The 56,108-nt window shown below is 58.4% G+C and carries 58 protein-coding genes (1 of these 58 running past the window's edge); 31 read left to right on the top strand and 27 right to left on the bottom strand.

The window, feature by feature from the left end:
• A protein-coding gene (locus ACTQ40_RS05570) for a GTP-binding protein (RefSeq protein WP_441563559.1) crosses the window boundary here: on the bottom strand, positions 1-58 show its 5' portion. 1,946 nt of this gene lie to the left of the window's left edge; only the first 58 of its 2,004 coding nucleotides appear in the window; the start codon lies at positions 56-58; its stop codon lies beyond the left edge, outside the window.
• Positions 59-303: 245 nt separating this feature from the next.
• Between ACTQ40_RS05570 and mscL the strand changes: the two genes are divergently transcribed.
• The gene (gene mscL / locus ACTQ40_RS05565) at positions 304-729 is read left to right on the top strand and encodes a large conductance mechanosensitive channel protein MscL (RefSeq protein ID WP_154517006.1); all 426 of its coding nucleotides are present in this window, start codon (positions 304-306) and stop codon (positions 727-729) included.
• Between the two features lie 118 nt (positions 730-847).
• Here the strand turns inward: mscL and ACTQ40_RS05560 are convergent, their stop codons facing one another.
• Positions 848-1,336 (bottom strand): N-acetyltransferase, encoded by a 489-nt coding sequence (locus ACTQ40_RS05560; RefSeq protein ID WP_441563558.1) that lies wholly within the window; start codon positions 1,334-1,336, stop codon positions 848-850.
• 77 nt (positions 1,337-1,413) lie between these two features.
• Here ACTQ40_RS05560 and ACTQ40_RS05555 point away from each other — a divergent pair, with 77 nt between their 5' ends.
• On the top strand, positions 1,414-1,710 hold the full coding sequence (locus ACTQ40_RS05555) for a hypothetical protein (RefSeq protein ID WP_154517000.1): 297 nt from the start codon (positions 1,414-1,416) through the stop codon (positions 1,708-1,710).
• 48 nt (positions 1,711-1,758) lie between these two features.
• On the opposite strand, the gene ACTQ40_RS05550 is transcribed toward ACTQ40_RS05555, so the two are convergent.
• Together ACTQ40_RS05550 and ACTQ40_RS05545 are read right to left on the bottom strand one after the other, a co-directional pair.
• Entirely contained in the window at positions 1,759-2,463 is a 705-nt protein-coding gene (locus tag ACTQ40_RS05550) for a class I SAM-dependent methyltransferase (protein WP_441563557.1), read from the bottom strand.
• 63 nt (positions 2,464-2,526) lie between these two features.
• On the bottom strand, positions 2,527-2,670 hold the full coding sequence (locus tag ACTQ40_RS05545; RefSeq protein ID WP_441563556.1) for a hypothetical protein: 144 nt from the start codon (positions 2,668-2,670) through the stop codon (positions 2,527-2,529).
• A gap of 233 nt (positions 2,671-2,903) precedes the next feature.
• Between ACTQ40_RS05545 and ACTQ40_RS05540 the strand changes: the two genes are divergently transcribed.
• Positions 2,904-3,305 (top strand): hypothetical protein, encoded by a 402-nt coding sequence (locus ACTQ40_RS05540; protein ID WP_427728325.1) that lies wholly within the window; start codon positions 2,904-2,906, stop codon positions 3,303-3,305.
• A gap of 129 nt (positions 3,306-3,434) precedes the next feature.
• Here the strand turns inward: ACTQ40_RS05540 and ACTQ40_RS05535 are convergent, their stop codons facing one another.
• Positions 3,435-4,250, bottom strand: coding sequence for a putative RNA methyltransferase (locus ACTQ40_RS05535; protein ID WP_154516992.1), 816 nt, complete (start codon positions 4,248-4,250; stop codon positions 3,435-3,437).
• A 178-nt stretch (positions 4,251-4,428) separates the two neighbouring features.
• Here ACTQ40_RS05535 and ACTQ40_RS05530 point away from each other — a divergent pair, with 178 nt between their 5' ends.
• Positions 4,429-5,811 (top strand): MATE family efflux transporter, encoded by a 1,383-nt coding sequence (locus ACTQ40_RS05530; RefSeq protein ID WP_441048523.1) that lies wholly within the window; start codon positions 4,429-4,431, stop codon positions 5,809-5,811.
• A gap of 27 nt (positions 5,812-5,838) precedes the next feature.
• Here ACTQ40_RS05530 and ACTQ40_RS05525 read toward each other — a convergent pair whose 3' ends face one another.
• On the bottom strand, positions 5,839-6,678 hold the full coding sequence (locus tag ACTQ40_RS05525) for a LysR family transcriptional regulator (protein WP_441563555.1): 840 nt from the start codon (positions 6,676-6,678) through the stop codon (positions 5,839-5,841).
• Between the two features lie 185 nt (positions 6,679-6,863).
• Here ACTQ40_RS05525 and ACTQ40_RS05520 point away from each other — a divergent pair, with 185 nt between their 5' ends.
• Together ACTQ40_RS05520 and ACTQ40_RS05515 are read left to right on the top strand one after the other, a co-directional pair.
• A complete protein-coding gene (locus ACTQ40_RS05520; protein WP_441563554.1) occupies positions 6,864-7,766 on the top strand; it encodes a DMT family transporter in 903 nt (300 codons plus the stop codon).
• A gap of 88 nt (positions 7,767-7,854) precedes the next feature.
• Entirely contained in the window at positions 7,855-8,580 is a 726-nt protein-coding gene (locus ACTQ40_RS05515) for a uracil-DNA glycosylase (RefSeq protein ID WP_441563553.1), read from the top strand.
• Positions 8,581-8,630: 50 nt separating this feature from the next.
• Here ACTQ40_RS05515 and ACTQ40_RS05510 read toward each other — a convergent pair whose 3' ends face one another.
• The 3 genes from ACTQ40_RS05510 to ACTQ40_RS05500 form a co-directional block, all read right to left on the bottom strand.
• Positions 8,631-9,311, bottom strand: a complete 681-nt coding sequence (locus ACTQ40_RS05510) for an SDR family NAD(P)-dependent oxidoreductase (protein WP_441547113.1) — start codon at positions 9,309-9,311, stop codon at positions 8,631-8,633.
• 9 nt (positions 9,312-9,320) lie between these two features.
• On the bottom strand, positions 9,321-10,043 hold the full coding sequence (locus ACTQ40_RS05505; protein WP_229770709.1) for a VUT family protein: 723 nt from the start codon (positions 10,041-10,043) through the stop codon (positions 9,321-9,323).
• A 156-nt stretch (positions 10,044-10,199) separates the two neighbouring features.
• A complete protein-coding gene (locus ACTQ40_RS05500) occupies positions 10,200-11,813 on the bottom strand; it encodes a peptide chain release factor 3 (RefSeq protein WP_427719358.1) in 1,614 nt (537 codons plus the stop codon).
• Positions 11,814-12,284: 471 nt separating this feature from the next.
• Between ACTQ40_RS05500 and ACTQ40_RS05495 the strand changes: the two genes are divergently transcribed.
• From ACTQ40_RS05495 to ACTQ40_RS05475, 5 genes are all read left to right on the top strand, one after another.
• Positions 12,285-12,665, top strand: coding sequence for a GntR family transcriptional regulator (locus ACTQ40_RS05495; protein WP_370450620.1), 381 nt, complete (start codon positions 12,285-12,287; stop codon positions 12,663-12,665).
• 23 nt (positions 12,666-12,688) lie between these two features.
• Entirely contained in the window at positions 12,689-13,570 is an 882-nt protein-coding gene (locus ACTQ40_RS05490) for an ABC transporter ATP-binding protein (protein WP_441563552.1), read from the top strand.
• Positions 13,567-14,265, top strand: coding sequence for an ABC-2 transporter permease (locus ACTQ40_RS05485; protein ID WP_441563551.1), 699 nt, complete (start codon positions 13,567-13,569; stop codon positions 14,263-14,265). Before ACTQ40_RS05490 ends, ACTQ40_RS05485 begins: the two co-directional genes overlap by 4 nt.
• Before the next feature lie 450 nt (positions 14,266-14,715).
• On the top strand, positions 14,716-15,591 hold the full coding sequence (locus ACTQ40_RS05480) for an EamA family transporter (protein ID WP_427796082.1): 876 nt from the start codon (positions 14,716-14,718) through the stop codon (positions 15,589-15,591).
• A gap of 329 nt (positions 15,592-15,920) precedes the next feature.
• On the top strand, positions 15,921-16,586 hold the full coding sequence (locus ACTQ40_RS05475) for an SAM-dependent methyltransferase (RefSeq protein WP_441563550.1): 666 nt from the start codon (positions 15,921-15,923) through the stop codon (positions 16,584-16,586).
• Between the two features lie 83 nt (positions 16,587-16,669).
• On the opposite strand, the gene ACTQ40_RS05470 is transcribed toward ACTQ40_RS05475, so the two are convergent.
• The 3 genes from ACTQ40_RS05470 to ACTQ40_RS05460 all read right to left on the bottom strand — a co-directional run bounded on the left by ACTQ40_RS05470 (position 16,670) and on the right by ACTQ40_RS05460 (position 19,095).
• Positions 16,670-17,974: a chloride channel protein gene (locus ACTQ40_RS05470; protein WP_441032546.1), complete on the bottom strand. Its 1,305-nt coding sequence runs from the start codon at positions 17,972-17,974 to the stop codon at positions 16,670-16,672.
• 125 nt (positions 17,975-18,099) lie between these two features.
• A complete protein-coding gene (locus ACTQ40_RS05465) occupies positions 18,100-18,633 on the bottom strand; it encodes a TIGR00730 family Rossman fold protein (protein WP_441563549.1) in 534 nt (177 codons plus the stop codon).
• A gap of 36 nt (positions 18,634-18,669) precedes the next feature.
• The gene (locus tag ACTQ40_RS05460; RefSeq protein ID WP_154516963.1) at positions 18,670-19,095 is read right to left on the bottom strand and encodes a potassium channel family protein; all 426 of its coding nucleotides are present in this window, start codon (positions 19,093-19,095) and stop codon (positions 18,670-18,672) included.
• Positions 19,096-19,352: 257 nt separating this feature from the next.
• On the opposite strand from ACTQ40_RS05460, the gene ACTQ40_RS05455 reads away from it, so the two are divergent.
• Positions 19,353-19,832 (top strand): pyridoxamine 5'-phosphate oxidase family protein, encoded by a 480-nt coding sequence (locus ACTQ40_RS05455; protein ID WP_154516961.1) that lies wholly within the window; start codon positions 19,353-19,355, stop codon positions 19,830-19,832.
• Between the two features lie 96 nt (positions 19,833-19,928).
• Here ACTQ40_RS05455 and ACTQ40_RS05450 read toward each other — a convergent pair whose 3' ends face one another.
• Together ACTQ40_RS05450 and tsaA are read right to left on the bottom strand one after the other, a co-directional pair.
• Positions 19,929-21,140 carry a MalY/PatB family protein gene (locus ACTQ40_RS05450; RefSeq protein WP_427728362.1) on the bottom strand — a complete coding sequence of 404 codons (1,212 nt, stop codon included), beginning with the start codon at positions 21,138-21,140 and terminating at the stop codon, positions 19,929-19,931.
• A 112-nt stretch (positions 21,141-21,252) separates the two neighbouring features.
• Positions 21,253-21,990, bottom strand: a complete 738-nt coding sequence (gene tsaA, locus ACTQ40_RS05445; protein ID WP_441563548.1) for a tRNA (N6-threonylcarbamoyladenosine(37)-N6)-methyltransferase TrmO — start codon at positions 21,988-21,990, stop codon at positions 21,253-21,255.
• Positions 21,991-22,131: 141 nt separating this feature from the next.
• Between tsaA and ACTQ40_RS05440 the strand changes: the two genes are divergently transcribed.
• The 5 genes from ACTQ40_RS05440 to ACTQ40_RS05420 all read left to right on the top strand — a co-directional run bounded on the left by ACTQ40_RS05440 (position 22,132) and on the right by ACTQ40_RS05420 (position 25,503).
• Entirely contained in the window at positions 22,132-22,959 is an 828-nt protein-coding gene (locus ACTQ40_RS05440; protein ID WP_441563547.1) for a TipAS antibiotic-recognition domain-containing protein, read from the top strand.
• A 51-nt stretch (positions 22,960-23,010) separates the two neighbouring features.
• On the top strand, positions 23,011-23,256 hold the full coding sequence (locus ACTQ40_RS05435) for a glutaredoxin family protein (RefSeq protein ID WP_441563546.1): 246 nt from the start codon (positions 23,011-23,013) through the stop codon (positions 23,254-23,256).
• 361 nt (positions 23,257-23,617) lie between these two features.
• Positions 23,618-24,904 (top strand): hypothetical protein, encoded by a 1,287-nt coding sequence (locus ACTQ40_RS05430; protein ID WP_441563545.1) that lies wholly within the window; start codon positions 23,618-23,620, stop codon positions 24,902-24,904.
• 57 nt (positions 24,905-24,961) lie between these two features.
• Positions 24,962-25,228 carry a hypothetical protein gene (locus ACTQ40_RS05425; RefSeq protein ID WP_427728371.1) on the top strand — a complete coding sequence of 89 codons (267 nt, stop codon included), beginning with the start codon at positions 24,962-24,964 and terminating at the stop codon, positions 25,226-25,228.
• Positions 25,229-25,236: 8 nt separating this feature from the next.
• Complete coding sequence (locus ACTQ40_RS05420; RefSeq protein ID WP_154516940.1) at positions 25,237-25,503, top strand: ribbon-helix-helix protein, CopG family; 267 nt, start codon at positions 25,237-25,239, stop codon at positions 25,501-25,503.
• Between the two features lie 144 nt (positions 25,504-25,647).
• On the opposite strand, the gene ACTQ40_RS05415 is transcribed toward ACTQ40_RS05420, so the two are convergent.
• Positions 25,648-26,580, bottom strand: a complete 933-nt coding sequence (locus ACTQ40_RS05415; protein WP_441563544.1) for a tRNA dihydrouridine synthase — start codon at positions 26,578-26,580, stop codon at positions 25,648-25,650.
• A 371-nt stretch (positions 26,581-26,951) separates the two neighbouring features.
• On the opposite strand from ACTQ40_RS05415, the gene ACTQ40_RS05410 reads away from it, so the two are divergent.
• Positions 26,952-27,632: a hypothetical protein gene (locus ACTQ40_RS05410; protein WP_441563543.1), complete on the top strand. Its 681-nt coding sequence runs from the start codon at positions 26,952-26,954 to the stop codon at positions 27,630-27,632.
• A gap of 419 nt (positions 27,633-28,051) precedes the next feature.
• On the opposite strand, the gene ACTQ40_RS05405 is transcribed toward ACTQ40_RS05410, so the two are convergent.
• Entirely contained in the window at positions 28,052-31,306 is a 3,255-nt protein-coding gene (locus tag ACTQ40_RS05405; RefSeq protein ID WP_441563542.1) for an ABC transporter ATP-binding protein/permease, read from the bottom strand.
• Positions 31,307-31,516: 210 nt separating this feature from the next.
• On the bottom strand, positions 31,517-31,687 hold the full coding sequence (locus ACTQ40_RS05400; protein ID WP_195838573.1) for a hypothetical protein: 171 nt from the start codon (positions 31,685-31,687) through the stop codon (positions 31,517-31,519).
• A gap of 211 nt (positions 31,688-31,898) precedes the next feature.
• Here ACTQ40_RS05400 and ACTQ40_RS05395 point away from each other — a divergent pair, with 211 nt between their 5' ends.
• Entirely contained in the window at positions 31,899-32,171 is a 273-nt protein-coding gene (locus ACTQ40_RS05395) for a hypothetical protein (protein WP_441563541.1), read from the top strand.
• A 126-nt stretch (positions 32,172-32,297) separates the two neighbouring features.
• On the top strand, positions 32,298-33,194 hold the full coding sequence (locus tag ACTQ40_RS05390; protein WP_441563540.1) for a tetratricopeptide repeat protein: 897 nt from the start codon (positions 32,298-32,300) through the stop codon (positions 33,192-33,194).
• Between the two features lie 68 nt (positions 33,195-33,262).
• Here ACTQ40_RS05390 and ACTQ40_RS05385 read toward each other — a convergent pair whose 3' ends face one another.
• The 3 genes from ACTQ40_RS05385 to ACTQ40_RS05375 are packed head-to-tail and all read right to left on the bottom strand — an operon-like array spanning position 33,263 to position 33,774.
• On the bottom strand, positions 33,263-33,415 hold the full coding sequence (locus ACTQ40_RS05385) for a hypothetical protein (protein WP_441563539.1): 153 nt from the start codon (positions 33,413-33,415) through the stop codon (positions 33,263-33,265).
• A gap of 42 nt (positions 33,416-33,457) precedes the next feature.
• On the bottom strand, positions 33,458-33,595 hold the full coding sequence (locus tag ACTQ40_RS05380; protein ID WP_441563538.1) for a hypothetical protein: 138 nt from the start codon (positions 33,593-33,595) through the stop codon (positions 33,458-33,460).
• Positions 33,596-33,624: 29 nt separating this feature from the next.
• Positions 33,625-33,774, bottom strand: coding sequence for a 4Fe-4S binding protein (locus ACTQ40_RS05375; RefSeq protein ID WP_427719404.1), 150 nt, complete (start codon positions 33,772-33,774; stop codon positions 33,625-33,627).
• A 271-nt stretch (positions 33,775-34,045) separates the two neighbouring features.
• Here ACTQ40_RS05375 and ACTQ40_RS05370 point away from each other — a divergent pair, with 271 nt between their 5' ends.
• Entirely contained in the window at positions 34,046-34,399 is a 354-nt protein-coding gene (locus ACTQ40_RS05370) for a response regulator transcription factor (protein ID WP_441563537.1), read from the top strand.
• Positions 34,400-34,458: 59 nt separating this feature from the next.
• On the top strand, positions 34,459-34,932 hold the full coding sequence (locus tag ACTQ40_RS05365; RefSeq protein WP_427719388.1) for a flavodoxin family protein: 474 nt from the start codon (positions 34,459-34,461) through the stop codon (positions 34,930-34,932).
• 102 nt (positions 34,933-35,034) lie between these two features.
• Here the strand turns inward: ACTQ40_RS05365 and ACTQ40_RS05360 are convergent, their stop codons facing one another.
• On the bottom strand, positions 35,035-35,655 hold the full coding sequence (locus tag ACTQ40_RS05360) for a DUF5714 domain-containing protein (protein WP_441563536.1): 621 nt from the start codon (positions 35,653-35,655) through the stop codon (positions 35,035-35,037).
• A 278-nt stretch (positions 35,656-35,933) separates the two neighbouring features.
• Positions 35,934-36,914, bottom strand: coding sequence for a glutamine-hydrolyzing GMP synthase (gene guaA / locus ACTQ40_RS05355; protein ID WP_427794284.1), 981 nt, complete (start codon positions 36,912-36,914; stop codon positions 35,934-35,936).
• Between the two features lie 327 nt (positions 36,915-37,241).
• On the opposite strand from guaA, the gene ACTQ40_RS05350 reads away from it, so the two are divergent.
• The 5 genes from ACTQ40_RS05350 (at position 37,242) to ACTQ40_RS05330 (ending at position 48,673) form a co-directional block, all read left to right on the top strand.
• Complete coding sequence (locus tag ACTQ40_RS05350; protein WP_441563535.1) at positions 37,242-38,216, top strand: helix-turn-helix domain-containing protein; 975 nt, start codon at positions 37,242-37,244, stop codon at positions 38,214-38,216.
• A gap of 155 nt (positions 38,217-38,371) precedes the next feature.
• Entirely contained in the window at positions 38,372-42,739 is a 4,368-nt protein-coding gene (locus ACTQ40_RS05345; RefSeq protein WP_441563534.1) for a hypothetical protein, read from the top strand.
• A 254-nt stretch (positions 42,740-42,993) separates the two neighbouring features.
• On the top strand, positions 42,994-44,991 hold the full coding sequence (locus ACTQ40_RS05340; protein ID WP_427719396.1) for a DNA gyrase/topoisomerase IV subunit B: 1,998 nt from the start codon (positions 42,994-42,996) through the stop codon (positions 44,989-44,991).
• 45 nt (positions 44,992-45,036) lie between these two features.
• Positions 45,037-47,277: a DNA gyrase subunit A gene (locus ACTQ40_RS05335; protein ID WP_441563533.1), complete on the top strand. Its 2,241-nt coding sequence runs from the start codon at positions 45,037-45,039 to the stop codon at positions 47,275-47,277.
• Between the two features lie 976 nt (positions 47,278-48,253).
• A complete protein-coding gene (locus ACTQ40_RS05330) occupies positions 48,254-48,673 on the top strand; it encodes a YjdF family protein (RefSeq protein WP_441563532.1) in 420 nt (139 codons plus the stop codon).
• On the opposite strand, the gene ACTQ40_RS05325 is transcribed toward ACTQ40_RS05330, so the two are convergent.
• A complete protein-coding gene (locus tag ACTQ40_RS05325) occupies positions 48,583-49,488 on the bottom strand; it encodes an ATP-binding protein (RefSeq protein ID WP_441563531.1) in 906 nt (301 codons plus the stop codon). The two genes, ACTQ40_RS05330 and ACTQ40_RS05325, sit on opposite strands and share 91 nt — an antisense overlap.
• Positions 49,489-49,843: 355 nt before the next feature.
• On the opposite strand from ACTQ40_RS05325, the gene ACTQ40_RS05320 reads away from it, so the two are divergent.
• Positions 49,844-50,422, top strand: a complete 579-nt coding sequence (locus tag ACTQ40_RS05320; protein ID WP_441563530.1) for a hypothetical protein — start codon at positions 49,844-49,846, stop codon at positions 50,420-50,422.
• Here ACTQ40_RS05320 and ACTQ40_RS05315 read toward each other — a convergent pair.
• Entirely contained in the window at positions 50,388-50,657 is a 270-nt protein-coding gene (locus ACTQ40_RS05315) for a hypothetical protein (RefSeq protein ID WP_441563529.1), read from the bottom strand. The genes ACTQ40_RS05320 and ACTQ40_RS05315 overlap by 35 nt on opposite strands.
• 177 nt (positions 50,658-50,834) lie before the next feature.
• Between ACTQ40_RS05315 and ACTQ40_RS05310 the strand changes: the two genes are divergently transcribed.
• Complete coding sequence (locus ACTQ40_RS05310; RefSeq protein WP_441563528.1) at positions 50,835-51,626, top strand: hypothetical protein; 792 nt, start codon at positions 50,835-50,837, stop codon at positions 51,624-51,626.
• Between the two features lie 241 nt (positions 51,627-51,867).
• Positions 51,868-52,281, top strand: coding sequence for a helix-turn-helix domain-containing protein (locus ACTQ40_RS05305; protein ID WP_441563527.1), 414 nt, complete (start codon positions 51,868-51,870; stop codon positions 52,279-52,281).
• Positions 52,282-52,466: 185 nt separating this feature from the next.
• Here the strand turns inward: ACTQ40_RS05305 and ACTQ40_RS05300 are convergent, their stop codons facing one another.
• Together ACTQ40_RS05300 and ACTQ40_RS05295 are read right to left on the bottom strand one after the other, a co-directional pair.
• Entirely contained in the window at positions 52,467-53,492 is a 1,026-nt protein-coding gene (locus ACTQ40_RS05300; protein WP_441563526.1) for an alpha/beta hydrolase, read from the bottom strand.
• A 2-nt stretch (positions 53,493-53,494) separates the two neighbouring features.
• The gene (locus ACTQ40_RS05295) at positions 53,495-54,259 is read right to left on the bottom strand and encodes a carboxymuconolactone decarboxylase family protein (protein WP_441563525.1); all 765 of its coding nucleotides are present in this window, start codon (positions 54,257-54,259) and stop codon (positions 53,495-53,497) included.
• 354 nt (positions 54,260-54,613) lie between these two features.
• Here ACTQ40_RS05295 and ACTQ40_RS05290 point away from each other — a divergent pair, with 354 nt between their 5' ends.
• On the top strand, positions 54,614-55,054 hold the full coding sequence (locus tag ACTQ40_RS05290; protein ID WP_441554642.1) for a MerR family transcriptional regulator: 441 nt from the start codon (positions 54,614-54,616) through the stop codon (positions 55,052-55,054).
• A gap of 220 nt (positions 55,055-55,274) precedes the next feature.
• Here ACTQ40_RS05290 and istB read toward each other — a convergent pair whose 3' ends face one another.
• Entirely contained in the window at positions 55,275-55,988 is a 714-nt protein-coding gene (gene istB / locus ACTQ40_RS05285; protein ID WP_441563524.1) for an IS21-like element helper ATPase IstB, read from the bottom strand.
• Positions 55,989-56,108: the final 120 nt, after the last annotated feature.

Raw genomic sequence — 56,108 nt, 5'->3', positions numbered from 1 at the left:
GCGTGGTCTTGCCAGCATCGACATGCGCCAAGATTCCAACGACCGCTTGCTTCGACATGGCTCTCCTCTTATTGCAAGCCCGTCGCACGCGGCAACGGGCGCTCTCGTTCCACACTGGATGATACAATTTACAGGCCGGCGGGCGAAGCGGGCCCTATCCCCCGACCGAGCTCATCGCCCCGCGTTGCCGTGCGGCGATTTTCGTAGGTTCGCGCCTTGCGAAAGCCGGCACCTCCCCTTTTTGCCTGCCCGGGCTCATCCAGGGCGGCAACAACGCGAACCCCACAACAGCGAGGAGTCACCATGAAGACATTGCTCAACGAGTTCAAGGAATTCATCAATCGCGGCAACGTGATGGACATGGCCGTCGGCGTGATTATCGGCGGCGCATTCACCGCCATCGTGACCTCACTTACCGATAACATCATCAACCCGCTTATCTCCGTGATTGCCGGCGGTAGCGCTACCGAGATCTCGGGGCTGGTGGTGCCGGGCACTAATATCGACTTTGGCGCCTTTATCGGCTCGTGCATCAATTTTTTGATTGTGGCGGCAATCGTCTTTGCCATCGTCAAGGCATTCAACAAGGCGCAGGAGATCGGCGACAGGCTCGCCGGTGCCACCGCCGAGGAAGCCGCACCGGCGCCCGTCTGTCCGTATTGCCTGGAAGAGGTGCACGAAGGCGCGACCAAGTGTTGCCACTGCGGAAGCGAGCTGCCCCGAGCGTAGGTGCCTTAGAGCCGACAGCGAGCGGCATCTACCACCTTGCAAAACAGCGCAGCGATCAAAAATGGCCCCACCCGGGGCCATTTTCGCTTACTTGGAGCGTAGATACGCGCCCCCGCTCTTATGCCTCGCGCAGCCAGTCAAACGCAACACGCGGCGTGCCGTCCGACACATACACGACGCCGGCACGCTCAAACCCCGCTTTAATACTCGCGCCCTGCATGGGCAGGTTGTCCCGATGCGTATCGATACGCAGATGGTCGGCACGCTCTTTGGCAAAGGCGAACATCGCAGCCGCGATACCGTGCACGGTGCCGTCGGACGCCACACGGTGCAGCACGGCGTACGGAGTGTCGCTACGCCATTGCCCGTCCTCAATTACGTCATAGGACTCGTCCGGGCCCGGTAAAAAGGCAAACGTCGCCACCACGCGGCCGTCGACTTCGAACACATAGCTACCACCGGCGGCGATATCGGCAGCCAGCTGCTCGGCAGAAGGCGTGCCCTCGGGCCACTGCGTGGCGTTGCCATGCGCGCGCATAAAGGCACGGGCCGCGTCATAGATAGCCATGACGGCGGGAATGTCGGTATCGAGGGTTTTTCTGATCATCACGCGGCGACCTCACGTTTATTGGTATCACTTTGATTGAGCAATGATACCAGCGTTTGAAGAGGGGCGAGAAGCAGATGGGAAGCAAAAAGCGAGCCGCCTGGTCAAAGGCCAAAAGCGAGTTTTTGGGCGCTGCCACCGGTGGCGCTATGAGCGACCTGTTTGCGCGCGAGGACGAGCGCCGCGACGCCCTGAACGCCGAGCGCGATGAAGCCTGGCGCTACAAGTCGTGCGAGCGCAAAAACCGTTACGGCACACGCGCCGAGGCCGAGGCCGTTATGGCCGACTGCGAAAGCCGCGGGCGGCGTGGTTTGGCCTGCTACAAATGCGAATACTGCGGCGGCTGGCACCTGACGTCGCACCCTTGGAAATAGACCCCGCATCGGCACGACGCTGACCGAGCGCCAACCATCGCACGCAAGCTACGGGCGCGGCGACACCAAAACATCGTAACGAACGGCCTTGCCCGCAAGTTGATAGCTCGGCTTAACGCCGGCAAGCAGCGGCCCCTTCACCGGCCGCTTGATAACGACCTTGCGCGGGCGCACCGCAAGCGCAGCTTCGACCAGCGTCTCCTCATCGGCACACGGCTGTTCCAGATGATGCAAGAGTTGAAACTTCTTTTTAACCGCCGCGCTCTTTGTGCGCTCGGGAAACATGGGGTCCAAATACACCACGTCGGGAGCGGTGAGCTCGCCCTGCCCGATCAACTCAGTTATATGGTGAAGGCCGGCAATGCTGTCCTCGCCCGCATGTAAGCGCATGCGGGCCACGGCAGTCGCAAGCGCTGGATCATCTGCCGCGCGATCCAAGGCATCCTTGAGGAGCGCCGCGATCACGCAATCCTGCTCATACAGATCGACGGTAAAGCCCGCAGCCGCCAGCAGCAGCGAATCCTCGCCAAAGCCTGCCGTGGCATCAATCGCCCATGGGCACTCGACGCCTTTTGCGCGCGCAGCCTTTACCAACAGCTCTTGCTGCAGACGGCCCTGTTTGAGCCGTGGCAGCATGCGGCCAAAATCGGCACGCAACTCCATCGTGCCGTCGGTGAGCGTGAGGCCCGCGGACTTCCCGGTCAGCTCAAGCCCCGCGGCCCGAGCAACAGAAAAGGGATCGACGACGCCCATGGGTACTCCTTAACAAGCAAAATGAATACGTGAGCGCCGTTTATGCCGGCACCCAACCGTCCGCTATTGTCCCACATGCGACATGGCCCACAGCATCCCAATGCAAAGCACCGCCATCAATCCCGTGCACACGGCAGCGATCACAGAATCGCCCATGCGCCTTCCCAACGACCGCGGCTCATGCACTCGCCCTGCTCCGTACATCATGGCTCCTCCTTAAGAACAGCTCCTTGTTACGGTCTCATCATCGCAGCGCCGCACATGAGCTGCCATCGATTTGGCTTACGTCCAGCTTTCCTTTTTGAAAGGTCGGATTGGGCTGCGCGGGCTCAAAGCGCTTTCAGGCGCACGCATCGCTGCGTTGAACTACAATGTGCTTCACCATATGTGCAACACATGGGCTACGCCAGATCGGCGTACTCGTATCGAAAGGACCAGCCATGAGCTCCGCTCGCAAGACTCTCAAAATCCTTGCCCTCATCTACTTTGTTTTGGGCATCGCCAGCCTCGTCATCGCCGGCATCGGTATCGCCAGGGGCAGCCTCGATTCCACGTACGGGTCGAACGCCATGCTCGCCGCGGTCGTGCTTGTCGTCAAGGGCATTGTCGATCTTTCCGCAGGTGTTGCGGGCATCAAGGGCGCCAACAAGCCCTCGCAGGTGGATAGCGCGTTTAAGCTCGGCATCGTTGCCGCAATCGCCACGATTGCGCAGGCCGTGCTCACGCTTCCCGCACTCGGCGGCAGCGCCGTCAATATCGGTGCCTTTGTCATCGTGGTCTACGACCTGTTCTTTGTTCAGCAGGCGCACGCCGTTAAGGCCGAGAACAAGGACCGCCTGTAGGCACTCGCTTCTCATAACCCCTGCAGCCAAGCAACTAACATGGGCCGATCGCGCAGTAACGCGGTCGGCCCTTTACATTTGCCCAGATAAAACCTGCCAAAATAAACCTGTCCCTTTTTGGCAGGTTGGTTAGCTGTGGCGGTACTCGGCAATGATGAAGTCGATGTCGGTTTTAAGGGTGTCCAGGTTTGCCAGGCGCTCTTTGTCGGTAGGGCGTGTGCGGTAGTAGTACGGCGTCATCTGGAACACCGCCTCGATGTCGGCCTGGGTCTGGAGCGTAATATTCGCGGACACCCGCTGCGTGCCGACCAGTTTAAGCTCCATCGTCTTCGGAAGCTTTTCGTCGTTGAGGTACGGCGTGTCGTAGAGCACCTCCTTGAGCCCAAAGAGATGACGGGCACCCGGCACCACGGTGTAGAGCGAACCCTCCGGCGCCAACACGCGGGCAAACTCGCGCTCGTTAAAGGGAGCAAAGAGCTCGGTCACCATATCGAAGGCGCCATCGGCCACTGGGATGTCTTTCATGTTGGCCACAAAATAGGTCGCATCGCCGCGCTTGGCGGCCAGGCGTACCATTTCTTTGCCCAGGTCAAAGCCATAAGCGTCCACGCCCGGCACCGCGCCCATGGCGCTGGTGTAGTAACCCTCACCGCAGCAAATATCGAGCAGCGTCATGGGACCGCCTGTAGACGCAGCACGCCCAGAAACCCGTTTGCGCACCAGCTCGACCATTGCATCGCGCAGCGGCGCATAGTAGCCACGGTTCAAAAAGTCACGACGGCTGCGTGCCTGCGACTTGGGATCGCCCATGGAGTCGCCGCTCTTGGACGAACGTAGCAGATATAGATAACCCTCGCGCGCACGGTCAAACCGGTGTCCGCCCGCGCATGCAGCACCGCGCTCGTCGTCCACCAACGGCTCATGGCAAACGGGACACAACAACATGGCAACTCCTTAGCGCGAACAACACAACGTATACCATTGTCGCACGCCTTCCCCACCTAGTCATTGGGGACGTTCTTGAATGACTAGTCGTTTAAGAACGCCCCCAATGACTAGGTGATTAGGAGTATCATCGTCTGCGCAAATAAGCACGAAATAGCACGTTAGAGATTGAGAGCGTATGGCTGATACCGCATCTAAGCACATCGACATGACCACCGGCTCACTGTGGCGCAATATCCCCCTGTTCGCCTTGCCCGTGGCCGCCACGAGCATCTTGGAGCAGCTGTCAAACCTCATCGCCACGGTCATTATCGGTAACTTCTCGGGCGACCAGGGAACCCTCGCCATGGCGGCAGTCGGCTCCAATGTTCCGCTTACCAGCCTTATGCTCAACCTGTTTATTGGCATGTCGCTTGGCTCCAACGTGGTCATCGCCAACGCTATCGGCCGCAACGATCAGAATATGGTCAAACGCGCCGTCCATACCTCGATTTTAATGGCGCTCGTGGGCTTTGTCGTCATCGCTCTGGGCGAGATCTTTGCCGAGCCCATGCTCGCCGCGCTCAACGTTCCCGCCGAGACCATGCCGCTCGCTTCGCTCTATCTACGCGTCTTTTTGCTCAGCATGCCCTCAATCTTGCTCTACAACTTTGAGGCCGCGATCTTCCGCTCCGTCGGCATCACCCGCATGCCGCTGCAAGCGCTTGCCGTGTCCACCGTCCTCAACATTGGCCTGGACCTCATCTTTGTCCCCGTACTCCACTGGGGCGTCGCGGGTGTCGCCATCGCCACCGCCATCGCCTACACCGTCAGCGCCGCTACACTCTTTATCCGCCTGCTCAAGACCGACTCCGTCGTCCGCGTCACCCCGCGCGACCTTGCTATCGACCCCGTCGCCCTCAAGCGCATCGTCAAGATCGGCCTGCCCGCCGGCATCCAAAGCGCCGTCTTTGCCGTCGCCAACATCATCATCCAGTCCGCCATCAACAGCCTGGGCACCGAGGTCATGGCGGCCTCGAGCGCCGCCATGAGCCTGGAGTGCGTGTGCTACAACCTGCTCAACAGCTTTAGCCAGGCTTGCACCACCTTTGTGGGACAAAACCACGGTGCCCGTCAGATCGACCGCTGCACCAAGACCCTTAAGGTCTGCCTGGTCGAAGGCGGTGTCGTCGCGCTCACCACGATTATTGTTATTGTCGGCCTGGGGCGCGAGATCCTGTCGTTGTTCAACAGCGATCCCAACATCGTCTCAATCGGCTATATCCGCGTGTGCTCTATCTTCCCTGCATACGCCTTTATCATGCTCTACGAGAACATGTCCGGCTACCTGCGCGGCTTTGGCATCTCGCTCATGCCCGCCCTTATCACCATGATCTGCGTCTGCGGCATCCGCTTCTATTGGGTATTCTGCGTGTTCCCGCACTTCCGCACCTTTGCGAACATCATGATGGTCTACCCCATCAGCCTGGGCACCACGGCGTTCTTTATGGTCGTGGCGGTACTACTCTGCCACCCGGCACGCACCCATCGCGCTACCCAAGCCAAAGCGACAGCCTGCTAAACACCGCACTCAACGCCACGCCAGTCATTAATTGACAATATGCGAGCTCATATAGTCGATAAAGCGCCTCGTGGCGATAGGCATGGTGTCCCAGCTGCGCCAGGCCGCCACTACGTCGCGTGAGGGGGCGTGCACGATGGGACGTACGCGAATATCGGCCCGCATGCCCTCCACAGTACGACGGTAGAGCATACTCACGCCTAGGCCCTCCTCCACCATCGCCATGATGGTGTAGTCGTCGGTGACCTCGCTCGTCACGTGCGGCGACAGGCCATGCGCCGCGAATGCATCGAGCACCAGGCTCTGTTCGCCCTCATCCAGCAGCACAAACGGCTCGGAAGCCAGGTCGGCGAGCGTCACTTTTTCCTTTGCCGCCAGCGGATGCGCGACAGGCAACAGTGCCACCAACTCGTCGTGATAGACCACGCGCTTCTCGAGCCCTGCGGTAAACCCACGTGCCGTAAAGCAAAAATCCACTACGCCGTCGTGCACCCATTGGGCGTTGCGCGTGTAGTCGCCCTGCTTGAGGGTAAAACGTACGCCCGGGTGCAGCGCCCCAAAGTCGCGGATCACGCGCGGTAACACGGTTCGACTCACGTTGGTAAACGTCGCGATGCGAATATCGGACGACGAAAGCCCCAGCAGCTCCTGGCGCTTGCCCTCGAGCTCAGCCTCGGCAGTCACAATCTGGCGCAGATACGGCAGATATTGTTTACCGTCGCGCGTAAGCGAAACGCCCTGCTTACCGCGCTCGATAAGCGTGGTACCCAGCTCGCGCTCGAGTGCCTTGACGGCCTGGCTCACCGCACTTTGCGTATAGCCCAGCTCGTCCGCCGCGCGTTTCAGGCTGCCGCAATCGACCACCATACAAACAATCTGATACCGCGACGCCATCGTGCCTCCACAACAATGCAGCCGTAAAACGTTTTGCCAGTGCTTTTCCTAATGACATTAGCATTTCTTAATCATACTGAAGATACATTCGCTTTACTACATCCAAATCTGGGAGCAGAATCCTTGTTACGAAACCGTTCTGCAACAAAAGGAGTCCCATGGATCGCAAAAAAGCAATCGCGCTCTCATTTTCCGTTCCCGTCGCATGGGGCTTTTCGTATCCCCTCATGAAGATCGGCATGGACAGCATGAACGCCACGAGTATCGTCGCGCTACGCTGCATCATCGCTTTTGTGGCCTGCCTGCTGCTCTTCCACAAGCGCGCGTTGCGCATTAACCGCGACCTTATGGTCCGTGCCGCCATCATCGGCGCCATCATGGCAACCGAGCTCACCTGCATGTGCCTGGGCTCCAGCCTCACCTCTGCCTCCACTGCGGGCTTTTTGCAGAGCCTGACGGTCGTGATCGTGCCGTTTGCCAACGCCGCCCTGCTGCACCGCGCCCCCGAGCGCAAAGTGCTCGTCGGCACCGCCATCGTCACCTGCGGTATGTTGCTGCTCTCGGGCGCCGACTTCACCAGCCTGAACCCGGGCGCGCTCATCATGCTGCTCTCCGCCTTTGTCTATGCCGGCCACATTATCGTGGCCAAGCGCTTTGTCGAAGAAGTCGATCCGCTTGCTCTGGGCGTTTGGCAGCTGGGCTTCGGCGGCTTATTCTCGGGCATCGCCGCATTCACCTTTGGCGGTTTCACACTCCCCGGCACGCCGGGCGAGGTCGTGGTCGTCGTCGCACTCGCACTCATCTGCTCTGCCTACGGCTTTATCACCCAGACGCTCGTGCAGCCCCACGTGCCCGCCGAGACCACCGGCTTTGCCTTCTCGCTCGAGCCAGTCTGCTCCGCCGTCTTTTCGTTCTTCCTAGTCGGCGAGGTCCTGAGCCCCATCGCCTTCCTGGGTGCAGCTCTCATCCTCACCGGCGTCATGGCGGCAACCGTCGAGCTTCCGCACCTCCGCGCACATGGACGCGCTCGTATGGCAGGAGTGCCCGAGCGCGCCTCGTAGACCCCGCTCTTCATGCAGCCGCGGCATAAAGGCAACCGGTGCGCCTTTACAATAGATGCCAACATAGCATCTGCCATAAAGGAGCTCCATGGACACCGCAACTCGTGACCGTAACATAGCAACTTGGTTGGGCGATGCGCCGCAGCCGGTACGTGACACTACGAACCAGCTGCTCGAGCGCATCGCCCTTTTGCGTGCCGAGCAGACCATCTACCCGGCACAAGACGACATCCTCAATGCCCTCGCCTACACGCCGACCGACCAGGTCAAAGTTGTCATCTTGGGCCAAGATCCTTATCACGGGCCCAACCAGGCCATGGGGTTATCGTTCTCGGTCCCCGCGACGCAAGCCAAGTTGCCGCCAAGCCTGCGCAACATCTATAAGGAACTCAAAGCCGATCTGAGTTGTCCCATTCCCGCCACGGGAGATCTGACGCCATGGGCACAACAGGGCGTCCTGCTCCTCAACACTACGCTTACCGTGCGCGAGCATGCCGCGAACTCACACGCCAAGCTGGGCTGGAGTACGCTCACCGACTACGTTATCGAACGCTGCTGCCAGCTACCCCAACCGGTAGTCTTTTTGGCATGGGGCCGCTTTGCCCAGCAGATGGTTGAGGGCAAGCTCGCCGCAATCGACGCGGGCAAAACAACCGGCAAGTTCTGCCTTGCCTCCACGCACCCCTCGCCGCTTTCGGCTAACCGTGCCACGGCAGAACTCCCCGCTTTTATGGGGTCGCGACCCTTCTCGGCAGCCAATCGGCTACTCGAACAGCACGGCTCGACCCCCGTCAACTGGACTTGTCTCGGCTAAAAATCGATACATCAAAAATACGCCCGACGGCTTTCCATCGGGCGCGTTTCCTATTCGGGCCAAATAAATTGTGTGCGGCCGGCCTCGCCACCATCAATGAGCAGGCTCTGCCCGGTCATAAACCGGTTGGTCACGCCCACAAAGTAGATCCACTCGGCGATCTCTTGGGCGGTTGCCCAGCGTTTAAGCGGTGTAAGCTCCATAATCTGGTTCCACAGGTGTTCGTCTTCCATCACGCAACGGTTGAGCGGCGTGATAACGCCACCCGGGTCCACACTGTTGGCGATGGCCTGCGGTGCCAGGCGGTTTGCAAGGTTCTTGGTGTAGGCGATAACGCCGCCCTTGCTGGCAGCATAGGCGGGAAACTCCGATCCCGTATGCCCACTCGCCGACCCCACATTGACCACGGATTTGATAGCGGGCGCCGGCTTGGCGACAAGCCCCTCCCCCACAAAAGCGTAGCGCTCGGTCACGTTGATGGTGCCACGCAGGTTGGCGGCGATATCGTCGACCGAATCCTGCGTACCCGCAACGTTCACGATCACTTGGGGTTCAAGGTCGCCTGGAAACGAGTCAGGCTCGCGTACATCAACGACCAGATGGCGGTAGCGTTCGTGTTCGATCGCCGCCGGCAGCAGATCAAAGCCCACGACCTCGTGGCCCTCGTCCAAAAAGCGCCGCACGCACGCGGCTCCGATACCGCCCGAAGCTCCCGTGATCAAAACCCGCATACTTGCTCCTTAGGCGGTTGCGTGGCGCTTGAGGTACTCGGCGCCCACATTCTCACGCTCCCAGCCACGCACGACCTTGTAGCCCACGGGGCTCAGGAAGACCTCGCACAGCAGCTCGGCGACAGCGCCGGTCAGCGAGCACATAAGGACCTGCACCCAGGTCCAACCAAAGAACGTGTGACTCACTACAATGGCAAAGACCAGGTTGTCGATAAACTGGCCAACACCCGTGGACACATAGGAGCGGAAGGCGAAGCTCGCAAAGTTATTCTTTTTGAGCATACGGCCGAGCGACTGGTTGAGCGTGGAGTTAACCACGGCAGAAACGAACATTGCCAGCGAAGAGCCCAGCACCACGTACCAGGTGCCGCCGATGGTGGCGTTAAGGGCGGTGTTGACCTCGATCATGCCCGTGTCGTAGTAGGCGCCCCACATGCCGGGCGTGAGCGAGCATGCCCAAAAGCACAGGCTCACGGCAAGGTTGACCGCCAGTGCGAGGATAGAGATTTTGATGGATGCCTTGGCGCCAAAGCGCTTGCAGATCATGTCCTGGCACAAAAACGAGACCCAGCTCACCACAAAGCCGCAATCGAGTGCCAGATACGGCAGGCTGATGAGCTCTTTGTTGGCCAGCAGGTTCATCATGATAACGCTCACGAAAAACAGCGAAACCGTTGCCGCGGGAATGCTCCGCAACAGGACCTTGTAGTCCTCCATGACCTTCTTGATCATTATGTACTCCTTTGGTTTTAGGTTTAACGAGCAGGATATCGGACCCGAACTGCTCGGACGCCCCGGTCTTGAGGCGACGGTGGGCATGATAGCCGCTCATGCGGCATCAGGCAAGCAGGCAGCGCGGCAGCCCCGCAGGGCCACCGCGCCGATGCGTTAAAAGACTACGTTGCCAAACTCCGACAGGATAAGGTCGGGATTGTGGTCGGTTGCCCAATCCACGTTCCACGGGCTCGTAAACAGCAACAGCTTGCCACCGCGCATGTCCTCGACGCGCAGCGTGTCGCGCGTGAGCGAAAGGCCCGGGATATCGATGGTGTCGGGGTCGTTCTGGATCCAGCGAATGTCCGTATAGGGCAACGGCTGGCGACGAACCTCAACACGGTACTCGGCCTTGAGGCGGCGCTCGAGTACCTCAAACTGTAGCACGCCGACCACGCCCACGATGACGCTCTCCATGCCGGCACCAAGCTCGCGGAAGATCTGGATGGCGCCCTCCTGGGCAAGCTCCTCCATGCCCTTGACGAACTGCTTGCGCTTGAGCGTGTCGACCTGCGTAATGCGAGCGAACATCTCGGGGGCAAACGTCGGGATCTGCGGATACTGCACATGGCGCTTGCCGGAGCACACGGTGTCGCCGACGCTAAAGATACCCGGGTCGAACAGGCCCACGATATCGCCCGCGTACGCCTCGTCCACGATGGCGCGGTCGTCGGCCATCATCGACGTGCCCGTGGCAAGCTTGAGCTTGCGGTTGCCCTGCACGTGGAAGGCATCCATGCCGCGCTCGAACTTACCCGAGCAAATGCGCACAAAGGCGATGCGGTCGCGGTGGTTCTTGTCCATGTTGGCCTGGATCTTAAACACAAAGCCGCTAAAGTCGTCGCGGCAGGGATCGACCGGTTCACTGGTAAGCGTATCGGTATAGGCACGCGGTGTCGGGGCCAGACGCAGGAACTCCTTAAGGAAGGGTTCCACGCCAAAGTTGGTAAGCGCCGAGCCAAAGAACGCCGGGCTCAGCTTGCCGCAGGCCACGGCATCCAAGTCGAGCTCGTCGCCGGCACCATCGAGCAACTCGATGTCGTCCATCAGGTTCTTATGGTTCTCCTCGCCGATGAGCTCATCCATAGAAGAATCGCCCAGCTCGGCCTCGACCTCGGCGACCTTCTTGGTGGCGTTGGCGTGACCGTCGCCCTCAAAGGCAATGACGCGACGGGTCTGACGATCGAACACGCCGCGGAAATTGCGGCCGCTGCCAATCGGCCAGTTCATGGGATACGTATTGATGCCCAGGACATTCTCGATCTCTTCCATGAGCTCAAACGGATCGCGAGCCTCGTGGTCGAGCTTGTTCACAAAGGTGAAGATGGGAATGTGGCGCAGCGTACAGACCTTAAAGAGCTTCTTGGTCTGGGCCTCGACGCCCTTGGCGCCGTCGATGACCATGACTGCGGCGTCAGCGGCCATAAGGGTACGGTAGGTATCCTCCGAAAAGTCCTGGTGACCGGGGGTATCGAGGATGTTGACGCAGGCGCCGTTGTAAGTGAACTGCAGCACCGAGGAGGTGACGGAAATGCCGCGCTCCTTCTCGATGTCCATCCAGTCCGAGACGGCATGCTTGGCCGAGCTCTTGCCCTTGACCGAGCCGGCGGTCTGGATGCTGCCGGTATAGAGCAGCAGCTTCTCGGTAAGCGTGGTCTTACCGGCATCCGGGTGGCTGATGATCGCGAATGTGCGGCGCGACGAGATTTCATCCGACAGGCTTGCCATGCGGATCCTTTCTTGCATTGAGTGCATTACGTCGTTGTAACCGCACTATTGTAGCCGCGAAATTCCGCTCTAGGGCGCCTATCAGGACAAATTCATCAGTTGGGGCCTGTGTAGCAGTCGATGACGGCACTCCGCAGCAGTTTGTCTCGATCAGTAACATCTAGACGGTTTTTGAACCTCTACCTGTTACAGATTTAGACAAACAGGTGGGCGTCCCAGAAAGATCTCGATCTGTAACATCTAGCAGCCAAAAACTTCTCCAGTTGTTACAGATTGAGACAACCAGGTGGGGCCCACCAGCAAAATCTCAATCTGTAACAGGTAGCCGTCCAAATCGGTTCCAGATGTTACAGATTGAGATGAATGGACGAGCGGACAATCCCTATTTGCCTCTTGCATAACTGTGCATAGTGTATATATACTGTGCTTACCGGTTATATACACGTGTAGCCCAACAGCTAAGGAGCCGCTGTGGACATCATCCTATCCAATTCGAGCGACAAGCCCATCTACGAGCAGATAACCTCGCAAGTCAAAGCTCAGATCTTATCGGGCACGCTCGCTGCGGGAGCCAAACTCCCCAGCATCCGTGCACTCGCGAGCGACCTGGGTGTGAGCGTCATCACCACCAAGCGCGCCTACGCCGACCTAGAGCAACTCGGGTTTATCTGCACCGTGCAGGGCAAGGGTTGTTTTGTCGCCGAGGGCAACCAGGAGCTCTTGCGCGAAAACCAGCTATGCCATATCGAAGACCTGCTTGCGAAAGCGGCGAGCCAAGCCGAAGCCTTGGGCGTCACGCGCGACAAACTGCACGAAATGCTCGACCTGGTAGCCCCCGAAACCATGCAGTAGCCATCTGCAAGAAAGGCTATACCATGCAAAACTTGCTTGAACTCAAAGGCATCTCACGCGCTGTAAGCGACCGCTTTTCACTACGCGATGTCACGCTCGCCGTGGAGCCCGGCCAGATTGTTGGCTTTGTGGGCGCAAACGGCGCCGGCAAGACAACGACCATTCGCGCCGCGCTCGGGCTTATCAAACTCGATGCCGGCGAGGTGCACCTGTTTGGGCAGCACTGCGGCGCCGACGCGCCCGGTGAAGCGCAGCGTTGTCTGCGCACTCGTATCGGCCTCGTGCTGGACACATGCCCCTTCCCTTCCACACTCAAGGTGACCGAAGTTGAGGCACTCGTAAGCCCGGCGTACCCCACCTGGAGCCACGACACCTTCGCCAGCCTCATCGACCGATTTGGCTTGGATCCCAAGGCGAAGGTCAAGGACCTCTCCCGCGGCATGGGCATGAAGCTGCAGCTTGCCTGTGCGCTCAGTCACAAGGCCAAGCTGCTCGTTTTGGACGAAGCCACCGCGGGTCTTGATCCCATGGCACGCGAGGAGCTGCTCGATGAGCTGCTTGCCTTTGTCGCCGACGGCCAGCGCAGCGTGCTGCTCTCGAGCCACATTACGTCCGACCTCGATCGCGCTGCCGACCGCATCATTTGCATCGATAACGGCTCGATTGTGTTTGACCTGCCGCGCGAGGACATTACCGACCGCGCCGGCATCGCCCACTGTACCCAAGCGCAGGCCGCCGAGCTTATGGCTTGCGTCGAAGGCGCCCGTGCCGCCCACCACGCTTATAGCGTGGACGTGCTCGTGCCCAACCGTCGCGAAACGCTCGAGGCCTTCCCCGAGATTCCCTGCGATCGGGCAACCATTGACGATTATCTACGCCTCACGCTGAAAGGGGCTTCGAAATGAAACGCGCCTTTATGTCCGAGCTCGCCATCGTTCGCACGCTTGTCCCAAGCATAGCGGGCGTCGGCCTGTTCATATTCGTTGTGCTGACCCTCGCCAACACGTCAGGTGGCGACTCCGGCATGAGTGCCGGCGCCTGCGCGCTCAGCGCCATGTCACCCATCATGGTCATGAGCTCGCTGGCAGGCTTCGACAATCAAAACGGATGGGAGCGCTATCGGGCAACGCTGCCCCTCTCGCGCAAAGACATCATCTGCGCACGCTACCTGAGCATCGTTGTCTTCTCGGCCGTCATGACGTGCGCCGCCACGCTTTTGAGTATCGTCGCCACCCCGCTCTTCAACAGCGCGGGCATTCCTTCGACGGGACAGACGGTCTTTGAAATCGCAATCGCCTCGGCAGCATCGATGCTCATCTCCCTCATGATGGTGTTTTTGGCGCAGCCGCTGTTCTTTCGATTTGGACACATGGAGGCGCTGCGCCTATCCGTTGGCCTGTTTGCCCTGCTCGGATGCCTTGCCATGGCCACGTTGAGCTCATCCAACCCCATCAGCAACTGGCTTATGTCGATTGCCGGGGCGAATCCCGATCCCGCCGTCCTTGGCTGTCTGTGCGCAGGAACTGCAGTACTGGCGCTCGCACTATGTGTAATCAGCTGCGCTGTCAGCACCAAGGTTTATCGAGTACGCGATCTGTAATCGACGGCTAAAAAAGCTTAGGTGGTACCCCGCTTATTTTTTCAATGAAACGAGGCGGCATAGCGTCACCACCGCCCTTCACAGCAGGCCGTCTAGTTCTTGGCAACCAAAAAGACACCGTCAGCATATCGAAGGTGAATACTTTTCCGAGAAGTGAACGAGTAAAAACAGTGCCCTGTAGCATCGACATTTTTAAGGACTCAATTCCTGCGGTTTTTGTCTAAGAATCCTGCAGTTTTGTTCGAAAAAAGTGTGCATGTTCCAGGGGTCCAGATTTACTCGTTCACTTCGCGGAAAACCATTCACCTTCGATTCGAGCCTTAACCAAATGCCCTCTCGAACTATGGCCCCTGTCTCACCACAGCGATATCAAAGCTTCATGGCGGGACGGTATCATCGGACGAGCGCCGTAAATCTGGCGCGGTCGTTCTTTGGGGAGGCATTTCACCCGTGTCGTGGGTCGCAGCAGCATTTGTGTCGGCTTTCTTTGCCGGCGTCACATCAGTCCTGGCCAAATGCGGCATCAAGCAGACCGACTCCGATGTCGCGACGGCCATTCGCACCTGCGTGGTGCTCGTTTTCGCCTGGGCAATGGCGGGCATTTCTGGATCCATTGGAACCATCGGCAGCATCGAACCCAGATCTTGGCTCTTTCTCGTCCTCTCGGGACTCGCTACCGGTGCTTCGTGGATCTGTTACTTTAAGGCGTTGGGCATCGGAGACGTCAATAAGGTCGTACCGGTCGACAAGATGAGCACCGTACTCGCTGCACTGATCGCCATCGTGCTTTTTGGCGAGACGAGCAACCTTGCGGTTAAGCTCGTGGGAACCGCTGTCATCACCCTCGGTACGTTTTTAATGATCGAGAAGAAGCAGTCTGCCGGACCCGAGCGGCAGCAAGACCGGACCTGGCTCGCTTACGCCCTCGGCGCCGCCGTGTTCGCGGCGCTCACGTCCATCCTTGCCAAGGTTGGCATCGAAGGCGTCGAGTCCAACCTGGCCACGGCAATCCGTACCTGTGTGGTACTGGTTATGGCATGGGCAATCGTGGCAGCTAAAGGCAAGATGGGCCAAGCCGTGCACGTAGACCGCTACGAACTCGTATTTCTCGCGGCATCGGGCATTGCGACTGGCGCATCGTGGCTGCTGTGCTACTACGCCATCGCCACAGGCCAGGTGAGCGTCGTGGTGCAGATCGACAAACTATCGATTGTCGTATCGGTACTATTTGCGCGCCTGGCATTCAACGAAAAACTCTCACGGCGCAGCGCCATCGGTCTCGCCTTCATCGTCCTGGGCACCGCCGCGCTCGCGATTTGGAAATAGCGCCGATGCCAAGCGAGATCTAGACGCTCGCAAATCCGTGACAAACGGCATATCCCGGCACGCCCGTGACGTTTTACAATATAAACGTCACGGGCCTCGGCTCAGTCTCGATCATCCAAGGGGATGTCTTTTTGGTCATTGTTCTTTAGGGAACGGTCAATCGCATAGAACCACGAAAACGGCCGTCCAACGGCCGTGGTTTGTTGCGCCGTTCCGCCTCCGTCATCTGCCATTTTTGCACCTGATAGGAAAGAACAATGCAAACCCAGGAATCTCAATCCTTCCCAAAAGCAACTAGCTTCGGCGCGACACTCGTACGCTCTAAGATTATGGGCCCCAATCCCCTCAAGCTCTGCGAAGAGCTGCTTCGCGATGTGCATATCCCCTGCGGCGTCCGCGTCTGCGACCTTGGATCGGGCACCGGTATCACCAGCGCCCTACTCGCCCGCGAATACGGGTTTGACACCTACGCCGTCGATCTGTGGAGCGACCCCGTCGAAAACCGTGCGTTCTTCGATTCGCTATGTATCTCGCGCGACACGATTCACCCTGTTAAGGCAGACGCCTCGCAGGGGCTGCCGTTTGAGCACGACTATTTTGATGCGGTCGTAAGTATCGACTCGTACAACTACTACGGCCGTGACCCACACTATCTGGGTGAGCGCCTACTCCCCTACGTAAAGCAAGGTGGGATGCTCTACTTAAGCATCCCCGGCATGGTTCGCGACTGCCACGACAACCTGCCCGTTTGCCTGCTCAAATCCTGGACACCCGAGCAGCTCGACTATATGCACGACATAGCCTGGTGGCGCGCCATGATCGAGCCGACCCCCGGCGTCGAGATTGTCTCGATGCAGCCTATGCTCTGCACGGACGAAGCATGGAAAGACTGGCTCGCCTGCGACAACGAGTACGCAGCAGGCGACCGCGCTGCCGTTGAAGCCGGCGCGCTCGAATACCTCAACACCATCGCCATTGTGCTGAGGAAGCTCTAAACATTAGCCGCGCAAGGCCGTAAACAAATGGCCTCGCGCGGCTTCTTCAAAACGAGTTCTAAACAAACGCAAAGCGCAATATGCTACTTGCGCAGCGGCTTGGGCAGCGGAATGCCGGCGGCGATGGCTGCGGCGATGATCATGCAGACGATGCCCTTGAGCGGGAAGCACATGAGCAGCAGGCCCACAACCATGACAGGCTGGCGCATGACGGCGCCCATCGTCGATGCCGTGCAGACGGCGACGCAAAAGACCGGATCGGCGCCGGTGAGGATGGCAAGGCCATAGCCCAGGCTTACGCCCGAGAAGATAACCGGGAAGAAGTGACCGCCACGCCAGCCCATATTGATGAGGGCGGGGGTCAGCATAGCCTTGACAAGACCGGTCGCGATAAGCACGCCGGCGGGAATGGTCAGATAGGTTTCCATGAGCACGTCGGCTTGCGTCTCGCCGGCAAACATGGTGTAGGGCAGGAGCGTACCACAGATGGCGAGCGCCAGACCGGCCATCATGGCCTTGACGACAGGACGCTCCCCTATTGCATGGGACAGCGCCTCGCTCGCGTGCTCGGAGACAAAGTACAGCCAACCGCAAACGGTGCCGAGCAACGCCAGCGGAATGAGCCAGGCAAGCTCCAGGTTGCCCACCTCGGCGGACTCGAACCTGGGCATGCCCATGCCGCCGCCCACGAGCTGGCCAAGCAACAGGTAAGTGCCCAGACCGCCGGCAATCGCAATGCCGTAGACCACGGTCTTTTGCGCCTTGGGCAGCTTGATGGTGATCTCGTCGGACGCGGACTCATCGTCGGCATCTTCGCCCTGGCCGTCGGCGCTACCGGCGAGCGGCGCCACAAAGCCAAACACAGGCGCGGTAAAGAGCGCCGTCAGGGCAGCCTGGGTACCCAGCAGCGTGAGCTCCCTAAACTCGGCGCCAAAGCGACGCATGCGGTCGCCGACCCAGCTGCACAGGCCCGCGATAACGCCGGTCAGGCCGGCCTCCGGTCCAATACTTCCGCCAAACAGCAGCGGCAGCAATGCCGCAAGCGAAAGCTTGCCCAGATTGTCGTACGGGTAGCGCCCATCTTGCTTGACCTTAGCCATCACCTGATTGAGGTTATCGGTCTTGGTGTCTGTCATCTTTTCGTACAGACCGATTAACAGGCCGCCCAGCAGGCAGACAAAAAACGGGTACGGCAGAAAGCCAAACGGGCCGCTGGCGAGCTCGGGCGAAGCGACGCCCAGTGCGTGCGGAATCTCGGTCCATAGATAGTCGATGCCGTGCTCCATCACAAAAAAGAACAGCCAGACCGCGGCACCTGCGAACGCACCGGTCACGGCAACGCTAACTAAAAACAGCGCGCGGTTTGTGGGTTTAGCGAGCTTATCCATCGGGTCCTCCCGCGGTCAAAGTCGACATAGATACGTTTTATTGTAGAGCGAGTGTGGCCCAGACGAGCCAACCGTCTGCGCTGCAAACGGAGCCACCGGGGACCACAGCGGGACAGGCTCAAGGCTTACCCGTTGATAATTGATGCGATTTCGTACAGATCCTCGGCAAAGTAAATGCCTTGCTGGCGCCGTGGGCTTGATAAGCCCTTATCAATCATGTGTACGAGCAGCGCCTTGAGGTCGTTGTAGTAACCGTCCAGGTTATACAGGATGCACGGAGCACTCAGGTGCCCCAACGACACCGCGGACATAACCTCGGCAATCTCCTCGAGCGTGCCCGTCCCACCGGGAAAGGCAATGAACGCATCGCCGAGCTCGATCATCTTTGCCTTACGCTCCGCCATACCGCTCGTCACGATGAGGTCGTCGATACCGTCATGTTGAAACTCGGCCTCGATAAAAAAGCTCGGCTCCACACCCGTCACGTGCCCGCCGGCATTAAGCACGCTATCGGCGAGCGCGCCCATCAGGCCCGATTTGGATCCGCCGTACACGAGCGCGTGCCCGTTGGCGCCAATCCAGTTGCCCAGCTCCTGCACCGCAGGCAGAAACGCCGGGTCATTGCCGATACTGGCACCCAGATACACGGTGATATTCAAATTCAGTCCCCCTCATGGTGACGCGCGGCGCCCGTTTTAGCGCTGGCGCCGGCGATATTCGCGCACGCGGCGCGACAGATCGGCGAGCTCGTCACGATCGAGCTCTTCCAAATGCTCAAGATCATCCATAAAGCGCGCCATAGTGTCCTTTTGATGCATCTTGATGAGCATATTGCAGTAGCTCACCGCCACGCCCGTGAGCATGGCAATGTAAAAAATGCTGATAACGCTCAGGACGACCGTGATGACACGGGCGACCGGCGTTTCGGCCGGAATGTCGCCAAAGCCGATCGTCGATACGGTCTCAAAGCTAAACCAAAGGCCATCGCCAAACGTAAGAGTTGTTGGCTCAGAGAGCCAAACAGCCATTGAACACAGAAGATAAAAGACGAGAAAAAGGCCCGTGATGCGCACGAAACCGGCTTGACGCAACACATCGGCCAGCGTCCTCAGCTTTTTCATCGAGACCCCCTTTTTTTCAGGACAAGCAATCGCTTTTGGTCGGTATTGTCCCACGCCTCCCCCGCAAACGGAACCAGCCATCGAGAATGCCCCTAGACGACGAGTTGTGAGGGACAATCCTTCCACAACAAAAAAGTGCGTTTCAATCTGCGACAAATAGGATGTTCCCGTCTGCCTCGCAGCCTGAACTAGTATCTTGATATAGACATACCACCCACCGCCGTGCACGCAGCACGCGGAAAGAAAGGAAACCCACGATGTTTAGACCTCTTCGTAGAAAGAAGCGTGCTATCACCGATCAAGAGGCACGAGAGCTACTTGTTAATTGCAAACGCGGCATTTTTGCCGTCAACGGAGACGACGGCTATCCTTACGCCATTCCCGTTAACTACTACTTTGACCCCGAGCACGACAAAATTTACTTTCATGGAGCCAAGGCGGGGCATAAGGTCGATGCACTCAAACGCAGCGACAAAGTCTGCTTTACCGTCTATGGCAACGATTGGTACAAAGACGACGACTGGGCACCCTATGTTCAGAGCACTGTGGTTTTTGGCCGTTGCCGCCTCGTGAACGATGACCCGGCGTTTGTCGAAGACAAAGTCCGACAGTTTGCCCTCAAGTACTATCCTTCTGCCGAAGAGGTCGAAGAGGAGATCAAGCAAAGTATCAGGGGCGTCCAGCTGTATGAAATTACGGTTGAACACCTTTGCGGCAAGCAAATTCAAGAAAAGTAGCAAACGTGGAAAACGCGCTCGCAACCCTCTACGCCCTATGCGCCCACGCACATTGACGACACGGGCGCAAGCCGCAATACCCGAATCGTGCGACCCCTATACCCCAAAAACGTAACGGTCTAGGCGGTCGCACGCTTCCCTTACGCGTGAAAGCGGCAGCGCCAGATTCACGCGAATGTGGCAGGGGCCATGGAACGGACGTCCATCCTGATACCCCACGCCCACGCGTGCCCCCTCGTCGAGCAACCACTGAATATCACGGCCATGCTCGCGGCACCACTCGGTGCAGTCCAGAAACACCATGTACGTGCCCTGCGGACGCGAATAGGACACGCCCTCAAAATGCTCGTCCACGTAATCGCAGAAGTACTCGATATTGTCGGCAAGCACCTGGTTGAGTTCGTCCACCCACTCGTAGCCCTGCGGTTGGTAGGCACCGATAAGCGCATGCATCGAAAGGACATTCATCTCGTTGTAATGGGTCTTGTTAGACACAGCGCACATGCGGTCGCGCAGCGTCTCGTTGTAGACAATGTGGTAGCTGCCGACCAGACCCGCCAGGTTAAACGTCTTGCTCGGCGCATAGAGGGCAACCGTGCGCATGCGGGCATCCTCGCTCACCGACTGCGTCGGGATGTGCTTGTGTCCCGGCAGAATGATATCGGACCAAATCTCGTCCGAGATCACCACGCAATCGTGCTTGCGATAAATGTCCATGGCGCGCTCGATCTCGTCGCGCTCCCATACGCGGCCGCAGGGATTGTGCGGCGAGCAGAACACTGCGGCATGGATGTGATTTTGGGCGAGTTTGCGCTCCATATCCTCAAAGTCCATGCGCCACACGCTCTGGTCGTCGAGCTGAAGCGGGCTGTGGACAATGCGATAGCCCGCGGCCTCGATGGACTTGGTGAAGCCGATGTAGGTGGGGCTGTGGACCAACACCGCATCGCCCGGCTGGACATACGCGCGCAGCGTCGACACGACACCGCCCAGCACGCCGTTTTCGTAACCGATATGCTCAGGCGCCAGGCCCTCGACGCCATTACGGCGACTCTGCCATTCGATGATGCGGTCGAAGTACTCGGAACGCGGATTGAAGTAACCAAACATGGGGTGCTGGGCGCGCTGAATGATGTGCTCCTGGACTGTAGGCACCGTGGCGAAGTTCATGTCCGCCACCCACATGGGAATGCGGTCGAAGCCCTCGTCGGGTGCGTTCGGAGCCATACCGGGGATCTCACCCCAAGAGTCAACGGCGATGGAGTCCATGCCATGGCGGTCGATGATTGAAGTGAAGTCGTATTTCATGCTGAGCCCCCGTGCAGAGCGGAATGATTCGGTAAGCGTTATTGTCCACCAGCGCAGGCGATTTTGGCATGGGGTTTGGCGCTTAATTTGACGGGTGCGGACGAATGGCTGGCTAGTCTCGCGCGTCGTTGATGGCGGTTACCGTCAACCTGGCCCCGTCAACCGTAAACGATATGTCGAGTCCGGCGTAAGCCAAGTGGTAAACGCGGTTTGGCTCGTGCTTGCTGCCCGCGCGGCGCGGATCTTGGCGAAGAACCTCGACCAGGCCGGGGAGCTTTGCGGGCGGGACCATGTCTTGAAGCGCTTGCGGGAACTCAACATCGAGCTCTTGCCACGGAGCACCCTCAATCCAGCCGCCGGTCGCATCCGGGTGGCAGTCCGCAAACGGGATGTAGGGCTTAATGTCGTAGATGGGCGTGCCGTCACGCAGGTCGGCCCCCAGTACATGGATGATGGGGCCGTCGTCGGTGCGCTCAACGCGGCTGAGCTTGACGCAGGTAAGACCGATGGGATTGGGGCGAAACGGACTCCGCGTGGCAAACACGCCCACGCGTTCGGCTCCGCCCAGACGCGGCGGGCGCACAGTCTTCGACCACTTGACGTTGGTGCCGGACCTGTCCTGCGTCTTGGCATCGGCAGCTATATCCTTAGCCGCGCCGCCGGGCGTTCCGTTTTCGAAGCGCCACAGCAGCCATAGGTGAGAGAAGGAGTCCAGATCCTCAACTGCTGCGTTGGAGGCAAATTCCGGCTCAAAGACGATGCGTCCCTGCAGGTGGGGCGCCAAAAAGCTGTTGCGCGGAATGCCGAACTTCTGCGGCAGGTCGGTATGTATGTGTGCGATAGGTTCCATGCCGGTCATTGTACGGCATGGAGGTGTGGGGTGCAGCGCGCAATTCTTCGCCGCGGTCTCCCGTCGTGCAACCAACGGTTGCTTGGAAGGGCGCCGGCCGCCGCGTATGCTTAAGCCATCAACCAGCAGAAAGGAGTCACTATGGCCTTTGCAGAAAAGCTCATTGCCATTCGCCGCGCCCATCACCTTACCCAAGAGCAGCTCGCCGCCAAGCTCTTCGTCACACGCCAAGCCGTCAGCCGTTGGGAACGCGGCGAAGTCACCCCGGGCATCGACATGATGAAGCTCATTGCCGCCGTAACCGGAGAACCGCTGTCCCACCTGCTCGAAATGCCCGAGCACTATTGCCAGAGCTGCGGCATGATACTCACACCCGACGACTGCGGCACCGATGCTTTGGGCGCCACAACCGACCATTACTGCAAGTGGTGCTACGACCACGGCCAGTACACCTACGACACCACCATGGAAGCGATGATTGAGGATTGTGCCCCGCGGCTGGCGCAAAACACCGGCATGTCGCTCGACGAAGCCGTCTCGCTCATGGGCGCCGTCCTGCCGCAACTGGAGCGCTGGCGCTCCGTGCAGGAAAACGAGGGGCGCTACGGTGCCGAGGCGCGGGCGCGCTATGGCGACGAGGCGATCGACGCAGCAAACGAAGCACTGCTGGACATGGACCCCGAGACATGGAACGACATGAAGGAACTTGAACGCGCTATTCTGGGTCAGCTTTCGATTGCCATGGGCGACGGCGATGCGGATGGAAGCGAGGCCCGCAAACTTGTCGCGATGCACCGTCGATGGATTGGCCTTAACTGGGGGCACAAGCCCCAAGACGAAGCATACCTGGGCCTCGCCCACGGCTATCTTGCTGACCAGCGCTTTATCGACTACTACGACAAGCCCTGCGGCACCGGAGCCACGGCGTTTCTGGTACAGGCCATCGAGTCGTCGTCAGCTCATGCATAGACCGCGGCGGCTTTGGGTATTTCAATCAAAACCTCAACCGATTGGAGACCTATGGCTACTAATCATGAGCTCACGCTGTACGTTATGACCGGCTGCCCGTATTGCATGAAGGTCAAGCGCTTTTTGGCGGATAACAGCGTGACCGTTCCCGAGTGCAATATCTCGACCGATACCGAAGCCGAGCAGACGCTTATCGCCGTCGGCGGAAAACGCCAGGTTCCCTGTCTGTTCATCGACGGCAAACCACTCTACGAATCGAGCGACATCATCGCATGGGTACAGGAGAACCTGCTCTAGCGTGCGAGTACTCATTGGGGACGTTCTTAAATGACTAGCCGTTAAAGAACGTCCCCAATGACTAGCTAACCGTAGGTACTCATTGGGGACGCACTTAAATGAGTGGGTAGGAATTCGGTTTCTCAAATTTATAGAACATATGTTTGCTCTCTGTGTTATACTCATCTCAAGGCATGAGACTGGTCGAGAGCTCCTGCGGAGGTCCCCAATGACACGCTGGAGCGAGCTCGGTAAGTAAGATCGGTGGTTACCGCACTCGCCCATCTCAGACAGGCTGCGCTCCTGTTCGCCGTCGCCATCAAAGAACGGCACTCACAATCAGACTGTTTCTTTTCCGTGAGTCACACAGGAGCGCATCGCTATGGCAAAAAAGATACCAACCCTTTCACCCGACATTATTTCAAACACCTGCTCGGATATCAGCAGGATTGTCGAGGCCAAACACCTCGGCCAGAAAGGCACCGACCATGAGGCCTCTTCGGAAGGGGCTCTGCTCATCGGGCGCCGTCTCGAGCAAGAGATTGCCGGATACCCCATTTCCAATCTAAATGGCCTACTCTCGCCCATCGCTTGCCACCTCAAGCAGCACTTTAGCCCAAGCCTGGGCCCGACCTATCTCAAGCGTTGCATAAAGCTCGCACGAACTGTTCCGGAAGACATGAGTTTTCGACCGGAGCTTGATCTAGAACACTATCAGTCGCTCGCTCGCATCGCCGACAAAGATCTGCGCTTGGATCTGATGAACGTTGCCGCTGATAACCGTTGGAGCGCATCGCGCATCGATCGTCATGCCCGCTATCGAAGTCCGCAGGACGTTTTGGATGCTTGGGAGCGCCGTGCGCTTGAATCAAATCAAGAAGTACGGCGCTTCGCCCGCGCCTACACAGATGCCTGTGGAATCATTTCACTCGATGAACTTATTGAGCTCTACAACTCCTGTGCCCCCAATCCAGTCTCGAGATTTGAGATAAATGAAACTATTTGGCAAATCAGGAACGAATCGGGGCAAATCGACAATCCCTGCGTCACATCCAGAGATGGAAAACTCTATCTCATAGCGCCTGAGCTCGATGACGCTGTCGATGAAGCCCCTTATTACTACGATGACTACGGATACTCCTATCGAAAATATGAAAGACGCAGCGAATACACCGGTGAGATGCGCGCGCTGCGCGAACGGCGCGTTGGCATCAGAGTGGCAGCCATCTTCGCCGGTCACGAACGTCTCCCAATCAAAAGGCTCAGTTATGACGAAGTCATCTGCGGGCATATAAAGTGCAGTCGATCTGTCGAACGACTCAAGCAGTACGTCCTGAGAGACCCTGAGATTAAGGCATCCGATCTCCATGCAAGAGAAGATGAGTTCGATTTCATCATGACAAAGCTTTTGCGTTCCGTTGGACTCAACGGTATGCCGACAGCACAGCAAATTACCGAAGACGCAGCTTTCTTATTGATTGTCGTACGGCCCGAGTTTTACGAACGCAAGAAAACAGCCGAAGTCTCCAAGCTCCTCTCGATAATCTATGAAAACGCTCCCCTCTGGGAGTTCAACGGACGTTCACATACCGAACTAAAAAGCGAAGGAGTAGTGGAGCCTCCGATGTCGGCTTTACATCGAAAAGTCCAATCAAAACAAGTCGCTTAAGCCTATTAACTGCTTGCATTTTTGTTTACAAAACTGTATACAAAAAGAGAGGCCCTTATGGAGCTCATCGCAATCCACCCCCACGCCCTCAAACACGGGCTGACGGAGACGGATATCACCTGCGCCTGGAACTCCGCTTTTGCATGGTTCAGGCGTGATCTTGAAAACGGAGGTATCGATTACGTTCTCGTTGGACTTGATGGAAGAAGCCGTCTCATGGAGCTCATCGCTCGATATTGCTCCAATCGAGATGGCTATATCATTTACCACGCCCTTGTCCCTCCTACGCGCAAGGTGCTCAGGGAAATCGGGATCAATCGATAGGAGGCGCTATGGACGCTAAGCAACTCGAAAAGATGATCGGATTTGCCCCCGGAGAGTTGGAGAAAGCCGCGGAGGCATACGAAAAAGATGAGTGGCCGAAGGGTCGCACCATCAAGCTGGGAAGGCCGTCGATCTCTGATGAGCCAAGCGTTGTTTTATCGGCACGTGTGGGTGAATCGGTTCTTGAAGCGTTTGACGAGAAGGCAAAGCGCCATGGGCAAACACGCACAGAGCGACTCAGAGAACTCATTACCCTTGACGCAATGATTGCCTAGTCCCCCACCGAATCCAAACATGTACGCCAGCATCCAAAGTCGACATTTTTCGACATCTTTGGATGCTGACGTACAGCTTTTGCAACATAGTCATTGGGGACGTTCTTAAATGACTAGCCGTTAAAGAACGTCCCCAATGACTAGCTAACCGTGGAAGCGGGCTATGGGCGCAAGTGGCTGCTCGCGAAAGACGCGATCGACGGCGGCGCGGTATTCGTCGACCTTTTTAGTCTTGCGTACGAGCTTGTGAACGGTAGCAGGATCGGCGAAGGCGCATTTAGCGTAGAACCACCACTCCTTCATGCGAAAGACCGCGTTGCCGCCAATCTCTTCTGCATATGCCGCAAACAGCGTGTCGTGGAAGCGCTGCAGTTCGGCTGCCGTGGCAGCAGGGCCACCCTTGACCATGCGAGCCAGCGCGGGGTTCGCAAGCAAGCCACGCCCCAGCATCACATGGCGTGTACCGGGATAGGCCTCCACCAGCGCATCCATGTCCTCAAGATCAAAAATATCGCCGTTGTATGCCACCGGAAACGGTGCCCGCTCCAACGTCTCGCCATAAAACTCTTTGCGCGGCGAGCCCGTATAGCGATCCTTCTGTACGCGCGGATGCACGATCAACTCTGCCAACGGCATGCGACAGTACAGGTCAAGCACGCGCTCGTATTCGTCGTCGCTCTCCAGCCCCAGCCTGGTTTTTACCGACACCGGCAACGGCGATCGCTCGCACACGTCACTCAAGAACACCTCGAGCTCGTCCAAGTTGCGCAAGAAGCCCGATCCTTTACCCTTGGCAACAACCGTACCCGAGGGGCAACCAAGGTTCAGATTAACCTCGCGGTAACCCATGTCGGCGAGCACGCGCGCCGCCCACACAAACTCATCCGCGTTCTTGGACATCAGCTGAGGCGCCACGTTAAGCCCTTGGTTGTTAGCCGGATCGATTTCCTTAAACGCCTTGCCGCCAAAGCGGTTGCCCACCCGCGGCGGCGGCAAAAACGGCGTGTAATAGCAGTCGAGCGCACCGAAGCACTCCGCATGCACGCGACGGAACACATGCCCGGTAATCCCCTCCATGGGGGCCAACGATAGAATCATCAACATCTACTCTCAAATCAATGCGGCAAAGGAACCGCCCCTTTGTCACATGCATTATGCCTTGTCCCCGAGGCGGCCCACAAGGCGGAGGCGGTTGCTTGATGTCAACCAGCCCTCCGACCATCCCTGTGCAACGAAGGTGAATGGCGCCCACAAACAGCAAGTAGGGCCGCCCCACAGCAGCTCCCTCACTCGCCACTTTTTCCTTGTCCAAAAGAGGACGTTCGCGATCAAGCGATCACCAACAGCACGCTGCTGACCGCCATGTCTGAACAACAGACACCCTCCGCTCATCTATACTCAAGAGTGTGTACGCATCGCCCCCGAAAAACGATGAGAGTCGAGGCCCCATGCAGCCGCTCACCGAACAAGAAAAGAAACACATCCAGCGGTACTGCACATACCCCAAGATCGCAGCGACCGCACTCGTCATGTCGTTCGTAGCATGCCTGTTGATGTTGCCGCTCCAAATGATCAACGATATCGCGTTCCACCAAAAGGAATTCCAACCCGCGGGCATGTATACCGCCATTGCACTCACCGCAATCGAACTCGTCATCTTTTGCTATTGCGCTCTTGCGCCGCGCTTTGGAATGCAGGGCAAACAGTGGAAGGAGCTGCAGAGCAGGCTTGCGGTAGCCCAAACCAACAAAGACCGCTCCGCGGAGGTCGCCGGCATGCTCGCCGCGCAAGATGCCTTGGAGCCCGTGTGCAAACGCGTCGCGGCAGACGACCCATACGAGTCGTATCACGACTACGGCTACCGCATTATCGGCTATCTGGGTGATATTGACCTCGGCGCTCAAGCAGCCTATGTCTACCTTTCTTTCGATGCAGATGGCATGCTCACGGACGTCGATTACACCAGTCAGATCGACCCCGAGGCAAGCCTTGCATACAACCTCGCCTGCAGCGAGCAGGATATCGCGACACTCTGCGCCCCCCGCTCAACGGGTTGGACATTTCCGTTGCCACACCGGGCCTCCTCACGCCATGCAGCCTGTCGGATGAATTTAAACAGGCATTTTTAGCCGGATCCCTATATGAAGAAATCAGCATCAAGACGGAGGACGAATCTATCAAGTCGTACTACACCTTTGACACCGAGCCCAAAGAAGAGTTCGACAAGTATATCCATCCGGAAATTAGCCTCATGCTCTCCGCAAAGGAGGACGAGCAACTTACGCTCTAATTGACGCTCGCAAACGCCGTCTATATCTCAAGGTCTAATACTTTTCCCGAGAAGTGAACGGCTATATTTGGACCCCCGAAGCATCGACATTTTTAGACGCCAAACCCGCAGGATTTGGCTGGCAAAACCGCAGGAAACCGCCTTCAATAAGTGTCGATGCTTCGGGGGTCCATTTTGACTCGTTCACTTCTCGGGAAAAGTATTAGACCTCGAATTACATGTCACTCAATGTGACAAAGGGACAGTCCCTTTGTCACATTATTCGGAGCGCAGGGCTTCCACGGGGTCTTTCTTGGATGCACTGCGGGCCGGCAGCAGGCCGGCAACGACCGTCAGCAGCACCGAAATTGCAATGAGCGCCAGCGCATCCTGCACGGGCAGGCTCATCAGATTGGGCACCTGTTTGGCAGCAAGCGCCCAGGCATTAACCGGAAAACTCACGGCCACCACAACGACAATAGCAAAGACACCGGCAATGAGGCCCTCGATAAAGGTCTCGGCATTGAATACGTTGGCCACGTTGCGCTTCGACGCGCCGATCGCGCGCAGGATGCCAATCTCCTTTTTGCGCTCCAGCACGCTGATGTAGGTGATGATGCCGATCATGATGGAGCTCACGACCAGGCTGATGCTCACGAACGCGATGAGCACCAAGCTGATGGTATTCACGATATCAGTCACCGAGCCCATGATGATGCCCATGTAGTCGGTGTACGAGATTGCCTGCTCGTCGTGGCCGGCGGCTTTGACCTGCTTGTTGTACGCATCGATATGGTCGAGTACGCGCTCCTTGGCCTCAAAGTCACGCGGGAAAATCTTGACCGAGATGGGATCCGCTTCATCCGCGTAGCCCAACGTGGTCAGATTGTTGTCGTAGGTGAGCTTCGACGCCTTGGCATAGCTCATCATGAGCGAGCTCAGGTCCTCGGCGTCCATGTTGAAGTGGATGGCACGAGCAAAGGCGCTCGCATCCACGCGCATGGCGCTCGCCAGGTTGGCAAAACTCGAAGACATCTGCGTCACCATCTGGTCCATGAGCCCTGCCGCGCCGGCCTTAAGCTGGGTCGACACGGTCGTTGCCACCTGCTCGCTGATCGCCTTCATCACCTGATCCATAGCCTGCTGCAGATACGGAGCCAACTGATTTTGGACATAGTCGGTCATCGCCTGTTGCAGGCGCTCGACCAGGGCATCGCCGCCGAGCGCCTTGAGCTGTGCCAGGCACTGCTGCGCCACAACATCGTTCTCGAGATACGCCGAGAATGCGGCAGCAAGCTTTGACGCGTCTTTGAGATCTTCGGGTGACAGCGCCCTAAACTGATCAGACCGCAAAAAGCCCTCAAATAGTTGGTTGGCAAGCGTTCCCACCTGTTGCATTTGCTCGGGCGTGAGCTCCAGACCGTCAAAGATGCCCGAAAAATCGGGGGTCGGCGCTTTGGCCATGATGTCGCTTAAGTCGATGTCTTTGCCAACGCCCGAAAGGTCAATATCCAGGCCCGACAAATCGATGCCCGAAAAATCCATGCCACCGGCAGCACCCGAGAGTGCAGACGCATCGAACGAGAACGCGCTCTTGAGCGCCGCCTCGTCCACACTGAACATACTGCCCAGATCCACGCCTTGCTTGGCCTCGCCTTGCAGTTCGTCGAAGGTTTTGCCCGTAAAGACATCCGTCTCGGGGTGGGCAAGTTGCTCTTGCACGATCTGCGAATCGGCGGCGCGCTCCATAAGCTGGCGAGTCAACGCATGCGTATAGGCAATGCCCGGAGACAACGCGCTCGCATTGGCCGTCTCGTTAGGTCGCACCACGCCCACAATGTGCACGTCAATACCGTCGGCAACCTTGGCCGTCATAAAGTCGGCGTCGCCGGACATGTCAGTCCACATGCCGGTCTCTTCGTTTTTGCGATAAGCATCGGCCGGCGACAACACCTTAAACGTCGTGGACAGCGCATCGTCGTAAGTAAAGTCGGCGCCGCTCTCAGGCGTCTCAATCTTACCGTCGGCGGCCATGGCACTGTTCACCAGGTCGTTGAGCTCATCGATATCCAGCGCACCGATGCTGTAAAGCGTATAGTCGCCCACCGTTCCACGGCTCGAAAGCACCATTACGGCTTCGTGAGCAGACGTAGGCCAATGGCCGGCGACGACATCGTACTGGCTGTCGAGCAGACTCTGATCGTCGATCATCTCGTTAAAGACCGAGGTCCCCATGGAGTCCATGCTCACCGTTGCCGCCGAGCTCGCACCACCGCTCATGGCCTCGGTCATAGCGTTGGGCACCAGCCGGACAGGCTTCTCATCGCCCTTGCCGGCACGATAGACAACCGGCGTCACGCCGTAACCGTACTGGATGGCGTTGACCTCTTTGTCGATACCGTCGCCGCCGGCATCGAGCCATGCCTTAAAGCTCGTCATATCGTTGGACTTAACACTTGCAAACATATCCTTTACGGCCGTGACCACAGGGATCTTATCGGTTCCCTGAGCCTTGCCGTCGGTGCCGTCATCGGACGAACCCTCGTTCTTGGACGTATCGTCATCCGTGGCCCCCTGTTCGCCCATCATGGACGACAGGTCGTAATCCTGCTTGGAAATGGTAAGCGGGTAGCTCGAAAGCGTATCCTCCTCGACCTTTTTGATGTAGCCGTTTACGCCATTGGACAGCGCCAAAATCGCCGCGATGCCAATAATGCCAATCGAGCCCGCAAAGGCCGTCATGGCCGTACGGCCCTTTTTGGTCATAAGGTTTCGGGCAGAAAGCCCCAGCGCCGTCACAAAGCTCATCGAGGTTTTGCGCGTAGGCTTGGCCTCGCGGCGCGTGGCGTCAGCGACATCGAAAGGATCAGAATCGTCGGTAATCTTGCCGTCCGCCAGGTTGACGATGCGCGTGGCGTACTCGTACGCCAGATCGGGATTATGCGTGACCATGATAACCAGACGGTCGCGCGCGACGTCCTTGAGCAAGTCCATGACCTGCACGGACGTTGTGGAATCCAAAGCGCCGGTCGGCTCGTCTGCCAACACAATCTCGGGATCATTAATCAGGGCGCGGGCGATGGCCACGCGCTGCATCTGTCCACCCGAAAGCTGACTCGGGCGCTTGTTCACGTGCTCGCTCAGACCAACGGCCTCGAGCGCCTTGCGCGCACGTTGGCGGCGCTCGGCGTGCCCCACGCCCGTGAGCGCAAGCGCCAGCTCCACGTTTTCCAAAATGGTCTGATGTGGAATGAGGTTATAGCTTTGGAACACAAAGCCGATGCGGTTGTTGCGATAGGCATCCCAATCGCGATCGTGAAAGTCCTTGGTCGAAATACCGTCGATCAGCAGGTCACCCGAGTCAAAGTGGTCGAGTCCGCCGATAACGTTGAGCATCGTGGTCTTACCCGAACCCGAGGGCCCCAGAATGGCCACAAACTCGTTATCCCGAAAAGACAGGCTCACGCTGTCGAGCGCCACCTGCGTAAACGACTGCGTAACGTACCTTTTGCAAATTCCTTTGAGCTCCAGCATGGACGGCAACCTCTCCTGCGCAGGCACCTTGCCCGCTCTCCCCCGCCGTTCGTATTCGACGCGTTTGTCCTACTCTATCCCCATTTTTTACCAGCGCAAGTGAGGAATGTAACGAAGCGCGCCAAAAAACGAGCAGGACGGCACATCGCGTGACGTACCATCCCGCGCATACCGCCGATAATGTGACAAAGGAACTGTCACTTTGTCACATTAGTCAATTGTGAGTGCATCCCCTGGAGCGATATCCGAAACCTCGCTGCCCAGCGCCAGCACGCCGTGCCAGCCTTCCTGTAAGCCACCTTTCTCGAGGATAAGATCCGAGCTGTCGATCGTACTGACGGCGGGCAGTGGTTTGCCAAGAATCGCGTTGGAAACATCCACCACTTCAAGAGTCCCGTGGCGGCGCGGTTGATGAGAACCTTTGCCGAATGGCGCAAGCCGCCGTGATAATCAAAAAGATGTCCACACGGATTGATATGCTCGCCGATAAAGAGCAGCCATGCCGCAATCTTCTCCGCGGCAACAATACGGAAGGCGACCATGAACGATTGCGGCCAAACAGGCACGCCTAAGGACAGCGCCAGTGTTTTTAGTGCTCGATGCGTACGAATACCACGGAAAGACACAAATTACGCTGCTGCATCTTTTGGACGACGAACGCTGGCGTTACTTTATCGATGCGGTGCCGGCAGCACCCGAACTTGAAATTGATGCCATACGCATCAATTTCAGTGCCGTATGCGAACAGCAGCCCATCAGCGATTTAGCATCCGAAGAATGGCTCGATTGTTGCTCAGACCCCATCGGCGTAAACCCCCAGGGAGAACTGTATTCACCCGAGCCTAAGCCTGCGGAGGCACTTTGACCCGTCTTTGTGGGTGAGCTTGAAAAGCGGTAAGCGCCCTGACCTGCCGTACAGCGAAATGGAAATTCCGCGGTCTCCATCACTTGATACGATACAAAACAGTAGACAATCCGAAAGGAGCAAACGATGGACCTTAATCCCAACAACGCATATGGAGTCGAAAAGGAAGACGTTGCGCGCATGGCAGAACTTGCCGGCATGGAGTTTGTCGACCATGGCGAGGACGAATACAACGAGGGTTTTCCTTCCGAAGATCTTATCTATGGGCCCGAGCAGGAAAAAGACCTCCTCGCCGAGATGGCAAACGTTGCATTCTCCACGCCTGGCGATGATTATGCCCAGTATATCTGCGAAAACAGAGAGCGCATCTACCGTGCGGCCCGTATGTCTTCAGCAGTTAGGGAAATGCTCGTCTTGGGCTACAGGCTGGGAGTTTCGTCCGGCAGCGGAGCCTGTATGAACGATTTAGGCGCCCTCTACTATATGGGAGACCTTGTTGAGCAGGACTACGCCAAGGCCGCGGAACTCTACGAAATGGCGGCCGACGCAGGTTGCTTCCAGAGCATCATCAGCCTCGGCTATATCTACGAGTACGGAAGGACTGGCAAGCCCGACCATGCCAAAGCCTATCAGTGGTATTCGCTTGCCGCAGCGCTTGCGCCCTCCAGCGAGGCGGTGTACAAACTCGGCGACATGTTCAGCCGCGGTCGCGCCGTGCCGCAAGATAGGTCAAAAGCATACCGCCTGTACGAACGCAGTCTTGAGCTTGCCCGCGACGATGCAGAGTTCGCCCAGCCCGCCATTCGCATAGCCTCTATGCTCATTGACCCCGACGCCCCCTCTTGTGGCATCGACCGTAATCCCCTGCGCGCGTTGGCGCTCTATCAACGCGCCGAAATCGGTCTGCGCATCGACATCGCCAATGGCATGACATATTACGCCAAGCGTCTCCGCGAGGCCATCGAAGGTCAGGAGAAGGCTCGTGAGCTCGTCGAGATGGACAATTTTGTGATTGACCGCTAAGTGCCACTTTCGCGCGTCTTATCAACATCAATGATCTGATCCTGCCATGGAGTCCCTCCATGGCAGGATCAGATGTTTACCTTGGCGCCGTCGATGGTCTTGAGCAGGAAATCGCCGTAATTGCTGCCGTCCTCAATCATCGGCATATCTTTATTGGCGGCAAGAAACACCTTTTCCCACAGTGCGCTATCGCTCGAAAGGATATCGTTCTCCTTTTGCATGAGCTTCGCATACAGCTCGGCGGCCTCGTCGGCATTGGTCGGCTACTGCGCGATGAGCTCCGCGATCTTAGGATCGGAGCTCGTAGATTCGCTCGCGTTGCCACCGGGCACCGAACATGCCACAAGACACAAGGCCAGCACCGGCACCATAAACAAGGCCGCAATCTTAGAAAGCTTCATGGTCATTCCTCCGTTTTGTCGAAGCTTGTTTACTTTTTATCGGCGGTCAGAGGGAGCTTTGCTGCCGACGCATCCAGGCCATAGCGATAGCTGATGGCATCGACGGGACAGGCCCCGATGCACTTTCCGCACCGGATACATTCGGCATGATTGGACGCGCGGACCACATCGACGTCCATCTGACAAACCTTTGAACACTTGCCGCACGAGACACATTTGCATGCGTCAACCCGAACCCCCAGTAGGGACACCTTATTCATGAGCGCATAGAATGCACCGAGTGAACAAATCCATTTGCAGAAGGGGCGGTAGAACAAAACGCTCAGCTCTACCACGGCAATGAGAACGACAAGTTTCCAGATAAAGAGCCACCCCAGCGCAGATCAAATACCGGCGTTGGCAATGGCCAGCGGAATGGCGCCCTCGAGCACACCCTGCGGACAAACATATTTGCCCGACTGCGAGACCAAGGTACTGATTCTGTCCGCGCGTGGTGAAGTATCCGTTAAAGTCTCCGGACTCGATGCCGGCGCCAACGATTACCTCACCAAGCCGTTTCATCTGGACGAGCTTGCGGCAAGGATCCGCAGCCTTACCCTCAGACGCTTTACACAAAGCGACATAGTTTTAACCTGCGGAAAGCTCAGCTTTGACACCAAGGCGCGCATCGCTTCCGTGGACAGTGAGGCTCTATCTCTTACGCGCAAGGAAACGGGAATCATGGAATACCTGATGCTTAATCAGGGGCGTCCGGTAAGCCAAGAGGAGCTTATCGAGCACGTTGCGCGGGAATGTGACGAATAACTGCCCCTTTCGCGCACACAAAAGCAAGGGGCCCATGCGCACAGAACCAACGCCATGCCGTGCGCGCGGTGCTGCCCGGTATGAGGGCCCGCCGCTCCGGCCATGTGTTCAACGTGAGCAGCTTGGGCGCTTACAACGTCGGACCGCTCTCGGGCGTGTACTGTGCCACCAAGCGCGCGGTAAAGGCGATATCCGAGACGCTCGACCAGGAGCTCGTGGTGGGTACGCCGGTCTACTTTGCAGGGGCAAACGGCGCGTTGCTCGCGCTGCTCGACCGCGCGTTTTACGCCGCGAGCGTGCACGGAAGACGGTTCGCCGGCAAGCCGGCATGCGCGGTGACGACGCTTTGGCGGGTGGGGTCCACCTCAACACTCGATGAACTGAACCGCTGCTTTACATTCAGTGGCATGCCAGTGGCCTCGTCGACCTACTGGAACATGATGTTTAACAGCGGCGACGACCCCTTTGGCGAGGACATGCTGCGCCAGCTCGGGGAAAACATGGCCCATCTGGTGAGGACGACAAGGGTCTAATGACCCGATAATCCCATCTACATTTGATTAACTTAGCGGACGCCTACTCGACAGCGGGCGTCCGTTGCATATGGGCGCCAACTTGTGGCGCCGCAAGGTCGGTCATTCTGGCTTCGTCGCTTGTGCCTTCAATCTCTCCTCAGCGCTCAGCATCGCAGGATGATACGGACACTTTTCGCCCATGCACACTGTATTGACCGCATAGCTATCGCAGGCTGGCGTCTTCTCCCATGCTTTAAGCTGTGGTCCGCCGAGCGCGTTAAAAAACGAAACGGCCTCACGAATCGCCACGCGCGCGTCTCGCTTGCAGCACCGTGGGCTTCCCGAGCGCGCGATGGCGGCAAGCAGCTCCGAAACCATAAGCTGCCCCTCCTGCCAGCCTTCACTGCGCAGCGGCGCATTGCCGCGCACGATTGCATATGCCATGCCCGCAGACGCAGCTGCCCCGCACATGCCCCAGCGGGCACACGTTGCCCCCGGCACGCAATCCGAACGAGACATCAAATCGGCAAGATCGTTTTTGAGCATCGCATCTCGCTCCCCAGATGCTTCGGCGTTGCGCCAGCACGCAAGCAGCACCGCGCCCACAATAAAATGGTGGATGGGGCCAAAAGCCACGCAGCGCTCATCTGCCATAACCTCTTCCAAAAGAGCCGCGGGCGTCACCGACGTACTGGCCATGAGCATCTCAACAATCCAGCCTGTTTGTTCGTCTTTTGCCATGCGGCATCCTCCTCTAAAACAAATTGTGCGCGCACTCCATTATGGCCTTCTTCTGCCCGGCGCGCTCAATGCGAAACAACCTGCTTCGCTCGTGCCGCCAACAAGCCCTGCTAGTTCTCGTCGCAAATCAGCCATGCTCAGGAGCAACACCAGAGGCGATGGCAAGCGCGATGGACAGTGGCAACACCACGACGGCAGCTCTTTTCGAAAAAGAAGGCCCCGCGCAATCGCGCGAGGCCTCCCCATTCGGGGACTATGATCAAAGCAGCCCAAAAAGCTTACTCCCACTCAACGGTGCCGACGGGCTTGGGCGTGAGGTCGTAGCACACACGGCAGATGCCGGGAACCTCGGCTGTGACGCGAGCGGTAATACGCTTGAGCAGTGCCCAGTCGAGCTCAGGCACCTCGGCGGTCATCACGTCGACGGTGTTGATGCAGCGGATGATGCAGGGCCAGTCGTAGGCGCGCTTGCCCTCGCGCACGCCGGTGGCACGGAAGTCGGGCACCACGGCGAAGTACTGCCAGATGGTCAGACCTGCCTTGTCGATCTCCTCGCGCACGATGGCGTCGGCTTCGCGCAGCGCCTCAAGACGGTCGCGGGTGATGGCACCAAGGCAGCGGACGCCCAGGCCGGGACCGGGGAACGGCTGACGCTCGACCATGTTCTCGGGCAGACCGAGCTCGCGGCCCACGACGCGGACCTCGTCCTTGTACAGCAGCTTGACGGGCTCGCAAAGCTCAAACTGCAGGTCCTCGGGCAGGCCACCCACGTTGTGGTGGGCCTTCACGCCATCCTGGGACTCCAGGATGTCGGGGTAGATGGTGCCCTGGGCGAGGAAGCTGACCTCGTCGCCAACCTTGCGGGCCTCCTCCTCGAACACGCGAATGAACTCGGCGCCGATGATTTTGCGCTTGGCCTCGGGCTCCTCGACGTCCACGAGCTTATCCAAGAAGCGATCGGTCGCGTCCACATAGACCAGGTTGGCGTCCATCTGGTTCTTGAAGACGTCGACGACTTGCTCGCTCTCGCCCTTACGCATCAGGCCGTGGTTCACGTGCACGCAGATAAGCTGCTTGCCGATGGCCTTGATGAGCAGGGCCGCGACAACCGAACTGTCGACACCACCGGAAAGGGCCAGCAGGACCTTCTTATCGCCGATCTGCTCGCGGATTGCAGCGACCTGCTCATCGATGAACACCTGGGCAAGTTCGGAAGTGGTGATACGCACCATGTCGTCGGGACGCTTGTTGGAATCCATGCAAAGCTCCTTTTCGGTTCGATGGGAATGCGTCACACGTATGCAGACGCACCGTCATATGCCCTCATTATATGCAGAACGAGATGCGTTTCCCATCGCTGCGACAAAGCTTTTTGCAGGGGTGGCAATTTTTCCTACTGTCGAGGCCAGCTAGGCTTCGGTAGCCACCTTGGCAGCATCGCCAATAGACTCTTCCTTTATACGTTCTGCGTAATCGTATGCCATACCCGCAAATTCCAGTCCCGAGTAACAGGAGTACAATTGCTGCTATTGTTGCCAGCTGTTGGGAGATGGAAGATGGACTGCGATGGCTACCCATGCGTTCCCATGCCGTTGATGTGCACCGCCTTTGTGCCGGGGCAGATTGACGCTGCGGTTGCAGGCATTTCCGACCCCGATTCGCGCGCCATTGCCACGGCAGAAGCGCTGTACTTTCGCGGACAGGCCACCCTCGCCGCCAAGACGGCGCGCCCCTATCTTGACGCCACCGACCCCGCACTGCGCTATTCCGCATGCTTTATCTGCGGATACGCCAGTCTGTCGCTCAACCGTATCGCCGATGCCCGCCGGTGCCTTACTGGCATCCTCGATACGCCGGCCGACGAGGAATCGCCTGCCGTCCACGCCATGCACATCCTGTTCGCCTCGGCCGCGAGCGTCCTGCTGCACTTGCCTTCCCCGTATTCCGCCGAAGAGTTTTATCCGCTTGCGGCGCATCTGCCCGAAGGCCTGCGCCTGTTCGCCAGCTACGTGATGGCGCACGCCTTGTATCTGCGCGGCGAATACGGCCGCAGCCTGGGCATGGTGGAAAATGCCCTGATCATGAAACAGGGAAGCTATCCCATCTCGGAACTGTTCCTGCACCTGGCGGCTTCCATGGCATGCATGAGCCTCAAGGACATCGATGCCGCAAAGGCACATTTCGGAGCCGCTTGGGACATTGCGCGCCCCGACGGCCTTATCGAGCTCATTGGCGAGCACCACGGCCTTTTACAGGGGCTCATCGAGGCGTGCCTAAAAGCGCAATACCCTGACGATTTCGCACGCATCATCGAGATTACGTATCGATTCAGCTACGGCTGGCGGCGCATCCACAACCCCGATTCGGGCGAGGACGTGGCCGACGATTTAACGACCACGGAGTTCACCATGGCCATGCTCGCCTGCCGCGGATGGACCAACGCCGAAATCGCACGCCACATGGAAGTATCGCCGGGCACTGTTAAAAACCGCCTATCAGGAGTGTATGCCAAGCTTGGTATCGGAACTCGCGCCGAGCTGGTCGCGCATATGTTGCGTTAGCGACCGGGCTGCCAAGCGCATCGAACGCGTTCCGGAACCCGGCGCTTCGCTCGATCAATTTGGACATTTTGACCCTTGAACGGCACTACCGCCACGGGGCACCTTCTCGCAAAATAGGATTATTTCCTCCGTTATTTGCGGGATGGGAGCCCAAAATGCTTGATCGTCGTTCGCTACTTATCGCCGGAGCATCCTCGCTGGCAGGCATCATGCTGCCTCGCGTGCCGAGCAGCGCAAACGCCTTCATACTGCCATTCGCCCCCACCGAGGCCTATGCCGACGAAGAAGACCCCTTCAAGGTGCTCGTTCTCTCGCGCACCATGTTTGGTGTGGTCGTGGTCGACGTCGCCAACAAGAATATGCCCATCAAGGGAGCCCAGGTCACGCTCGCGTCGCGTTATGCCGCGGGCAAGCAGATCTCCGCCACTACCGACGACGAGGGCACGGCCATCTTTGAGGTCGCGCCGCTTTCGGAAGGCTACGTGGACCAGGCAACGCTTCTCGACGCGTACGACTTTAACGGTGGCATCTCCATCAGCATGGCGGGCTACCGTGATGTCGAGATCCCCCTCACGCGCATCCAGGGCGGCACCGCCATTACCGCGCCCACACGTCCGCTTTCCGACGGTGAGCCGTACTTTCGCCAGCTTACGTTCGACGAGTGGGACATCCAGTACGCCGACGCCACGTTCATGGCACTGCCGAAGGACGACGCCGGAAACGACCAACCCGACACGCACGCCTTTACCGTGCAGGTACATCTGCCACAGGGTGGACAGGCAACGCTGTGCATCAACAAGGTAATGCCCGCCACGAGCAGCTCATCCGAAACCGTCACGCAAATTGGCCAAGTCAAGGCCAGTGCATCGGGTTCAGATAATCTGGCAACGTTCACACTCGAAGACACGTTCCTCGATGCAGCTTCGGGCCTTCTGGAGGAAGGATGCAAGCTGCGCTTTGTCCTCGACTATCAGGGCAAGACCTATACACTCTCCTCCCCCATGGCCGTTGTCACCGCGCCGGCCGCAAAGGCAGAATCGGGCTCGACCACTATCGTCCCCACCACCATGGACCAAGAGATTACTCCGTTTGATTTCCCGGCGGCGTTTCCCGGCATCGGCGGCAATAAGTTCACGTGCTGGATGCCCTCGTTCCCCATTTTGTTCGATTTCTCTTTTGCCGGATACGTGCTGTTTGGCGGAGGATACAAACCGGTCGGCTACATGAACGATTCGGGCAATCCGGATCCGGAATACTGGAAGAAGTCACCGCGCGAGTCGGGCGCCAAGCAGGCAAACCGCTACCTCGACGAGATGGAGGGGAAGTGGAATCAGTACAAAAGTATGAGTGCCGGTTCGGGCACCGATCCAAGGAACACTAAGCTGCTTCGTCACCACTGCACGCCGCGTTTTACGATGGATATCGCCACACAGCTGTACGGATCGCTCGCCTACGACTGGGTGGGCAAAACCTGGGGTGACAACAACGACCCCGCATTTGGCAATATTAAGGCCCTCTTCCAGGTAAGAACCAACCTCAATTGGACCGAGCAGTTTACCCTAGGACCGGTGCCGTTTTTCCTAAACGTCAACCCCTGGGTGCTGGCGAAGCTGGCGCTCGCCGTGGGTGCCCACACGCACGGCAGCGGCGCGGCGTTTTTTAAAAACATTTCGCTCGACTATTCAAACACCTCGGGCTCGTTCACCATCCAGATCGGGCTTGCCGTCACCTTTGGCGCCGGCGTTGCAGGTGTCGCTTCGTCTGCCGTGCGCGGCGCCGCATCCCTCACGCTGTTCATTGGGTACGAGAAGGCAGATGGACACCAGCTTCCGCGACTGCGCGTAGGTGCAGACGTCGATGTCGATGTGATACTCCAGTTCGTAATGTTCAAGTGGACCACCAAGGCTTGGTCGGGGTCGTGGCCCACACTCCTCGATTCGTGGAATATGTCGGTGAACAATGGCAACCAGTATGTGCTCCAGCGCTCTGAGCTCGCATTGGGTGGAGATACGCCTTACACGTTGGATGCCCGCTTCGGCACGGCCGGCAACGCCGAGGCAGGCGGCGTGCCGCAATTAATCGCATCGGCCACCATCGTCACCAACGCCGAGCTGCTCGCACGCGCCGAGGTTAAGGCCACTGCCGTAAACGTCGCGCCTGTCGTGCGCGATTGGGATCAAGCGGTCACGCGCATTGAGCTCGAGGCGGATGCAGAAAGCGACGACACGGGACAGATCGAGCATTTCGTCCATACACTGATAGAGAACGACGAAAAAGCCGCGCCGATGTATGAGTACACCTATATCGGGCAGGCGACGAACGCCGTTGCGGACCCCAACGCCAATTCTGCTGGTGTATCGGAGGACGAGCGTGGCGGCATAAAACCCTCGAGCGACAACGTGCTGTTTACTGGCGTGCTCAGCGAAGCCCACATGAAGCTGGCAATGATTGCCGGCGTAGAATGTCTGTTCCGTATCGCCTCGGTGCGCTACGGCGACAATGGCCGCTCGCGCCTGGTGGTGCACACAAAGGCAAACGGCACGTGGTCCGCTCCCACTCCCGTGGACTTTCCCCTTGGGTTTGGCGAGGGCGACGTGGAGCGCGACGGCATATTCGATTACGACTTCGACGTGGTGGAATATACGGACGGAAGAGGAAACCAGGACGCCTACGTGCTGCTGATCTCGGGCGAGCGCCCCGCCGGTGACAACACCCTTTTCGATACGGCAAGCACAGCCGGCATACTGTCCGTCGTGCGCCTGCGCATAAGTAATAGCGAAGTTCGCGTGGTGTCGTATACGTCGTGGCGCAGCATCTCGCGCGGCCGCCTTCAGGAGGATGGCTACCATTGTCTGCAGTGCCCGCGTATCACGGTGGGCAAGACGCTCGTCGACGGGCGCCTGTCGGGTGCCTACCTCCACCGCCGCGGAACCACCGCAGAAAAGGCGCTCGGCAGCGAGGCCGAGGTTGCGCTGGAATGCTTTACCTTGTGGTCGGATGATTTGGGCGACAGTCTCACGTTCCGTCAGGTCCTCCGCTTCCCGCAAGCACCGTCGAGTATCGAGCTGGGCAAGCCCGAGAATATCAACGGCAAAATGGTGGTGTCCGTTGCGTACGAGACCGCAGACGGTTGCGGCTGCGCATCGTACGCCGTGATCGGCCAGTCCATTGCGTGCTGGGACGTTATGTCACCAGACGCCACGGTACCTCATGCGGTGCCATGGCCACAACATTCGGGCTTTTTGGCAACCGTCAACGAGCAACTGCAGCATATTACTTGGACGCGAGGCGCATCGGCATTTGCAACGCAGCCCGTGGGTGCCGCAGGCTGTGGCCCGGCATCGTTTAGCGTAAGCAACAACGGCAGGTGCGTGCTCTATGTAGAGAACACCGATGGCAAGATGGGACAAACCTACGACGAAGAAGGCAACCCGGTAGCAGTGATGGGCAAGCACTTCCGCATCTTCGCCAGCACCTTGGCAGGCGATCTGTTCACGGAGCCGTTCGTGATGTGCGAGCTGGACCATCCCGTCGATCAGATAACGACATTTTTGACGTCGGGAGGCATGCTCTCCGCACTCGCCACGCACATTGTGAGCGCGGAGAAGAGCGAGGCAGAGCTGCACGGCATCGAAGTGCCCTTGGTGGCGTGTGCCACTCCGACGGGCGCGGTCGCTACCTCGGGCGCGGTGGTACCCGGAGCAGCAGGCGAATCCTTCATGGTCACGGTGCGAAACGACGGCAACACCTTGCTGACCGCCGGCACGATCGATCTGTACCGAGAGGGCTCCAGCCAGCCGTTCTCCAGCGCATCCATCGGATTCGGACTGAACGCACGCATGGTTTCGATCTACGATCCAGAGCTTGCCGAGGATGCTTCGGCCAAAGACATGGCACACGTGAAGTACGCGCTCGAGACGCTGGGCGCACGTCTTGCAACGCACCCGCTGGTAGCCGACAACGGCAACGCCGTGCTGGCACCGGGTTGCACGGCACAGTTCCGCATGAGCTTCGCCATCCCCGAGAGTTGGAGCGACGATGTGGGCAAACGCGTAACGCTGTATGCGAAGGCGCATAATCTGGTGGCGCTCGATCCCGTAACGCTCGAGGAAATTCGACCGGGTGCAAACTCGGCGCTGGGTGCCGTACTGCACGAGCTTCATGTGCCCGACGCGGCATGCGAACGCTCCGAAGTTCAGGTCGGCTTATGCGACAGCGCGGATACGACGGGGCTTCACGATGCACCGATGACGGCGGACGACGGTGGCGGCTCGGGTGGCGGCGATACTGACAAGGGCGGCGGCTCCGGCGGAAGCAGCTCCAGCAGCGGCAAGGACCACAACAATAGCAAGCGCCCCGGAAAAGCGGGCGCGCTTGCGGGCACGGGCGATACATGCGCTCCCCTTACGGCAGCCGCTGCAGCACTCGCCGCGGCAGGCGCCGGCCTCGTCGCCTACAGCGCCCGCCGCACGGCGCTCGAAGCCGATACCGCCAATGAGGTCAATTCGGATAGGCCCCGCTAGCTCCTGGTTACTTTTATGAGAGACGCCGACTCGGCTCATTCGTCATCGCTATGCGGACATTACAACTTCGGTTCGCAATTCAAACTTACTCGCATAATACCGACTCGGTTTTGTGCGAGTAAACGAAACCTCATCGAACTCCGAACGATTGTTCGATGGATTTCGTGTTGGTTGGAATCGCCCAAGGGCTGGGCTATGCTACCTTGACTATCTATATGACTAAAACGCGGCAAAGGAGCATCGAGAGAGCGAGCATGGCAAAGAACACCGCAAACTATGGTAACGACAGTATTCGTCAGCTCAAGGACGAGGAGCGCGTACGCCTGCGCCCTGCCGTCATCTTTGGCTCGGACGGGCTCGACGGCTGCGCGCATGCCGCCTTCGAGATCCTATCCAACGCCGTTGACGAGGCGCGCCAGGGCTACGGCAAGCTCATCACCCTTACCGCCTTTCGCGATGGCTCCATTCAGGTAGAGGACAACGGCCGCGGCTGCCCGCTTGACTGGAACCCCTCCGAGAAGCGCTTTAACTGGGAGCTCGTCTTTTGCGAGCTTTACGCCGGCGGTAAGTACAACAACAACCAGGGCGGCGACTACGACTTCTCGCTCGGCACCAACGGCCTGGGCTCGTGCGCAACCCAGTACGCCTCCGAATACATGGACGTCACGGTTTGGCGCGACGGCAACAAGTACTCCCTGCACTTTAAGAAGGGCAAGGTCGTCGGCGCCAAAAAGAAGGCACTCGAGATTGAGCCCAGCGACGAGAACCGCACCGGCACCACCATCAAGTGGCGCCCCGATCTTGAGGTCTTTACCTCCATCAGCATCCCCCACGATTGGTATCGCGAGACCATGCGCCGCCAGGCCGTGGTCAACGCCAACGTGACCTTCCGGCTGCGCATCGAGGGCGACGACGGCGAGTTTTCCGAAGAGGACTTCTGCTATCCCAAGGGCATCGAGGACTATGTGCTCGAGAAGGTCGGTACCGACTACCTTACCGAGCCCTTCTTTATCGAGGCCGACCGTCGCGGTCGCGATCGCGAGGATCTACCCGATTACAACGTAAAAATCACTGCTTGCATGTGCTTCTCGCGCACTTTCACGATGCAGGAGTACTACCACAACTCCTCCTGGCTCGAGAACGGCGGCTCGCCGGAGAAGGCGGCCCGCAGCGCCCTCACCAGCGCCATCGATGCCTACATTAAGCAACAGGGCAAGTACAACAAAAACGAGAGCGGCATTAAGTGGCAAGATGTCCAGGACTGCCTGGTGCTGGTGACCAACTGCTTCTCCACCCAGACGTCCTACGAAAACCAGACCAAGAAGGCCATCAATAACCGCTTTATCCAGCAGGCCATGACGGCATTCTTTAAGGAGCGCCTCTCGACCTACTTGATCGAGAACAAAGATGCCGCCAACAAGATCATGGAGCAGGTGCTCATCAACAAGCGCTCGCGCGAGAATGCCGAGAAGACGCGCCAGAGCATCAAGACCAACCTGCAGCAGAAGACCGACATGGCCAACCGCGTGCAGAAATTCATCGACTGCCGCTCCAAGGACAAGAGCCGCCGCGAGATCTACATCGTAGAGGGCGACTCGGCAGCAGGCGCCATTCGCACCTCGCGCGATGCCGAGTTCCAGGGCGTTATGCCCGTCCGCGGCAAGATCCTCAACTGCCTAAAGGAGGACTATCCGCGCATCTTTAAGTCCGACATCATCATGGACCTCATGCGCGTGCTGGGCTGCGGCGTGGAGATCAAGGACAAGCGCATCAAGAACCTGGGCGCCTTTGACCTGGACAACCTCAACTGGAACAAGGTCATCATCTGTACGGACGCCGACGTCGACGGTTATCACATCCGTACGCTCGTGCTCACCATGCTCTATCGCCTGGTGCCCACGCTTATCGACGAAGGCTACGTATATATCGCCGAGTCGCCGCTCTACGAGATCAACTGCAAAGAAAAGACCTACTTTGCCTACACCGAGCTCGAAAAGAACGGCATTCTTAAGGAGATCGGCGACCAGAAGTGCTCCATCAACCGCTCCAAGGGTCTTGGTGAGAACGACCCGGACATGATGTGGCTCACCACCATGAACCCCGAGACGCGTCGTCTGATCAAGGTGGAGTCCGAAGACGTCACCAAGATGGAGACCATGTTCAACCTTCTGCTGGGCAGCGACGAGGCGGGCCGCAAGCGCCATATCTCGGAGCACGGCAAGGAATACCTGGACCAGCTGGACCTGCAGTAGCAGCAAATCGATAACGACGGCCCATAAGAAGTTCAAGAGGAAATCGTGGCAAAGAAGAAGACGAAGAACCAGCCAAAGAAAAAGCAGGTCAACGCCGAGAACGTCATCGGCCTGCACTCCGAGGTCACCAATCAGCCGATCACGCAGACGCTCGAGGTCAACTACATGCCCTACGCCATGAGCGTCAACGTCTCGCGTGCGTTCCCCGAGATCGACGGTTTTAAGCCCTCGCACCGCAAGCTGCTCTACACCATGTACAAGATGGGCTTGCTCAAAGGTGAGCGCCAGAAGAGCGCTAACATCGTGGGCCAAACCATGAAGCTCAACCCGCACGGCGACGCCGCAATCTACGAGACGATGGTGCGCCTGGCCACCGGCAACGAGGCGCTGCTCGCGCCGTTCGTTGAGTCGAAGGGCAACTTTGGCAAGTACTATTCGGGCGACCTGAGCTACGCCGCCTCGCGTTACACCGAGGCCAAGCTCTCCCCCATCAGTGCCGAGATCTTCAAAGACATCGACAAGGACCCGGTCGACTTCGTCGACAGCTACGACGGCGCCATGAAGGAGCCGCGCCTGCTGCCCACCACCTTCCCCAACATCCTTGTCTCGGCCAACAAGGGCATCGGCGTCGCCATGGCGTCTGACATCTGCGGCTTCAACCTCAACGAGGTCTGCACCGCCACCATGCACTACCTGCAGGATCCCAACTGCGATCTGCTCGAGTACATGCCCATGCCCGACTTCTCGACCGGCGGTGAGATTATCTACCGCCGCGAGGAGATGGAAAAGATTATCGAGACCGGCCTTGGCAGCTTCCAGATCCGCTCCCGCTGGCGCTGGATTCCCGAAGAGCGCATTATCGAGGTCTACGAGATCCCCTACACCACCAAGACCGATGTCATCATCGATCGCATCGTCAAGCTCTCCAAAGAAGGCAAGGTCAAGGAGATCGCTGACATCCGCGACGAGACTGACCTCTCGGGCCTGCGTATCGCCATCGATCTTAAGCGCGGTGTTGACCCCGACAAGCTCATGGCCAAGCTCTATCGCTCGACTACGCTGCAGGATTCGTTCTCATGCAACTTTAACGTGTTGGTCGATGGTTACCCCCGCGTTATGGGCGTACGCCAGATCCTGCACGAGTGGGTCAAGTGGCGTATTGAGTCCACGCGTCGCCGCATTAACTTTGACTTGGGCAAAAAGTCCGAGCGCCTGCACCTGCTGCACGGCCTTGAGGCAATTCTGCTCGACATCGACAAGGCCATCGCCATCATCCGCGGCACCAAGCTCGAAGCCGAGGTCGTGCCCAACCTTATGAAGGGTTTCGACATCGACGAGACGCAGGCCGAGTTTGTTGCCGAGCTCAAGCTCCGCAACATCAACGAGGAGTACATCCTCAACCGCACCAAGGATATCGCCAAGCTTGAGGGCGAGATTGCCGAGCTTGAGGAGATTCTCTCCAGCGAGGAGAGCATCAAGAAGGTCATCAGCGACGAGCTGGCCGCGGTCAACAAGAAGTACGTGATGCCGCGCCGCACGGGCAGGATCGAGCCCCACGAGGTCATCGAGGTAAGCCTGGAGCCCGAGGTCGAGGAGTACCCGGTTACCATCATGCTCTCACGCGATGGCTACCTTAAGAAGATGACGGACCGCGTGCTCAAGAAGGCGGCCACGCTCAAGTACAAAGACGGCGACAAACCCTTTATCGAGTTCCCGTCCTCCAACACCCACGAGCTGCTGGTCTTTACCAACAAGAGCCAGGTATACAAGTGCAAGGTTGCGGCGTTTGAGGACACCAAGTCGGCCCAGCTGGGCTCGTACTTGCCCACCGACCTCGAGATGGAACCCGACGAGAGCGTGATCTGGGTCATCGACCCCGAGGACTACAAGGCCGACGTGCTGTTCGTCTTTGAGAACGGCCGCGTGGTGCGCGTCGCGCTTTCTGGATACGTCACCAAGACCAACCGCAAGCGCCTCAAGAACGCCATCTACGGCGGCAGCAAACTGCTGTATGCCCAGGTGCTCAAGGAGGATCGCGACATCGCGCTGGTCTCGAGCGACTACCGCCTGATGAACTTCAACACGTCGCTGCTCAAGACCAAGACGACCACCAACACGCAGGGCGTCCAGGCCTTTACCGCCAAGAAGGGTCGCTCGGTCACCACCGTCGGCACGACCGAGGAAATCCTTGGCGCCGGCGTCTCGGCCGAGAAGTTCACCGCGCAGAGTCTCCCCTCTGCCGGTGCCCTCATGAAGGAAAACGACATGCCGAGTTTGTTTGACTAGGACGACGGCAGAGCCGCCATAAACTCTCAAAACAGTGGGGCCCGGAGCGCAGTAAATGCTGCGCTCCGGGCCCCATGCATTACAGCAGCATCATCCCTATAGACAAAATGTCGCATAAAGTGGAACAGACATAAGCCCATCATTCATTCCAAAGGGCACGGCGGACAGCCTTTAGAGGTTCGATATCGACGAAAACGCCCGCTTTGAAACTCAAGTGCCTTTTCGTGTGCGAGCCGCCAGCTGCAATAGGAAGCGAATCAACGCAGGCGCCTTTCAAGCAGTTTGCAAAACTGCAGGTCGCAGGCCTTCATTGCTAGTAGGGGAAATGAGTAGTCTCAGGTGGCTTGCCCATGAGTTAGCGAGCAGGTTGGGGCTTTGTTGTTGGCGCAATCACTTCGTGCGCACTCGAAAGGTCTGTTTAACAAAAGACTAATCGGATGCGACTGGCCGCCCATACGGCGACGACGTTTCCCGTGCGAGCACAAACGGCCCTGCGTGCCCTATCGAGCGATATCCCCGTATGACGCTCAGAACTCCTGCTCGCCGAGCAGTCACCTCGCGAGATCCAGCACGAGAACGCCCTCCCGGGTATAAGGCCCGCGCCTCGTGCGGGCGATGAGGACCTTCGTGAATGCATCCCTGATGGACAGAAGCGACGAGAGCCCCTTCTCGAGCGTCGACTCAGAGCTAACGACGTCTCTTGCTTAAACTCTCCTTCGCGGTTTCGAAACTCAAGGTCTTTTAAAGTTTCGAAACCGAGAAGACGATATGCGCAAGGGCGCGTCGGGTGGTAAGCCCCAACCATGTCATGTCGCCAGCGATGAAGGGCGCGTCTGCGCGTGCTACAATCCAACTACCAGAGATAAAAACACAGTCCCCGTCGGGTAGTCGTGGGCGTGCGGGGGTCCGCATCAGTAACCTGCCTCCTTGGTTGTCCCTTCTCTGCATGGTCATCTACATAAAGGAGGAACCAACCATGCAGATCAGTGTGTCGTCCACCCTGACCGTATATCACGACGGCCAATTCTGGGTCGGGCTGGCGGAGCATGTCGAGGACGGCAGATACGGCGTCGCCCGCATCGTCTTCGGCGCGGAGCCGTCCGATGAGGAGATCCTGCGATTCGTTGTCGGCAAATGGGAGAAGCTCTCGTTCTTCGGCGACAAGGCCACTGAGACAAGCAAGCCCGCGAAGAACCCCAAGCGGCGCGCTCGCGAGGCAGCGAAAGCCCTTAAACGGCCCGCCGCGAGCACCAAGGCACAACAGGCGCTCGCGGCACAGCGGGAAGCGATGAAGCGGGAGTCGGCTCAAGCAAGAAGCCAGCGTCGCGCGGATGAGGCGGAGGCGCGCTTCGAGCAGCGGAAGTTGAAGCGCAAGCAGAAGCATCGTGGGCATTGATTGCCATTTGCAGCAAGGCATTCCAGCTTTCCAATGCGTCCAACGCTGACCTTGTAACCCCGCACGCGAGCGTAGCGATAGACGATGTTCTCGAGGACAGGCCCGTAGTTGATGCGGTTGTCTGTATTGAGGACGAAGTAGAAGCTCAGGTCTGCCAGGTAGTACTTCTGCTCACCCCTTAGCGATTTTCGCGACTTAAGGTCAAAGCGGGCACACTTGCTGACGACCTCCGCGTCCTCGAAGGTTTGGAGGTATCGCGCAAGCGTCTCGCGTTTGATTTTCACGCCCCGCTTGCTCTCGAGGTCGGACTGGATGTTACTAAGCGACATGATGGCGCCGAAGTTGTTGATGACGTATTCGCGCACCTGGTTGAACACGGAGACGTTCTTGATCTTCACGTGCCTACGGACGTCCTTTTCGAAGATCTCTTGGATTACCGCCGTGACGTAAGCGCGCTTGTCGGCGAGCCCGGGGTAATCCATTGCCTTCGGGAAGCCCCCCCCGAGGATGTAGGCATCGAATTCCGCGACCGGGTTCGGGCTCACGAGCAGTCCCAAGAAGCGCTTCATCTGGCAATACTCGCCAAAGTCCAGCGTCTGCATCTCGAATTCGATGTAGCACCCGGTTAGCTTCGTAGCCAGTTCGCCCGAGAGCAGGTAGGAGTTCGACCCGGTGATGAAGATGGAGAAGCCACCTTCGGTGCGGAACTCGTTGAGGACGTCCTCGAAGCCCTCGACGTTTTGCACCTCGTTGATGAAAAGGTACTCCGTCCCCGAGATAGCGAGCTGGGGCTCGATGAGGGCCCCGGGGCGCACCTTGAACCTCTTCCTGCCCTATGCGTCGAGCGCATCGGCGATGCCGCGCGCATTTTGGAGGCCCAGAACGAGGTCCTCTACGCTGAGGAGCGGAAGTTATCAGAGATTCCTGTAGTCGGAACCATGCAGGCCGACTGAGGGGCGGTCGCGATTCACCCTTTCACGTGCTTCGACGCCTTCTGCGCTTTATGTGGCCGTGGGATAATGAGTAGCAAAAAGGAATGCGAGCACCTGTGGGCTATTATGCGAGGTGTCGGCGGTATCGCAAGCGGAATCGCCAACAGTTCTTTCATGCCTCAACTAGAAAGAGTCAGATCCGCGAGTAACCGCAGGCAGCCCGAGAAAAGCGGGATGAATGAACGACGAGGAGCTCGGCCTGCCAAGGCCGAAGAAATACGAGGGTGAGCAGTTCACTGTCGAAGATTACAAGACGGAAGAATACGCGGAGGCGCGGACGCTCGAGGAGGCCATCGCCATCCGGGGTACTAAGGCGTTCCTCAGGGATGTGACTCCGGACGATTTCCTGGACGACGCCCCGCTGGGCGTCGAAAAGATTGGAATAGCGGACCTTTGGTCCGACTCCACCTGGGAGGAAGGCGAAACCGAGCGCGACGTGGACCTCGAGAGGTCGGCGGCCTCCCTCAAGGAGGGTGACCTGCTCGAGGTGCGTCCGTGTTCGGAGGACATCAGCGAATGGGGCTACAGGTTCCACCTGGCCGACGGCTCTACGGTGCCATATGCGCCCTATCACGATTACGACGACCAGCTATTCCAGGAGGCCCTCGAGAACCTTCACGGCGGAGAATGGCTTGCTTGCCGCGTCAGAGAAGTATCCTGCTTCGGAGAAGACGGCATCGACGACGATCCTGACTTCTGCTGGAGGGTCTACTCGTGCAAGGTCACGGTGTGTCGCGGCGGGTCGACGAGGGCGTAGCCCAGGTTAGCGCCGAGGCATCCCGAAGAGATCGTCTGGGCCCTTTCTTGCGCGTTGCGCGCTTTCCGGACGGCAGCGCCTCGCCGAACCCGTTGAAGATCTCCATGACCAGGGCGAGCTGCCTTTGGAGGTCCGCATCAAGCTCATCGGCGTCGCACACGGCGAGGAGCCACTCCGAAAGCCCTTTCATGGAATCGCGCAGCGCCCGCTGCGTCCGCGCAACAGGCTGTTCCATCTTGGACCTCCTGTCTATTCGCACGAATATATACGCTGATATTCCCGAGAATAATCGTACGTATCCGTACTTCAATAGAATCGCGTACAAACTCGTACGCTGATAGAATGACGCCAATTAAATACGCATGAGGGCAAGTGCACATACGCAGCAGGAAACCAAAGAACGGAGGGGCCGGTGCGTGGATTCGATAATGACGTGTTCAGCTTCAGCATAGGCGGGTTTTTTCAGGGGCACTCCTCCTTTGAGATCAGCAAAGACGGAGAGGCTTACTCTTTCCGCCACAGCCAGTCGCATCTTTTGGAGCAGGGAGAGAACCAGGGGATATTGGACAAGACGCAAGTCGATGCGCTCATGGCATTCCTCCGCGATCTTGGCACCGACGATTGGTTCACCTACTACGATTCACCGGTGCTCGACGGCGAACAATGGAGCCTCTTCGATGGGCACGGCTCGCACGGGGGCTCTAATGCATATCCCAAAGGTTTCGAAAAACTATTGAAGTATTTGGCAGACGAATTCGGCTGCGAGGAGATGAGACCGGAGACCGGCGAAACCTACGATGGCCCGACCGAGACGGAAGGCCTCGCGATGCTGGCTTTTTACAATCTGCCGAGTGCCGAAGGGGTCGGCCAAGGGCTCGAAGACGGTAAGGCTGACGGCGATCACAAGAAGTGGCTGCAAGCCATAAGGGATGCAAAGCGCGATTTTCTGCACGACGTATACGCCTTCGCGGAAGCATATCCCGAATACAAATGCTATGGCGATATTCTGGCGCAACATGGGTTGGAACTCGATATCGAGGAGATCGTGAATCAGGACATTTCCAAAGCAGATGAGAAGCTGGTCGTGGCCTCGATGATTGCAATCGCGAGATCCGATCGCTGGTGCAAGCGCGTCGATTTCGGAAGATGCGTCGAGAACGGCACTTTCGCGCTTTGGGCAAAAAGACTTCGCGAGCTTTTGTAAAGCCTCACAGAAGGCTTGGATTTGTCCCCGATCCCCCTACGGTAGATAATGCGGGCTCTTGGCGTCCGTAGGTAACAAGCAGCCAATGTAGGCAGCTGCACTATCCTGGTATAATCGCTCATTCATAAAATTTGGCACAATCGTGTGCACAGAGCCCTCCATGCACATTCGTGTCGTCAATGGAATTGCGTACATTTGCGTACGTTGATAAAATGACGTCAATGAATCTACAGGAGGGCACATGGCGACAGGCGACAACATTCGGCGGTACCGCAAGGCGAAGGGGCTGACGCAGGCCCAGCTCGCCGATGCCGTGGGGCTCACCGAGGGCGCGATCAGGCACTACGAGAGCGGCATCCGCGCGGTGAAGCCCGAATTGCTGGAGGAGATCGCGAAGGAGCTCGAGGTCTCCGTAGGCGCGCTCAAGGACTACGGAGTCGAGACGTCACGCGACCTCATGGCCCTGTTGCTGCAGCTGGAGGAGAGCTACGGCCTCGTGCCCAGCGAGGACGGCATGGGCCTGGCGGTCGACTCCAAGGCGCCGCATGCCCCAAAGCTCTCGCAGTCGCTCAAGTCCTGGGCGAAAAAGCGCAAAGAGCTCGAGCACGGCGAAGTCGACGAGACCGCTTACGCCGACTGGAAGGCCTCTTTCTGACATTTCCTCAGGTAAATTAATGCTTTCTTGCGAACAGCCTCCTGTTTTTCGGAGGCTGTTCCATTATTCCTATATGAAATCGGCGCCCAGGAAGAACCGTTAGGGGAATAATTGCATGCTCGAATACGGCAAGGTTCGCGGCGTCATTCGACGGCATTCGGGGTTACCGAACCTGCGGAAACCGATTATCGCGTTTTATTATTCCCGTTTGCTGACCTGGGCAAATGCAATTGACGAGGGCTTGTATCTACTTCCTCAAAGAATGCCTTCAGCTTTCCAAACGGAATGATGTCCATCTGATCGTAAAGGTCGGTGTGGCTGGCACCGGGGATAATGAGCAATTCCTTGTTGTCCCCGGTCAGCTTGCCGTACGCGGCTTCGCTGAAATAGCGGGAGTGCGCCTTCTCGCCATGCACCAGCAATACAGCAGAGCGGATTTCGCTGCTATATTGCAAAATCGGCATATTCAAAAACGACAGCGAGGACGTCACATTCCAGCCGCCGTTGGAGTTCAAGCTGCGGGGATGGTAGCCTCGCGGAGCCTTGTAGTAGGCGTAATAGTCCGCCACAAACTGCGGCGCGTCCTCCGGCAGCGGATCGGCCACGCCGCCCGCCAGCGCATAGCTGCCGTTTTTATAGTCCTCGGTGCGCTGCGCGTTCAGCGCTTTCCGCTTTTCAAAGCGCGCCTGCTCGGAATCCTCGGCGTCAAAATAGTCGTTTGCGGTCACGCGGGTCATGTCGTACATGGTCATAGCCGCGGCAGCTTTGATACGGGTGTCGATGGCCGCCGCATTGACTGCCATGCCGCCCCATCCGCAGATACCGATGATGCCGATGCGCTCCGGATCGACGCTTTCCTGCACAGAAAGGAAGTCCACCGCTGCGCAGAAGTCCTCTGTGTTGATGTCCGGCGATGCTACATAGCGAGGCGTGCCGCCGCTCTCGCCGGTATAGGACGGGTCGAAAGCGATTGCGAAAAAGCCCAGCTCCGCCATCTTCTGCGCGTACAGACCGGAGGACTGCTCCTTCACCGCGCCAAACGGACCGCTGACGGCTATAGCGGGCAGCTTGCCTTCCGCGTTCTTCGGCACGTAGACGTCGGCAGCCAGCGCGATGCCGTATCGGTTGTGGAAGGTCGCCTTGCTGTGTTCAACCTTGTCGTTTTTGGGGAAGACCTTGTCCCATTCCTGCGTCAGTTTCAGCTGCTCCATGCCTAAGCCTCCTTGTCGGTCGCTTTAAGGTATTGCTCGTCGTCCACAGGCTCCAGCCATTCGCTAGAGGCCTCCTCGCCCGGAACCTCCACCGCGAGATGGGAGAACCAGCTGTCGGACGCGGCTCCGTGCCAGTGCTTTACGCCCGCGGGAATATTTACCACGTCGCCAGGGCGCAGCTCCTGTGCCGGTTTGCCCCATTCCTGGTAACGCCCTCGACCGGCCACGCAGACGAGGATCTGTCCCCCACCGCTCTTGGCGTGATGGATGTGCCAGTTGTTGCGGCAGCCGGGCTCGAACGTCACGTTGTAGACGCCGACCTGCTCGGTGGAAAGGAGCGCGAGGTAGCTTTGCCCGATAAAGTACTTCGCAAATGCGTCGTTGGGGGCACCGACGGGAAAGGCCATTTCGTTTTGATGCTTAGCTCTTGCGTCGGCGGCATCGCTATCCGCCCAGACCTCCTTCGCCATGCGGAAGGCCGCCCACGCCTTGGGCCATCCCGCGTAAAACGCCGCATGCGTAAGGATTTCCGCTATCTCCGCCCTGGTCACCCCGTTGTTCTTTGCGGACATCAGATGATACTGGAACGAAGAGTCCGTCAGCCCCTGCGCCATCAGGGCCACCACCGTCACCACGCTGCGGTCTCGAAGGGAGAGCCCGTCTTCTCGGCTCCACACCTCGCCGAACAGCACATCATCATTGAGCTGTGCGAATTTGGGGGCAAAGCCCCCCAGGGCATCTCTGCCCGCTGTCTGCTTAATCGTCATGTTTGATTCCTCCTGTCGATGGTTTTGAGTGCAAAACTGCTTCCGCGCAGTTGAGCCGCGCCTAGACTCCCATGCCCATTCGGCGCGCTTGCTCAAGTGCGGGATGTCCGGCGATTTCGCCCACGCCGTTCACGCCGCCGGCGAAAACCGTTCCGGCAAGCGTGCGCCTTTGGCGAAAGCATCCGCCAGCGTCTCGGAATTGTCATTCTTTCGAGGACTTGAAGAGACCATCAAAACCGTTTTGCTCATTACGGAATACCCCTTGAACTCGCGATTCATATTGACGAGAATGAAGGTAATACCTAAACCTGACTTTAGGTCAAGGAATGAATTCGAGATTTGTCCGGAGGGACCATGCACACAATCGGACAGGTAGCGGAGATGTTCGGTCTGCCCGTTTCCACGCTGCGGTATTACGACAAGCAGGGATTGTTCCCAGGGCTGGAGCGGGCGTCCGGCATTCGCCGATTCGGCGATACGGAACTCGAGGAGCTTCGAGTCATCGAATGCCTGAAGAAGGCGGGGATGGAGATCAAGGACATCCGGCTGTTCATGGAATGGTGCGCGGAGGGCCCATCGACATATCCCAAGCGCAAGGCCATGTTCGAGGAGCGAAAGGCCCACATGGAGTCGGAGATCGAGGAGATGCACCGCGCGCTGGACATGTTGAAGTTCAAATGCTGGTACTACGAGCAGGCGATTCAGGATGGCGGCGAGCATAGGGTGAAAGCGCTGATTCCCGACAATTTGCCAGAGGAGATCAAAGGTGCCTACGAGAACGCCCACGCTCGATAATGCCATCTGCCTGAAATGGTCCGCGGTCAAGCAACGTGATCGAGGGAGGGGTGAACAGCGTCCCCGCCGACACCTCGTCGCGGTGTCGTCGCACCTCACCGTCGTCGACACGCCGCGGGCCGTGCGCCTCCACCGTGTGTTTCGTCAAGAGGATTTGAGCAAAAAGATCATCGGAAATTGAGCAGCCTGAGCATCGGAAGCGCGCACGCTTTTTGAGCGGCTAGCCCTCCTGCATGAGGGCATGGCGGACGCGGTAGGACTCGCCGCGGAACTGGACGAGCCTCCCGTGGTGGACGATGCGGTCGATCACGGCGGCGGCCATCTGGTCGTCCCCGAACACCGACCCCCACCTGCTGAACTCCAGGTTCGTGGTGATTACCACCGACTGCCTCTCGTATGCGTCGGCGAAGACCTGGAAGAGCAGCCTCGCCCCGTCCGCGTCGAGCGGGAGAAACCCGAGCTCGTCGATGACGAGCAGGCGGGCCTTGCCGATGAGCGCGGCCTCCCGGTCGAGCCTCCCGTCGTCGCGGGCGCTAACACTCAGGCGCATCACGAGCGAGGACGCCGTGAAGAAGCGCGCCTCGAGCCTCCTCTCGCACGCCAGCGCGCAGAGGGCCGACGCCATGTGCGTCTTGCCGGTGCCGACGTCGCCCATGAGCACGAGGTCCTCCCTGCGCTCGACGAAGTCGAGCGCGAGCAGCGACTCGCGCCCCATGCCCTCCGGCCACGACACGGCCGACCAGTCGTAGCCGTCGAAGGTCTTGGGCGCCGGCAGCGCGCAGCGCCTGAGCAGCGTCGCGCGCTTCGAGGCCTCGCGGCTGGACCTCTCCGCCTCGAGGTAGCCCGCCAGGTACTCCACCTGTTTCGGGGTGCCGAGCCTCGACCACTCCTCCAGGACGGCGGTGGTGAGCGAGCACGACCGCCCGGCCTCCACGACCCTGTGGTGTTTTTGATAGCTTTTATTTTTAGGAAATCACGAGATAAAAGTTTCGGGTTTCACGACGATTGTTTCGCCTCATAAGCAAAGGCGCCGACCACCTCCAACGGATGGCCT

Source organism: Collinsella sp. Sow4_D11 (assembly GCF_052116465.1).
GTDB lineage: Bacteria > Actinomycetota > Coriobacteriia > Coriobacteriales > Coriobacteriaceae > Collinsella.
This window is presented reverse-complemented; position numbering and strand designations above follow the sequence as displayed.

Coding starts and splice junctions, on each gene's coding strand:
- mscL (WP_154517006.1), top strand. CDS start 304: ATGAAGACATTGCTCAACGAGTTCAAGGAATTCATCAATCGCGGCAAC.
- ACTQ40_RS05560 (WP_441563558.1), bottom strand. CDS start 1,336: ATGATCAGAAAAACCCTCGATACCGACATTCCCGCCGTCATGGCTATC.
- ACTQ40_RS05555 (WP_154517000.1), top strand. CDS start 1,414: ATGGGAAGCAAAAAGCGAGCCGCCTGGTCAAAGGCCAAAAGCGAGTTT.
- ACTQ40_RS05550 (WP_441563557.1), bottom strand. CDS start 2,463: ATGGGCGTCGTCGATCCCTTTTCTGTTGCTCGGGCCGCGGGGCTTGAG.
- ACTQ40_RS05545 (WP_441563556.1), bottom strand. CDS start 2,670: ATGATGTACGGAGCAGGGCGAGTGCATGAGCCGCGGTCGTTGGGAAGG.
- ACTQ40_RS05540 (WP_427728325.1), top strand. CDS start 2,904: ATGAGCTCCGCTCGCAAGACTCTCAAAATCCTTGCCCTCATCTACTTT.
- ACTQ40_RS05535 (WP_154516992.1), bottom strand. CDS start 4,250: ATGTTGTTGTGTCCCGTTTGCCATGAGCCGTTGGTGGACGACGAGCGC.
- ACTQ40_RS05530 (WP_441048523.1), top strand. CDS start 4,429: ATGGCTGATACCGCATCTAAGCACATCGACATGACCACCGGCTCACTG.
- ACTQ40_RS05525 (WP_441563555.1), bottom strand. CDS start 6,678: ATGGTGGTCGATTGCGGCAGCCTGAAACGCGCGGCGGACGAGCTGGGC.
- ACTQ40_RS05520 (WP_441563554.1), top strand. CDS start 6,864: ATGGATCGCAAAAAAGCAATCGCGCTCTCATTTTCCGTTCCCGTCGCA.
- ACTQ40_RS05515 (WP_441563553.1), top strand. CDS start 7,855: ATGGACACCGCAACTCGTGACCGTAACATAGCAACTTGGTTGGGCGAT.
- ACTQ40_RS05510 (WP_441547113.1), bottom strand. CDS start 9,311: ATGCGGGTTTTGATCACGGGAGCTTCGGGCGGTATCGGAGCCGCGTGC.
- ACTQ40_RS05505 (WP_229770709.1), bottom strand. CDS start 10,043: ATGATCAAGAAGGTCATGGAGGACTACAAGGTCCTGTTGCGGAGCATT.
- ACTQ40_RS05500 (WP_427719358.1), bottom strand. CDS start 11,813: ATGGCAAGCCTGTCGGATGAAATCTCGTCGCGCCGCACATTCGCGATC.
- ACTQ40_RS05490 (WP_441563552.1), top strand. CDS start 12,689: ATGCAAAACTTGCTTGAACTCAAAGGCATCTCACGCGCTGTAAGCGAC.
- ACTQ40_RS05485 (WP_441563551.1), top strand. CDS start 13,567: ATGAAACGCGCCTTTATGTCCGAGCTCGCCATCGTTCGCACGCTTGTC.
- ACTQ40_RS05475 (WP_441563550.1), top strand. CDS start 15,921: ATGGGCCCCAATCCCCTCAAGCTCTGCGAAGAGCTGCTTCGCGATGTG.
- ACTQ40_RS05470 (WP_441032546.1), bottom strand. CDS start 17,974: ATGGATAAGCTCGCTAAACCCACAAACCGCGCGCTGTTTTTAGTTAGC.
- ACTQ40_RS05460 (WP_154516963.1), bottom strand. CDS start 19,095: ATGAAAAAGCTGAGGACGCTGGCCGATGTGTTGCGTCAAGCCGGTTTC.
- ACTQ40_RS05455 (WP_154516961.1), top strand. CDS start 19,353: ATGTTTAGACCTCTTCGTAGAAAGAAGCGTGCTATCACCGATCAAGAG.
- ACTQ40_RS05450 (WP_427728362.1), bottom strand. CDS start 21,140: ATGAAATACGACTTCACTTCAATCATCGACCGCCATGGCATGGACTCC.
- tsaA (WP_441563548.1), bottom strand. CDS start 21,990: ATGGAACCTATCGCACACATACATACCGACCTGCCGCAGAAGTTCGGC.
- ACTQ40_RS05440 (WP_441563547.1), top strand. CDS start 22,132: ATGGCCTTTGCAGAAAAGCTCATTGCCATTCGCCGCGCCCATCACCTT.
- ACTQ40_RS05435 (WP_441563546.1), top strand. CDS start 23,011: ATGGCTACTAATCATGAGCTCACGCTGTACGTTATGACCGGCTGCCCG.
- ACTQ40_RS05430 (WP_441563545.1), top strand. CDS start 23,618: ATGGCAAAAAAGATACCAACCCTTTCACCCGACATTATTTCAAACACC.
- ACTQ40_RS05425 (WP_427728371.1), top strand. CDS start 24,962: ATGGAGCTCATCGCAATCCACCCCCACGCCCTCAAACACGGGCTGACG.
- ACTQ40_RS05420 (WP_154516940.1), top strand. CDS start 25,237: ATGGACGCTAAGCAACTCGAAAAGATGATCGGATTTGCCCCCGGAGAG.
- ACTQ40_RS05415 (WP_441563544.1), bottom strand. CDS start 26,580: ATGGAGGGGATTACCGGGCATGTGTTCCGTCGCGTGCATGCGGAGTGC.
- ACTQ40_RS05410 (WP_441563543.1), top strand. CDS start 26,952: ATGCAGCCGCTCACCGAACAAGAAAAGAAACACATCCAGCGGTACTGC.
- ACTQ40_RS05405 (WP_441563542.1), bottom strand. CDS start 31,306: ATGCTGGAGCTCAAAGGAATTTGCAAAAGGTACGTTACGCAGTCGTTT.
- ACTQ40_RS05390 (WP_441563540.1), top strand. CDS start 32,298: ATGGACCTTAATCCCAACAACGCATATGGAGTCGAAAAGGAAGACGTT.
- ACTQ40_RS05385 (WP_441563539.1), bottom strand. CDS start 33,415: ATGCAAAAGGAGAACGATATCCTTTCGAGCGATAGCGCACTGTGGGAA.
- ACTQ40_RS05380 (WP_441563538.1), bottom strand. CDS start 33,595: ATGAAGCTTTCTAAGATTGCGGCCTTGTTTATGGTGCCGGTGCTGGCC.
- ACTQ40_RS05375 (WP_427719404.1), bottom strand. CDS start 33,774: ATGGACGTCGATGTGGTCCGCGCGTCCAATCATGCCGAATGTATCCGG.
- ACTQ40_RS05360 (WP_441563536.1), bottom strand. CDS start 35,655: ATGGCAAAAGACGAACAAACAGGCTGGATTGTTGAGATGCTCATGGCC.
- guaA (WP_427794284.1), bottom strand. CDS start 36,914: ATGGATTCCAACAAGCGTCCCGACGACATGGTGCGTATCACCACTTCC.
- ACTQ40_RS05350 (WP_441563535.1), top strand. CDS start 37,242: ATGCCGTTGATGTGCACCGCCTTTGTGCCGGGGCAGATTGACGCTGCG.
- ACTQ40_RS05345 (WP_441563534.1), top strand. CDS start 38,372: ATGCTTGATCGTCGTTCGCTACTTATCGCCGGAGCATCCTCGCTGGCA.
- ACTQ40_RS05340 (WP_427719396.1), top strand. CDS start 42,994: ATGGCAAAGAACACCGCAAACTATGGTAACGACAGTATTCGTCAGCTC.
- ACTQ40_RS05330 (WP_441563532.1), top strand. CDS start 48,254: ATGCAGATCAGTGTGTCGTCCACCCTGACCGTATATCACGACGGCCAA.
- ACTQ40_RS05320 (WP_441563530.1), top strand. CDS start 49,844: ATGAACGACGAGGAGCTCGGCCTGCCAAGGCCGAAGAAATACGAGGGT.
- ACTQ40_RS05315 (WP_441563529.1), bottom strand. CDS start 50,657: ATGGAACAGCCTGTTGCGCGGACGCAGCGGGCGCTGCGCGATTCCATG.
- ACTQ40_RS05305 (WP_441563527.1), top strand. CDS start 51,868: ATGGCGACAGGCGACAACATTCGGCGGTACCGCAAGGCGAAGGGGCTG.
- ACTQ40_RS05300 (WP_441563526.1), bottom strand. CDS start 53,492: ATGGAGCAGCTGAAACTGACGCAGGAATGGGACAAGGTCTTCCCCAAA.
- ACTQ40_RS05295 (WP_441563525.1), bottom strand. CDS start 54,259: ATGACGATTAAGCAGACAGCGGGCAGAGATGCCCTGGGGGGCTTTGCC.
- ACTQ40_RS05290 (WP_441554642.1), top strand. CDS start 54,614: ATGCACACAATCGGACAGGTAGCGGAGATGTTCGGTCTGCCCGTTTCC.